Origin of the sequence: Paenibacillus sp. FSL R5-0490 (assembly GCF_001956215.1) — a bacterium.
Classification (GTDB): domain Bacteria; phylum Bacillota; class Bacilli; order Bacillales; family Cytobacillaceae; genus Cytobacillus.
Genome location: NZ_MRTQ01000003.1, coordinates 171,100 through 216,382 on the forward strand (window position 1 = coordinate 171,100; position 45,283 = coordinate 216,382).

45 protein-coding genes, 1 tRNA gene and 1 riboswitch (1 of these 47 cut by a window edge) are annotated in these 45,283 nt (G+C 40.3%); of the genes, 31 read left to right on the top strand and 15 right to left on the bottom strand.

The genetic code is table 11. The annotated features are described in order from the left end of the window. The 3 genes from BK139_RS03830 to BK139_RS03840 all read right to left on the bottom strand — a co-directional run. On the bottom strand, positions 1-763 hold the 5' portion of the coding sequence (locus BK139_RS03830; protein WP_076256911.1) for a (Fe-S)-binding protein. It extends 563 nt beyond the left edge of the window; 763 of the gene's 1,326 nt are visible here — the first part of the coding sequence; its start codon is at positions 761-763; its stop codon lies off the left edge, out of view. Continuing rightward, entirely contained in the window at positions 760-2,172 is a 1,413-nt protein-coding gene (gene glcD / locus BK139_RS03835; protein ID WP_076256913.1) for a glycolate oxidase subunit GlcD, read from the bottom strand. The genes BK139_RS03830 and glcD overlap by 4 nt, the downstream gene beginning before the upstream one ends. Positions 2,173-2,276: 104 nt before the next feature. Then, on the bottom strand, positions 2,277-3,395 hold the full coding sequence (locus tag BK139_RS03840; RefSeq protein WP_076256915.1) for a CdaR family transcriptional regulator: 1,119 nt from the start codon (positions 3,393-3,395) through the stop codon (positions 2,277-2,279). Between the two features lie 137 nt (positions 3,396-3,532). Between BK139_RS03840 and BK139_RS03845 the strand changes: the two genes are divergently transcribed. After that, the gene (locus tag BK139_RS03845; RefSeq protein ID WP_076256917.1) at positions 3,533-4,897 is read left to right on the top strand and encodes a TrkH family potassium uptake protein; all 1,365 of its coding nucleotides are present in this window, start codon (positions 3,533-3,535) and stop codon (positions 4,895-4,897) included. 88 nt (positions 4,898-4,985) lie between these two features. On the opposite strand, the gene BK139_RS03850 is transcribed toward BK139_RS03845, so the two are convergent. After that, entirely contained in the window at positions 4,986-5,333 is a 348-nt protein-coding gene (locus BK139_RS03850; RefSeq protein ID WP_076256918.1) for a DUF3905 domain-containing protein, read from the bottom strand. A 169-nt stretch (positions 5,334-5,502) separates the two neighbouring features. Between BK139_RS03850 and BK139_RS23825 the strand changes: the two genes are divergently transcribed. Both BK139_RS23825 and BK139_RS23830 read left to right on the top strand, forming a co-directional pair. After that, the gene (locus BK139_RS23825; protein ID WP_166672519.1) at positions 5,503-5,664 is read left to right on the top strand and encodes a hypothetical protein; all 162 of its coding nucleotides are present in this window, start codon (positions 5,503-5,505) and stop codon (positions 5,662-5,664) included. Then, positions 5,664-5,819, top strand: coding sequence for a hypothetical protein (locus BK139_RS23830; RefSeq protein WP_175609051.1), 156 nt, complete (start codon positions 5,664-5,666; stop codon positions 5,817-5,819). The genes BK139_RS23825 and BK139_RS23830 overlap by 1 nt, the downstream gene beginning before the upstream one ends. Positions 5,820-5,852: 33 nt before the next feature. Here the strand turns inward: BK139_RS23830 and BK139_RS03855 are convergent, their stop codons facing one another. Continuing rightward, positions 5,853-7,598: a B12-binding domain-containing radical SAM protein gene (locus tag BK139_RS03855; protein ID WP_076256920.1), complete on the bottom strand. Its 1,746-nt coding sequence runs from the start codon at positions 7,596-7,598 to the stop codon at positions 5,853-5,855. 204 nt (positions 7,599-7,802) lie between these two features. Between BK139_RS03855 and BK139_RS03860 the strand changes: the two genes are divergently transcribed. From BK139_RS03860 to BK139_RS03870, 3 genes are read left to right on the top strand one after another with little or no spacing between them, the layout of a single operon-like run. Then, a complete protein-coding gene (locus tag BK139_RS03860) occupies positions 7,803-8,519 on the top strand; it encodes a (Fe-S)-binding protein (protein ID WP_076256922.1) in 717 nt (238 codons plus the stop codon). A 38-nt stretch (positions 8,520-8,557) separates the two neighbouring features. Then, positions 8,558-9,988 (top strand): LutB/LldF family L-lactate oxidation iron-sulfur protein, encoded by a 1,431-nt coding sequence (locus BK139_RS03865; protein ID WP_076256924.1) that lies wholly within the window; start codon positions 8,558-8,560, stop codon positions 9,986-9,988. Then, on the top strand, positions 9,985-10,704 hold the full coding sequence (locus BK139_RS03870; protein ID WP_076256926.1) for a LutC/YkgG family protein: 720 nt from the start codon (positions 9,985-9,987) through the stop codon (positions 10,702-10,704). The genes BK139_RS03865 and BK139_RS03870 overlap by 4 nt, the downstream gene beginning before the upstream one ends. A gap of 60 nt (positions 10,705-10,764) precedes the next feature. On the opposite strand, the gene BK139_RS03875 is transcribed toward BK139_RS03870, so the two are convergent. After that, positions 10,765-10,838, bottom strand: a tRNA-Arg gene (locus BK139_RS03875). A 292-nt stretch (positions 10,839-11,130) separates the two neighbouring features. Then, positions 11,131-12,171, bottom strand: a complete 1,041-nt coding sequence (locus BK139_RS03880) for an acyltransferase family protein (protein ID WP_076256927.1) — start codon at positions 12,169-12,171, stop codon at positions 11,131-11,133. 496 nt (positions 12,172-12,667) lie between these two features. On the opposite strand from BK139_RS03880, the gene BK139_RS03885 reads away from it, so the two are divergent. From BK139_RS03885 to BK139_RS03900, 4 genes are all read left to right on the top strand, one after another. Further along, positions 12,668-14,470 (top strand): methyl-accepting chemotaxis protein, encoded by a 1,803-nt coding sequence (locus tag BK139_RS03885; protein ID WP_286147862.1) that lies wholly within the window; start codon positions 12,668-12,670, stop codon positions 14,468-14,470. Positions 14,471-14,631: 161 nt separating this feature from the next. Beyond that, on the top strand, positions 14,632-16,446 hold the full coding sequence (locus tag BK139_RS03890) for a PAS domain-containing sensor histidine kinase (RefSeq protein ID WP_286147869.1): 1,815 nt from the start codon (positions 14,632-14,634) through the stop codon (positions 16,444-16,446). Between the two features lie 16 nt (positions 16,447-16,462). After that, complete coding sequence (locus BK139_RS03895) at positions 16,463-16,963, top strand: methylated-DNA--[protein]-cysteine S-methyltransferase (RefSeq protein WP_076256930.1); 501 nt, start codon at positions 16,463-16,465, stop codon at positions 16,961-16,963. Between the two features lie 112 nt (positions 16,964-17,075). Further along, a complete protein-coding gene (locus BK139_RS03900) occupies positions 17,076-17,657 on the top strand; it encodes a DUF2087 domain-containing protein (RefSeq protein ID WP_076256932.1) in 582 nt (193 codons plus the stop codon). A gap of 38 nt (positions 17,658-17,695) precedes the next feature. Here BK139_RS03900 and BK139_RS03905 read toward each other — a convergent pair whose 3' ends face one another. Further along, the gene (locus BK139_RS03905; protein WP_076256934.1) at positions 17,696-18,481 is read right to left on the bottom strand and encodes a carbon-nitrogen family hydrolase; all 786 of its coding nucleotides are present in this window, start codon (positions 18,479-18,481) and stop codon (positions 17,696-17,698) included. Positions 18,482-18,626: 145 nt separating this feature from the next. Between BK139_RS03905 and BK139_RS03910 the strand changes: the two genes are divergently transcribed. From BK139_RS03910 to BK139_RS03955, 10 genes are all read left to right on the top strand, one after another. Further along, a complete protein-coding gene (locus tag BK139_RS03910; protein ID WP_076256936.1) occupies positions 18,627-19,799 on the top strand; it encodes a pyridoxal phosphate-dependent aminotransferase in 1,173 nt (390 codons plus the stop codon). Between the two features lie 87 nt (positions 19,800-19,886). Continuing rightward, positions 19,887-19,990: riboswitch (SAM riboswitch) on the top strand. A gap of 85 nt (positions 19,991-20,075) precedes the next feature. After that, positions 20,076-21,308, top strand: coding sequence for a 2,3-diketo-5-methylthiopentyl-1-phosphate enolase (locus BK139_RS03915; RefSeq protein WP_076256938.1), 1,233 nt, complete (start codon positions 20,076-20,078; stop codon positions 21,306-21,308). Further along, positions 21,301-21,963: a 2-hydroxy-3-keto-5-methylthiopentenyl-1-phosphate phosphatase gene (locus BK139_RS03920; RefSeq protein WP_076256940.1), complete on the top strand. Its 663-nt coding sequence runs from the start codon at positions 21,301-21,303 to the stop codon at positions 21,961-21,963. Before BK139_RS03915 ends, BK139_RS03920 begins: the two co-directional genes overlap by 8 nt. Then, complete coding sequence (locus BK139_RS03925; RefSeq protein ID WP_076256942.1) at positions 21,960-22,595, top strand: methylthioribulose 1-phosphate dehydratase; 636 nt, start codon at positions 21,960-21,962, stop codon at positions 22,593-22,595. Before BK139_RS03920 ends, BK139_RS03925 begins: the two co-directional genes overlap by 4 nt. Positions 22,596-22,649: 54 nt before the next feature. Further along, positions 22,650-23,183 carry a 1,2-dihydroxy-3-keto-5-methylthiopentene dioxygenase gene (locus BK139_RS03930; RefSeq protein ID WP_076256944.1) on the top strand — a complete coding sequence of 178 codons (534 nt, stop codon included), beginning with the start codon at positions 22,650-22,652 and terminating at the stop codon, positions 23,181-23,183. A 300-nt stretch (positions 23,184-23,483) separates the two neighbouring features. Then, positions 23,484-23,717 carry an aspartyl-phosphate phosphatase Spo0E family protein gene (locus tag BK139_RS03935; RefSeq protein ID WP_076256946.1) on the top strand — a complete coding sequence of 78 codons (234 nt, stop codon included), beginning with the start codon at positions 23,484-23,486 and terminating at the stop codon, positions 23,715-23,717. Positions 23,718-23,949: 232 nt separating this feature from the next. Beyond that, on the top strand, positions 23,950-24,777 hold the full coding sequence (locus BK139_RS03940; protein WP_076256948.1) for an electron transfer flavoprotein subunit beta/FixA family protein: 828 nt from the start codon (positions 23,950-23,952) through the stop codon (positions 24,775-24,777). Positions 24,778-24,788: 11 nt separating this feature from the next. After that, positions 24,789-25,814, top strand: coding sequence for an electron transfer flavoprotein subunit alpha/FixB family protein (locus tag BK139_RS03945; RefSeq protein ID WP_076256950.1), 1,026 nt, complete (start codon positions 24,789-24,791; stop codon positions 25,812-25,814). Further along, positions 25,807-27,102, top strand: coding sequence for an FAD-dependent oxidoreductase (locus tag BK139_RS03950; RefSeq protein ID WP_076256952.1), 1,296 nt, complete (start codon positions 25,807-25,809; stop codon positions 27,100-27,102). The genes BK139_RS03945 and BK139_RS03950 overlap by 8 nt, the downstream gene beginning before the upstream one ends. Then, positions 27,102-27,386: a ferredoxin family protein gene (locus BK139_RS03955; RefSeq protein WP_019381639.1), complete on the top strand. Its 285-nt coding sequence runs from the start codon at positions 27,102-27,104 to the stop codon at positions 27,384-27,386. The genes BK139_RS03950 and BK139_RS03955 overlap by 1 nt, the downstream gene beginning before the upstream one ends. Before the next feature lie 424 nt (positions 27,387-27,810). On the opposite strand, the gene BK139_RS03960 is transcribed toward BK139_RS03955, so the two are convergent. Then, positions 27,811-28,131, bottom strand: a complete 321-nt coding sequence (locus tag BK139_RS03960) for a hypothetical protein (protein ID WP_076256954.1) — start codon at positions 28,129-28,131, stop codon at positions 27,811-27,813. Between the two features lie 206 nt (positions 28,132-28,337). On the opposite strand from BK139_RS03960, the gene BK139_RS03965 reads away from it, so the two are divergent. Beyond that, the gene (locus BK139_RS03965) at positions 28,338-28,859 is read left to right on the top strand and encodes a hemerythrin domain-containing protein (RefSeq protein ID WP_083675290.1); all 522 of its coding nucleotides are present in this window, start codon (positions 28,338-28,340) and stop codon (positions 28,857-28,859) included. Positions 28,860-28,883: 24 nt separating this feature from the next. On the opposite strand, the gene BK139_RS03970 is transcribed toward BK139_RS03965, so the two are convergent. Continuing rightward, entirely contained in the window at positions 28,884-30,119 is a 1,236-nt protein-coding gene (locus BK139_RS03970) for an MFS transporter (protein WP_076256955.1), read from the bottom strand. 146 nt (positions 30,120-30,265) lie between these two features. Between BK139_RS03970 and BK139_RS03975 the strand changes: the two genes are divergently transcribed. Next, a complete protein-coding gene (locus tag BK139_RS03975; RefSeq protein ID WP_076256957.1) occupies positions 30,266-31,258 on the top strand; it encodes a phosphotransferase enzyme family protein in 993 nt (330 codons plus the stop codon). Positions 31,259-31,292: 34 nt separating this feature from the next. Here the strand turns inward: BK139_RS03975 and BK139_RS03980 are convergent, their stop codons facing one another. Further along, a complete protein-coding gene (locus BK139_RS03980) occupies positions 31,293-32,792 on the bottom strand; it encodes a PAS domain-containing sensor histidine kinase (protein WP_076256959.1) in 1,500 nt (499 codons plus the stop codon). A gap of 130 nt (positions 32,793-32,922) precedes the next feature. Between BK139_RS03980 and BK139_RS03985 the strand changes: the two genes are divergently transcribed. The 3 genes from BK139_RS03985 (at position 32,923) to BK139_RS03995 (ending at position 36,895) form a co-directional block, all read left to right on the top strand. Continuing rightward, a complete protein-coding gene (locus tag BK139_RS03985; RefSeq protein WP_076256961.1) occupies positions 32,923-34,506 on the top strand; it encodes a bifunctional metallophosphatase/5'-nucleotidase in 1,584 nt (527 codons plus the stop codon). 101 nt (positions 34,507-34,607) lie between these two features. After that, positions 34,608-35,063 (top strand): MarR family winged helix-turn-helix transcriptional regulator, encoded by a 456-nt coding sequence (locus BK139_RS03990; RefSeq protein ID WP_076256964.1) that lies wholly within the window; start codon positions 34,608-34,610, stop codon positions 35,061-35,063. Positions 35,064-35,200: 137 nt separating this feature from the next. Further along, a complete protein-coding gene (locus BK139_RS03995) occupies positions 35,201-36,895 on the top strand; it encodes a M3 family oligoendopeptidase (protein ID WP_076256966.1) in 1,695 nt (564 codons plus the stop codon). 43 nt (positions 36,896-36,938) lie between these two features. Here BK139_RS03995 and BK139_RS04000 read toward each other — a convergent pair whose 3' ends face one another. Continuing rightward, positions 36,939-39,095: an ATP-dependent Clp protease ATP-binding subunit gene (locus tag BK139_RS04000; RefSeq protein WP_061793302.1), complete on the bottom strand. Its 2,157-nt coding sequence runs from the start codon at positions 39,093-39,095 to the stop codon at positions 36,939-36,941. 198 nt (positions 39,096-39,293) lie between these two features. Between BK139_RS04000 and BK139_RS04005 the strand changes: the two genes are divergently transcribed. Further along, a complete protein-coding gene (locus BK139_RS04005; protein WP_076256968.1) occupies positions 39,294-40,352 on the top strand; it encodes a YkvI family membrane protein in 1,059 nt (352 codons plus the stop codon). Between the two features lie 44 nt (positions 40,353-40,396). Here the strand turns inward: BK139_RS04005 and BK139_RS04010 are convergent, their stop codons facing one another. Together BK139_RS04010 and BK139_RS04015 are read right to left on the bottom strand one after the other, a co-directional pair. Beyond that, positions 40,397-41,083, bottom strand: coding sequence for a hypothetical protein (locus tag BK139_RS04010; protein ID WP_286147867.1), 687 nt, complete (start codon positions 41,081-41,083; stop codon positions 40,397-40,399). A gap of 185 nt (positions 41,084-41,268) precedes the next feature. After that, positions 41,269-41,880 (bottom strand): CPBP family intramembrane glutamic endopeptidase, encoded by a 612-nt coding sequence (locus BK139_RS04015; RefSeq protein ID WP_076256970.1) that lies wholly within the window; start codon positions 41,878-41,880, stop codon positions 41,269-41,271. A 151-nt stretch (positions 41,881-42,031) separates the two neighbouring features. On the opposite strand from BK139_RS04015, the gene BK139_RS24280 reads away from it, so the two are divergent. Then, positions 42,032-42,142: a DUF6254 family protein gene (locus tag BK139_RS24280; RefSeq protein ID WP_019381647.1), complete on the top strand. Its 111-nt coding sequence runs from the start codon at positions 42,032-42,034 to the stop codon at positions 42,140-42,142. Positions 42,143-42,284: 142 nt separating this feature from the next. Here the strand turns inward: BK139_RS24280 and BK139_RS04020 are convergent, their stop codons facing one another. After that, positions 42,285-42,473: a YkvS family protein gene (locus BK139_RS04020; RefSeq protein WP_009331029.1), complete on the bottom strand. Its 189-nt coding sequence runs from the start codon at positions 42,471-42,473 to the stop codon at positions 42,285-42,287. 273 nt (positions 42,474-42,746) lie between these two features. On the opposite strand from BK139_RS04020, the gene BK139_RS04025 reads away from it, so the two are divergent. From BK139_RS04025 to BK139_RS04040, 4 genes are all read left to right on the top strand, one after another. Beyond that, the gene (locus BK139_RS04025) at positions 42,747-42,941 is read left to right on the top strand and encodes a hypothetical protein (protein WP_076256972.1); all 195 of its coding nucleotides are present in this window, start codon (positions 42,747-42,749) and stop codon (positions 42,939-42,941) included. 147 nt (positions 42,942-43,088) lie between these two features. Then, positions 43,089-43,832 (top strand): SDR family NAD(P)-dependent oxidoreductase, encoded by a 744-nt coding sequence (locus BK139_RS04030; protein WP_076256973.1) that lies wholly within the window; start codon positions 43,089-43,091, stop codon positions 43,830-43,832. A 151-nt stretch (positions 43,833-43,983) separates the two neighbouring features. Further along, complete coding sequence (locus tag BK139_RS04035) at positions 43,984-44,355, top strand: cbb3-type cytochrome c oxidase subunit I (RefSeq protein ID WP_076256975.1); 372 nt, start codon at positions 43,984-43,986, stop codon at positions 44,353-44,355. A 126-nt stretch (positions 44,356-44,481) separates the two neighbouring features. Beyond that, positions 44,482-45,120, top strand: a complete 639-nt coding sequence (locus BK139_RS04040) for an ABC transporter ATP-binding protein (RefSeq protein WP_076256977.1) — start codon at positions 44,482-44,484, stop codon at positions 45,118-45,120. Positions 45,121-45,283 lie beyond the last annotated feature (163 nt).

The following is a 45,283-nucleotide window of genomic DNA, read 5'->3' on the forward strand; positions in this document are numbered from 1 at the left end:
GCTTTGCCAGATCTTTAGCTGTCTGCTTTTCGCCGCTATGACCGTGAAGAGCACCACAGCAAGCTTGATTTTGAGGAATATGAATTTCACATCCGGCAAGCTGGAGAAGCTTTATTGTTGCATTATTGGTTTCAAGGAACATCGTGTCCATTAAGCACCCGGTGAAAAAAGCGGCTTTCTTTACTGGCTTATCTGCTGGGAAATAGGATGGCCTATTCTTCATTTCTTTTAATTTTGGTGCTTGAGGAAGCACCTTTTCCATTGCACTGAGGTTTTTTGGAAGCCAATTCAGCATCCCTGTTTTTCTGGCGGCCGATTGCAGGCCTGAACGCTGATAAAAGCCCAAAAGCCCTGCAGCTGCCCTCATTCTGTTCTGATGGGGAAAAAGCCCGTTAAAGACCAAATTGCGAACTGCCCTTACCGGAAGCGAGTGTTTCTTATTCTGGTTAATAATATCTCTCGCTTCTTCCAGCAAGTGTCCATATTTTACCCCTGAAGGGCATACAGGCTCGCATGCCCGGCAGCCCAGACAAAGATCAAGTGATCTCTCAACATCTTCATCCGGTTCAATCAATCCGTCAGCAACAGCTTTCATTAATGCAATCCTTCCCCTTGGGGAGTGCGCTTCATTAAAGCCTGACTCTACATAGGTAGGGCATGAAGGGAGACAAAAGCCACATCGCATGCAATTCAGGAGCTCATCTTCATCCATTCGCTTCACAAATTCTTCCTGAATGATTGTCTGTTCTTTTAATGTTGTCATTGTGTAACCACCACACGTTTTCTATTGTCCTTGGCAAAAATTTTGCCGGGATTAAGAATATTATTGGGGTCTAAGCCTGTCTTTACAGCCTTCATGGCATCAATCCCTGCCTGGCCCAGTTTCAGTTCAAGATAAGGAGCTTTCATGACTCCTACTCCATGTTCTCCTGTTATAGTTCCTCCGAGTTCGATCGCCTTGATAAAAATCTCTTCGAAAGCTTTTTCAACCCGTTCCATTTCATTATTATCCCGGGCATCTGCAGGGCATGTCGGATGAAGGTTTCCATCCCCGGCATGGCCAAAAGTACAGATGGAGAGTCCGTATTTTTTGGAAATTTCGTTTATGGCTTTTACCATATTGGCAATTTCAGATCTTGGCACTGTAGCATCTTCAAGAATGGTTGTCGGCTTTAGGCGTGCAAGCGCAGATAAGGCGGCACGCCTTGCTGTCCTTAAGGCTTCGGCTTCTTCTTCGGATTTTGCAAGCTGTACCGATACAGCTCCTTGCTTTTGGCAGATTTCAGCCATTTTTTGCATATCCTTTTCCACAACGTCAACCGGCCCATCCTGTTCGATAAGAAGCACAGCTTTAACATCAGTCGGCAAACCGATTTGTGCAAAATCCTCTACTGCTTTTAGTGTTGGCTGATCTAAAAATTCAAGCGTGGCCGGAATGATTTTGTCAGCGATGATCTTTGAGACGGATTTCGCAGCTTGTTCCAGATCCTGAAAGAGAGCAAGCATGGTCTTTTTTGCTTCAGGAAGCGGGATTAACTTTAATGTGGCTTCCGTGATTATCCCTAAAGTTCCTTCAGATCCAACCAGCAGCCTGGTAAAGTCATATCCTGCCACGTCCTTTGCAAGCTTGCCTCCCGTTCTGATAATATCTCCGTTCGCAAGTACAGCTTCCAGCCCCATCACATAGTCCCTTGTAACACCATATTTTAATCCGCGCAGTCCGCCTGAATTTTCATTGATGTTTCCGCCGATTGTGCTTATTTTCATTGAACTTGGATCAGGGGGATAAAATAGCCCTTTTGCTTCAACCTGATTAATCATATCAAGTGTGATAACACCCGGCTGTACTGTAGCTGTCAGGTTTTCTTCATCGATTTCAATAATTTTATTCATATGCTTAAACAGGAGAACAATTCCGCCTTCTGTAGGACAGGTGCCTGCACATAAATTGGTGCCTGATCCTCTTGGTACGATTGGAATTCCTCTGCTGCTGCAAATTTTAAGGATTTGGGAAATTTCCTGAGCATTTCGGGGACTGATCACCGCATCTGGCATCGATTGGAAATTGGGAGTGGCATCATAAGAATAAACGAGGCGCCCGGCTTTTGAGTCATCATAATTTTCTGCGCCAACAATATCGATAAATTTTTCCTTTATTTGTACGTCAACCAAATAGATCCTCTCCTTTAATAATAGGCTGGCAATATCTATTCTTTAAGTATAAAAAAAGCAGGGAACCCCTGCTATGGATAATTATACAAATATTAAGGTGTGTTTTAAATATTTTTTGTACCTTCCTCCAAAAGCTTTACAGCTATGAATAATTTCATTAAATCATTCAAATTTGAGGGATACAGTCCTGAAAGCTCTGATATTTTCTTTAGTCTGTAATGAAGGGTGTTAATATGTATATGCAGGGCCTCAGCAGTATTTTTCAAAGAGTGATTTTGCCTGAACAGCTCCTTAAGAGTAACCATAAGATCCTCTTCATACATAAATGTGCCGATGGTTCTTTCTATAAAGTCCTTCTTAGTTTCCGGAGAAAGGTCATCAAATATCATTTCTATGGTCAAATCCTGATCAAAAATGATGGTGCCCCGGTCTTTTGCGATTTTTAAAGCTCGTTCTGCCTGCATAAATGATTCGGACAGACTGAAGGGAGGCAATGGTTTTCCGGTGCCGATACTTACTTTGGCAGCAAGCAGGTTTTCCAGAAAACGATGGAAGCGTGTGATCTTTTCCCTTATGCTGCGATCTTTTTCTGCTGAAGAAACCCCTGCTAAAAGGACAATTCGATCATTGCCCCAGCGAATCAGAATATCATTGGGCCCTGCTTCCTTCCAGGATAAAATTCTATTCCAAAGATCACGATGAAGCAATTGGCTAGTTTGCCTGAATTCAGCGATAGATGCCTGTCTGTCCACTGAGAGGTTTATTTTCAGCAGATGAGCCCGTTCTTTGAATGCGGGATCCCACTCCTTAGTCTGCAGCCAGTCAAACATAAAACCTTCCATTGCGCGGGCCTGCCAATCGAGCTGCTCTGCAAAGTAACTTTCGCTGATAAACAACTCTGTCAATTTGCGGATGATTTCTGCGAAAGGGGAAATTTCATCGGGATTTCCGGTAATGCCGATAACGCCAACAGTTTCCCCTTTGAAAAAGATCGGCAGGTTAATACCCGCTTTTACACCCTGAAGGCGTGATTGATCCTTCCTTGTAATAATCAGCTTTTCTTTATGTTTTATAGTAAGCAATGCTCCTTCATGAAAATTGCCTATTCTGCCGGCGTCTGTGCTTGCAATGATCACTCCGCACGTATTGGCAACTATGATATCTTCCTGAAGAAACTGACGGACTTCAGCTATGATTTTTTCAGCCAGATCAGGCAGCAGCATATCAAATCTCCCTTTGGTTTTTGATTTTATTATATATAAATAAAAAACTTCCTGCGAATTTTCTAATATCCCTTTTAAAAACCGGGTATATTCATTATGATAAGGGTTAGAAAAATTTTGAAGGGGACAGGTATGATATGTGGAAAGACGTAAGAAGCTGGCTGGATAAACTAACACCTGCCCAAGTAATATCCGGATATTATTTATTGGCAGTATCTGTATCGGTACTTTTATTAAGAATACCGGCTGTACATAAGCCGGGAGTGGAGGTTGCATTTATTGATACGGTTTTCACTGCTGTAAGTGCAGTCAGTGTTACCGGTCTGACAGTGGTGAATATATCAGAAACTTATAGTGTTTTTGGTTATTTTGTCATCATGTTCATACTTCAGTTTGGCGGAATAGGGATCATGGCCCTGGGCACATTCTTTTGGCTCCTGCTTGGCCGCAAGATTGGATTAAGAGGACGCCGCCTCATCATGGTCGATCATAATCAATATGCCTTGTCAGGCCTTGTCAATTTAGTGAAAGAAATCATTAAAATAATATTGGTAATTGAAACGCTTGGTGCGCTCATATTGGGTTTTCATTTTCTAAAATATTACCCTGCATGGGATGATGCATTTCTGCATGCGCTGTTTGCCTCTGTCAGTGCAACAACCAACGGAGGCATGGATATAACAGGAGCCTCTCTTAAACCTTATGCCGGCGATTATTTCGTGCAGCTGATCAATATTATTCTGATTACGTTGGGAGCTATAGGTTTTCCTGTTCTTATCGAATTAAAGCAATTTTTATTTCGGAATAAATGGGACCAGGAGCCCTCTTTTCGATTCTCCTTATTTTCAAAATTGACGACTGTTACGTATGCAGCTCTTCTTGTGTTTGGAACACTTATTTTGCTCATCATGGAATTTAATCAATATTTTAAAGGCATGACCTGGCATGAAAGCTTCTTTTATGCATTCTTCCAATCCGCTACCACCCGGAGCGGCGGTCTTTCAACCATGGATGTTAACGAGTTTACAATGCCTACACTCGTCATAATGAGCATTTTAATGTTCATCGGGGCGTCACCCAGTTCTGTCGGCGGGGGCATCAGGACGACGACCTTTGCTGTAAATATACTTTTTATTTATCACTTTGCAAAAGGAAACCGGGATATAAAAATATTTAAAAGAGAAATTCATGAAGATGATATTCTGAAGTCTCTTGCCATCACACTGCTTGCTATTGGAATGTGTTTTTTCTCTGTAGTCATACTAAGCATTACAGAAAAGCAGATGGAGCTTATTGAAATTATTTTCGAAGTCTGTTCAGCTTTTGGTACTACGGGCCTTTCGTTAGGAATAACACCTGAATTGTCAATTGTTGGAAAGTGCATCATAATGGCCTTAATGTTTATTGGAAGAATTGGATTAACCTCTTTCTTATTTATTATAGGCGGAAAAGAAAAACAGCCAAATTACCATTATCCAAAAGAGCGGGTTATTATTGGCTAAAAAAAGCAGCCCGGAATATTTTTCCGGACTACTTTTAATTTCTGCAGTTAGAACGCTCAGTTCTTTCGAGGCAAAGCGATTCCCTATTTCAATCTGTTCCGCGGCTGACATCCTTAGTCGGATGCATAAAAGGGTATGCTTGAGGCGGTTTTTTGCTTTCAAGGAGTTCTTTGTTTTCTGTTGTATTCCAGCCGATATCATTTGTAGGATGAATCCATTCGTCTCCAGCCATAACTGCAGGATCTGTTTCATCACTCCAGTTTTCCAGCGGTGAACTGTTTGAGGAATAATGACTGTCCCCGATAGTTACGCCAAAAGAGTTCTTGAAAGGAGGCTGAAGCTTCATGCCTGTGTCCTTGAAGCTCGGAGCTTCAATTTGATGTGGAAGTGTCTCGTCAATGCCAATGCTTTTATTTAACTTCTTCTCATTTGTCATAAGCGGCTCATTCCTTTTTACTCTATTTTTTGTACTGGAGAAAAATTTATGAATGCAAAATAAGGAAGGCACAGTGAGGAATGAAACCGATTATTTTACTAAAAATAAACCTGTGTTAAAGCTGAAGATATAATTTAACACGAAGAAATTTTCTCAGGAGGAGATTGGGATGGCAAAACGAAAAGCTGAGTATAATGCTGTTGAAAAATACAGCAAGACGCCTAAGAAGAACCTTCAGGAATCGGAGTTTTCGGCAGAATTCAGCCAGGGAGAAAATCCCATGAAAATGGCTAACCGCAACTCCAAACATGGGAGAGAGGGAAGAGCCTAGTGGATCAAAATAAACCACGGAAAACAAGCCGGCAGAATGGCTCTGCCAACGTAGAATTCGGCATGGAGTTTGGGGATATAAATGCCGGGAAATTTTACGAGCTGCCCTTTATGAACCGTGATAAAGATAAAAAGAAAGATCGGGATAAATGCTAAAAAACCGGCAGTTTTTTTCTGCCGGTTTTTTCATTATAGTAAAGGACCCGAAAAGATAGAGACTGTTTCAGAGCTTGAATCGAAATAGGCAAGAAGAACAGAGTGTTTCTTTTCAATTAATCCCTCATTAATATACTTTTCGATATCAAAGGATAACCTTTCACTTAAGGTATGTTTGTATATTTCTTTTTCATTCAGCTGGAGATTTAAGAAGCTTTCTCCCAGCTGGTTTGGGTTTTCGAGCAGAGACTGGTAAAGTTTTGACCTTTCGGATTTTTCAAAGCTTGGCTGCCACCATGGCTTTCTGGGCTTATATTTTTGTTTTGAAATATAGTCAAACTTCATTAGTCCTTCAGCTATATCCAGATCAGCAATTTCTTTTGTTTGAAGAAATTCAAAAAGGCGTTTGAATAAATCCTCAAGCTGATGCCCAATTCGGGACCAGCCTTTTTGCTCCCAATAGCTGCCGAATTCCTGGAAGAAATCGAAAGGAGTCGGAAATACTTTTGTAACCAAATATTCAACAGTTGCATCCATTCTATGGTCATTCCAATATTTCTCTAACACATCTTCGACCTGTTTTATGCGAATGATGTCATCGAAGGATAAAACATTATTTCCTAATATTTCATATGGTGAGTGGTCCATATAAATATATTGATGATCTTCTGCCCTTAAGCGAAGACCGGTGCCTCTCAGCATTTTTAAGAAGCCGAGCTGGAGCTCTTCCGGCCGCATGGCAAATACATCATTAAATGTTTTTTTGAATGAATCATAATCTTCCTCAGGCAGGCCGGCAATTAAGTCGAGATGCTGATCGATTTTTCCTCCATCCTTTACCATTGTGACTGTTCGGCAAAGCTTGTCAAAATTCTGCTTCCTCATGACCAATTCATTTGTATAGTCGTTTGTCGACTGTACGCCAATTTCAAATCGGAATAATCCTCGTGGTGCTTCCTTATTCAGAAATTCAATGACCTCAGGTCTCATGATATCTGCGGTGATCTCAAATTGAAAGACAGTTCCCGGGAGATGCTCATCGATCAAAAATTGGAACATTTCCAAGGCATAACTGCGGCTAATGTTGAATGTGCGGTCCACAAATTTTAGAGTTTTTGCACCATTCTTCATTAAATATCGGATATCGTCCTTAATTTTTTCCCTGTCAAAGTAACGCACACCTACTTCAATAGAGGAAAGGCAAAACTGGCAGCTGAATGGGCATCCCCGGCTGGTTTCTATATAAGTGACACGTTTAGAAAGGTGGGGAATATCTTCTTCAAACCGGAACGGTGAAGGAAGATCGCGCAAGTCCAGCTTATTGCGCTGTGGATTAATGCGAACCTGGCCGTTTTCCCTGAAAGCAAGACCATGCACATTTTCCATATTCATGGTGCTGTTCAGCTCCGTCAGCAGCTGTTTGAAGGTTTCCTCACCTTCTCCGATCACAATGTAATCAAATTCTTGTACATTGTTCATCCAATCTGCAACATCATATGTCACTTCAGGTCCTCCGACTACAATGTGAATGGAGGCGTCAATCTTTTTAATCATCTTAATGACTTTAATGGTTTCCTCGATATTCCATATATAACAGCTGAATCCGATCACATCAGGCTTTTTGCGGACCAGATCTGTAACGATATTCATTACCGGATCTTTAATTGTATATTCGGCTAATTCCACATCGAAATCAGGCTGAGCGTATGCCTTTAGATAGCGGATCGCAATATTTGTATGAATATATTTAGCATTAAGCGTACTGGCAATAACTTTCATTTATTTCTGAACTCCCTTTTTAGCAACTTAAACATCATATAATTGTATCATATTTTTGACTGAAAAAAAGGAAGTAAAACATTGACATATGTATTGGAAGATAAACTGTACATATTATTATAATATTTATAAAAATACAACAATTTGTATTAAAACTATAGTAAGATAGTAGAAAATAAAATATTTAGCTGGGAGAGGGAATGAATGAAGGTAAGTCTTTTTGCAACATGTCTGGTAGATATGTTTCAGGGAAATGCAGGCAAAGCAGCTGTTGAACTGCTGGAGCGGCTTGGGTGTGAAATAGATTTTCCGGAATCACAGGTCTGCTGCGGCCAGCCTGCCTACAACAGCGGATATGTGAAGGAATCGAAGGAAGCCATGAAAAGGATGATCACGGCATTTGAACATGCAGAATACGTTGTTTCCCCTTCCGGATCCTGCGCCTATATGTTTCATGAGTATCCGCATGTTTTTAAGGGAGACTCTGTGTGGGAGCCCAAGGCAAAAAAGCTTGCCGAAAAAACATACGAACTTACTCAATTTATCGTTGAAGTTCTCAATGTGGACGATGTCGGGGCAAAGTTAAATGGGAAGGCCACCTATCATACATCCTGCCATATGACCAGGCTTCTTGGAGTAAAAGAAGCGCCAATGAGATTATTAAGAAATGTGAAGGGCCTGGAATTCGAAGAGCTTCCCGGTAAAGAGCAATGCTGCGGTTTTGGCGGAACATTCTCCGTGAAAATGGCTCAAATATCGGAACAAATGGTAGATGAGAAGGTTGGGCATATAGAGGAGACTGAAGCGGAAATCCTCATTGGAGCTGACGCAGGATGCCTGATGAATATTGGAGGCAGGATCGGAAGGCAGGGAAAGCCAATAAGGGTTATGCATATTGCCGAAGTGTTGAATTGCCGATGAGTCATTAATGGACATGCTTTGTTACAGGAGGAATAGTTATGGCTATGAAAATAGGAACAAAAGACTTTAAGGATCGTGTAGATTCCGGAATAAGCAATTCCTTTATGAGAGGGGCAGTGTCAGGTGCACAGGAAAGGCTTCAGACTAGAAGACTTGATGCTGCCGCAGAACTTGGAAATTGGGAAGAATGGCGTTCGCTATCAGAAGAAATTCGCCAGCATGTGCTTGAAAATCTTGATTTTTACTTATACCAGCTCAGCGAAAATGCAGCTAAAAGGGGAGGGCACGTTTACTTTGCTGAAACTGCGGAAGAAGCCTCTGCCTATATACGGGAAGTGATTGAAAAGAAGAATGCAAGAAAAGTGGTTAAATCAAAGTCGATGGTAACGGAAGAAATCCACTTAAATGCCGTATTGGAAGATGCAGGATGCCAGGTCATTGAAACAGATTTGGGAGAATACATCCTCCAGGTGGATGACCATGACCCGCCATCACATATAGTAGCGCCTGCCCTTCATAAGAATAAAGAGCAGATTCGGGATGTATTTGCAGAAAAATTAAACTATCAGAACACAGAAAAGCCGGAAGAGCTTGCATGGCATGCGAGAGAAATGCTACGCCACGAATACTTAACCGCCGATGTTGGCATTACGGGCTGCAACTTCGCAGTTGCGGAAACCGGTTCAATCACTTTAGTGACGAATGAAGGCAATGCAGATCTTGTCACAGCCTTGCCTAAGACACAAATTACGGTAATGGGCATGGAAAGGCTGGTACCTACTTACGAGGAAATGGAAGTGCTGGTCAGCATGCTGACCAGGAGCGCGGTTGGACAAAAGCTAACGAGTTATATAACTGTTTTGACTGGTCCAAAAGAAGAACTTGATGTTGATGGCCCCGAGGAATTCCACCTCGTCATTGTGGACAATGGCCGCTCATCGATATTAGGAGGGGAGTTTCAATCCATTCTGCAATGTATCCGATGTGCTGCTTGTGTGAATGTTTGTCCCGTATACAGGCATGTTGGAGGCCATTCCTACGGATCGATTTATTCAGGCCCGATCGGAGCGGTTCTGTCACCCCTTTTAGGCGGCTATGATGATTATAAGGAATTGCCTTATGCATCCACTCTTTGCGGGGCCTGTACAGAAGCATGTCCAGTCAAAATCCCATTGCATGAGCTGCTTCACAAACATCGGCAGGTAATTGTCGAAAAAGAAGGAAGGGCTCCAATATCGGAAAAGATGGCGATGAAGGCCTTTGGATTGGGGGCAGCTTCACCGTCCCTTTATAAACTGGGATCTAAGCTGGCACCGGCAGCCATGAATCCATTTACAGCAGGCGACAAAATTACAAAGGGGCCCGGCCCTTTAAAGGCATGGACAGAAATCAGGGATTTCCCGGCTCCTAATAAAGAAAGATTTCGTGATTGGTTCAACAACCGGCCAAAAGGAGGCGGACAGCAGTGAACGGAACTATTCAGAATCGGGACGCTTTTTTAAATAAAATTGCAGGCAGACTGGGAAGGGAAAAGAGAATTTCCGGAGTTGAAAGGCCAAAGTGGAGCTATAATCCTCAGGATTACATCTTTAAAGAAGCAGATGCAGATGAGCTTCTTGAAGCTTTAAAAACACAGTGCACGAAAATACACACTGATCTTCTTGTAACAAAAGCCGTCAATTTGCCGGAAACTCTTAAAGAGATTGCAGCCCAGTACGGAGGCGGTCCAGTAGTGACCTGGAAGGATGACCGTTATAGACAGTTTGGACTTACTCAGCTATTTGAGGAAATTTGGCCAAAAGAGAATGTGGAAGTATATCAATGGGATTATTCTGCTGGAGAAATTAATGTTGATTACGCAGAAAAGGCCAATATCGGCATCACCATCAGTGAAATTACGCTGGCTGAATCCGGAACAGCAGTCCTGTTCAGCAGCAGAGACCATGGGCGGTCAGTCAGTTTTCTGCCTGCTGCTTCCATTATCCTTATTCCGAAAAGCACACTTGTTCCGCGCATGACACAGGCTGCAAGATTCATCAGGGAAAGAGTGAGCAGAGGGGAGCTGGCTCCTTCATGCGTTAATTTCATAACCGGCCCAAGCAATTCAGCAGATATTGAGATGAACCTTGTTGTGGGAGTGCATGGGCCTGTTAAGGCTGCTTATATTGTTATAGATGATTTATAGCACCTGACTTTGTTTTATAGGACAACAAAAAACGCCAACATAAGTTGGCGTTTTTTTGAGCGTCCCAGGCGAGATTCGAACTCACGACCTACAGCTTAGGAGGCTGTCGCTCTATCCAGCTGAGCTACTGAGACATGTTGGAATAATTAAATTGTTTGCAATACAAATATTATTGGCATATCCTGTTTCTTCCTCTGCAAGCCTATACAAGGAGCAAATGCGTCGAAACAAAGCTGCAGGGATGTATCTCAGGGAAGTTTACGCTTAGCTGAGCTACTGAGACATGATGGCATAAATTAAATTGTGTTAAGTAAAAATAATTAAATTGGTAACACAGTTACTTATTATAATCCCATAATCAAAAATGGTCAATGGTTATGCCTAAAGTAAAAAACCGGCCAGTAATACATGGGCCGGTTTGTTTTTCTAACTTGTAAGTTTTTTACGATAAAATCTGGCATATGCCCTTGATCTATCTTTCAGCTTCTTTAGCTGTGATGTCTTCAGTTCAATGATTGGCTGTGCAAATGAAGTAATCAGCTTGCTTGAGAGAAGCAAGGTCAGCAGCAGTGATATGCCGGCAAGCAGCAGGAAGTTCTCCGGTTTAGTGAAAAAGCCCTGTACATCACTTTCTCTGAATACCCGTACAAAGAACCCATGCAGCAGATAGACATAAAGTGTATTTTTCCCTAAGTTAGTAAAGAAATATTGTTTGCGCGGTACGAAAGCAAAGAAGCTAAATACCATGATTGTGCTTAGGATATAAAAGCCCAATCTCGTAAAGACTGCCCCAATGGAAGCTGCACCCATTTCAGTATATGGCTTCGATCCAAGCAGCCATTTGTAATCCACTTCAGGGTAAAGATAAAAACCGATAAATACCACTGCAAAAATAGCAAACGCACTAATTCTGAACTTCGGCTGGAATAGAGCATATAAATGCTCTTTCTTTAAGTAGTATCCCAATAAAAATAACGGGAAGAACACAAACGTCCTGGATAAACTTAAATAGTTTGAAATCCAATCTGCATATCCTACAGCAAGCCCTATGATAAAAGCGGCAGCCAGGGAGTAAACCGCTTTATACTTTGCGAAGAATAAAAGCATGATATTCCAGCAGAACATGCTGATCAGGAACCATAATGACCAATGCGGGTTAAAAGGGTCCAGCTCAAAGGTGCCTTTATTATATAAAAAGTAATAAAAAACGGAATAAATAACCTGGAAAATGATATATGGCAGTATAAGCTTTTTAGCAATTTTCTTTATATAGCCTTTTTTATAAAAGCCTTTTGCAAAAAAACCGGATACCAATATAAATGCCGGCATATGGAACGTATAAATCACTTTATATACTGTATAAATTGTCTCATTATCTTCAATAAAAGAGCGGAGCAAATGCCCGAAAACGACAAAGAAGATCAAAATAAACTTAGCATTGTCGAAATAATAATCACGTTGTTTCATATGTCCTCCTCTATTAAAGACCCCCAAAAAATTACTCTATCTGTCTTTACCCACTTTAACATGAAGCAAACTTCATTTCTCGTGTAAATAGGAGGTTTTATTTACAGAAAAAGTAAATTAAAAATTTTTAATAATGACTGTATCACACGATTTGAAATTCTGTTATATAAAAAAAACGGCTAACTAACTTATATTTTATAAGGTTGAAAAAATTTTTGGCAAGACTGTTTCAAAACCTTTGATTTAAATGCCACTATTGTTTCAGATAAATGGTAGCAGTCCGTTTAGTCTGCCAAGTTGTGAAAAGCTGCTCTTCCCAGAAAGAAATCATAAAGGGAAATGCCCGGATAAGTGCCGGAGTAAAAGAAATTGGAAAAATAATCTTCAAATGTCATTTTTGTTCTATTATAATGAATTGAAAGAATAGTAAAAAAGAATTAGGAAGTAATCTAGTTCAATTGTTCGCATCCGGTTAAATCACAAAGGGGGAAGTATATTGAAATGGTTAAGGAAATTCAAATCAGGAAAAAAGGAACGAAAAGCTTCATCCATGTCTAAAAATCCAGATATTGGCAAGTTTTTTAATAAAATGGCCGGCACAAGCTGGTGGAAGAACCTGAAGCTTGGCCAGAAATATGGGGTCGCGCTTTTTGTGACCATTGGTCTATTCACAGTTTCAACCGTCCTTACTTTTTTTCTGCTTACAATTGCCAATTCAAAAATGGAGACTGTTAGGGATTCAGGAGAAAAAGCCATTAAAATTACTGAATCAGCGGCCACATTCCACCATAAAGGGAGCACGATTGGAAACTTTATCATTGACTCCAATCCAAAACATTTAAAGACATTTGACCAGCTGACAGAGGAATTTAATAAATTAAAGAAGGAAATTTCTCCGGATCTGATCAATACAAAATCCAAAGACCTTTTTAAGCAAATTGATGAAAATGATCAAAAAATCACCAGTTTATTTCATGATGTCATTGAGCCAAAAGTAAAACTTCAGCATGAAAGAGAATATAGGCTTGGGAAATTGCAGGCAGATAATATTATTTCTGAAACGGTAGAAAAATTGAGTACCCTTAGCAGCATGATGAAAGAGGATCAGCAAAAAGCTGTATCTTCTGCAAAATCCAGTCTAATCCTAACTTTGATAGCACTTGGCATTTCAATCATCGTTTCCGCCATTCTTGGAATCGCAAGTATTGTTTTTATAGGACGTATTATTTCAAAGAAATTAACTTCAATCGTACAGTTCTCAAATGAAATTGCAAAAGGAAACCTCAATGCAGATTCAGTAGAATATGAGGGTAATGATGAAGTAGCACAGCTTAGCAGAGCCATGAATTCCATGAAAGAAAAACTGCAGACTATGATTCAGGAAATTAATGCAGTTTCTGGATATGTTTCAGAAAGAAGCGGAGAACTGAATATTGCGGCAAATGAAGTAAAAGCAGCCAGTCAGCAGGTTGCTTCAACCATGCAGGAGCTTTCAGGAGGAGCTGAGGATCAGGCTGGATCTGCAACACGTTTGTCCTTATTGATGGACGAGTACCTGGAAAAAGTGAAAGAAGCAGCATACAGCGGGAAAGAAATCAAGAGTGCTTCCACAGAGGTGTTATCGCTTACTGAGGATGGAAACAAGCTTATGAAAAAATCCCAGGAACAAATGGGATTAATTAATCAGATTATGAAGTCGTCTGTGGACAAGGTTAATGGGCTGGATGACCAGACCAAACAAATCTCAAGGCTGGTTAAAGTTATAAAGGAAATTGCTGACCAGACCAACCTGCTCGCATTAAACGCAGCAATTGAAGCTGCCAGAGCCGGTGAGCACGGAAGAGGTTTTGCAGTTGTGGCAGATGAGGTGAGAAAGCTGGCTGAGCAGGTATCCTATTCAGTATCAGATATCACCAAGATTGTCGGAGGTATTCAAGCAGAGTCTAACAGTGTAGCCGTGTCACTTCAAACAGGCTATGGTCAAGTTGAAAAGGGAACGGAGCAAATTCAACTGACAGGACAAACATTCCAGAAAATTTATGAGGCAATTAACTCGATGTCTGCCAATGTCAGCGATATTTCCCGCAGCCTCGAGCAGGTATCAATTAACTCTTCACATATGAACCAGTCTATTGGCAATATTGCTGCAGTATCTGAGGAAGCTGCTGCAGGCATCGAGCAAACGAGTGCATCAATGGCTCAGACTAACCATTCAATGGAGGAAATCTCAGATAATGCACTGTCTCTGTCGGAATTGGCAGAACAATTAAATGAAATGATTGCAAAATTCAAACTGTAAAATCCAGGCATACTCGTTATAGGGTATGCCTCTTCCTTTCTAACCAAAGCACTTAATAATTATTTAAGACAGTTTTCCCTAAGATTTAAAGGTTTTAGTCTAATTTTGTAGAAATAATTAACTAATTGCAAATCCCAATAGGAGGAAATAGAGTGGTCATTATGAATCAGGAAATCAGGAGACTCTATGCCAGGATTGAGACTTTGGAAAAGGAAAATAATATGTTGGCGAATGATAATTCGTCTAAATATAATCTATTCTCTCACTCAAAAGATGGAATTTTAATCTTTGACAGCGAGGAGAAAATAGTTGATGTCAATCCATCATTTGCTGAGAGTATAAAGATGGATAAACAGCAGCTGATAGGCAGGAGCCTGTGTGAAATCGTGCCGGAAAATAAGCATTTCAAGCTCGAGAAGCAAAAGGAGCTATTGAAGAAGAATAATAGTGTCAGGGGCATCCTTCCAGTATATAGCGGCAGAAGTATTATTGAGTTTGATTTTACTACAAGCGCTCTTAATGAGAGCGGTCTTTATATGTGTATATTAAGAGATGTCACGAGTAAGCGTCGCCTTGAACGGAAAGTGAAAAAGAATGAAGAGCTGTATGCGGACCTATTTATAGAAGCTCTGGATGGCATCATTTTTTGGTGTGGTAATGGTGAAATCATCGATGCTAATGAGGCTGCCTGCCGAATTTTTGAATGTACACATGATGAACTGATCAAAAGACAGGTGAAAGATTTTGTCTATGAAAAATCGGAAAGATACAGAAACATTGTTAAAGAGATGTTCATTAAGGGCTCAATAAGGGATGAGCTTGTTTTTCTAATGCCAAATGGACAGTTTAAATCTTTGGAGTTTACAGTGAAATTGAACTCTGTTGAAGGCTACCATATGACAATCTTCAGAAATGTCAGCGAGCGTCACGCCATGGAAAAAAGCTTAAGGGAAAGCGAGCAAAAATTTCGGATGATATTTGAAGGGGCTCTTGAAGGTATTCTTCTCTGGAACGATCAATTTCAAATAGTCGATATTAATCAATCAGGCCAGAGAATGCTGCAGATGTCAAAAGAGGATCTTGTAGGGATATCACTGCATAGTATTTTGAATGACTGCAATATAACTGATGATGAGTTAAAAGATCAGATAAGAAGCATACACTCAGAGGGGCAATCAGACGGGAATCTTTCCATTACTTTAAAATCAGGCAGAAAGAAATTTTTTGAGTTTTCCAACAAGCTGAATATTTTTTCTAATATCAGTATGACGACGTTTAAAGATATAACTGAGAAGCTGGAAATGGAGGAGCAGCTTCGTAAATCAGATACCTTAAATGTCATTGGAGAATTGGCAGCAGGGATTGCACATGAGATCAGAAATCCTATGACGGCCCTTAAAGGGTTTATACAGCTTTTGGAGGGCAGTGTTAAAGAAGATCATACGATGTATTTCAATGTGATCACCACTGAGCTCAGCAGGATAGATTCAATTATTAATGAATTTCTTATTCTTGCTAAGCCTCAAGCTGTCAAATTTGTAGAAAAAGACATTTCACAAATCATGAAAGAAACAGTCGATCTTCTTAGTGCCCAGGCCGTTCTGCACAATGTTCAATTCAGAACTTATTATGAACAGAACTTGCCCAGGGTTTTCTGTGAATCCAATCAAATGAAAAAGGTTTTTATTAATATAATAAAAAATGCAATTGAAGTCATGCCAAAGGGTGGATATATTACAGTATCCATTCAAAAAGAATCGGACCAAAAAGTTCACATATCCATAGGGGATGAAGGAACTGGAATTCCTGCACATAAAATAAAAAAGCTTGGTGAGCCTTTCTATACTACAAAGGAAAGAGGTACTGGACTTGGCTTAATGGTTACATATAAAATTGTAGAAGAACACAAGGGAACAATTGAAGTGGAAAGCAAATTGGGTGAAGGAACTGTTTTCCACATCTATTTGCCCACATAATAAAGGCGGGAATGAAATGACAGGCAGAGTTTATTCTAAGAAAATGACACCGGCTGGAGACATTTACATCGTAGCAGAAAATGGAATCCTTTTGGCTTTATACATGGGGGAAGCTGATTTTCTGGAAGGGGAAGAGGTCTCATCATTGCAATTTAATCCCTCTGACTCTTTGTTAAAAAAGTGTGCTCTCCAGCTTGAGGAATACTTTGACGGACATAGGAAGGCCTTTGATCTCCCAATTGACCCTAATGGAACTGAATTCCAAATAGCAGTATGGAAAGAGCTTTGCCTCATCCCATTTGGGGAGACAAGAAGCTATCATGACATTGCTGTTAAAATAGGGAAAGACAAAGCTGTGCGGGCCATTGGACAGGCAAATAAGGCCAATCGCCTTCCAATCATTATTCCTTGCCATCGTGTTATCGGCAAAAATAAATCACTAACCGGGTATGCAGGAAGCAGGACAGAAATTAAAGAAATATTATTATCCCTTGAAGGGGCTAATTATGCTAAATAGTTGTCAAAATCACCTCTTAGGGTGATTTTTTTGTTTCTTAAATTTTGTTGACGAGAGATAACATGTTCGACTAATATCTAATTAGATGATAATCGAAATGAGGCTCTGTATTATGCAATTAAATCGTTTAGTGGCTTTTTATAAGACTATGGGAGACCCCACCAGAATCCGGATTGTTTTTCTCCTTGCCAAAGGGCCGCTGCATGGCCAGGCGATAGCCGGAAAGCTTGGCTTAACCCCGCCTACTATTACGCATCACCTAAATAAACTGCGGGAAATAAACCTTGTTTATCAAAGGAGAGATAAAAATACTGTTTATTTTTACCTGAATGAATCTGTACTGAAACAACAGTCAGGTGTTCTTGCAAAATTGGCAGACAAAGAGGAGGTTAAAAAAATGGAGGAATTAAATTCAGAAAACCAGAAGGTTATTGAAAATTTCTTTACACGGGATGGAAAGCTGAAGAATATTCCCGCCCAGAGAAAGAAGAAACTTATGGTTTTTGAGCACTTAATTAAAGGCTTGAAAATGGGCAAAAAATATGAAGAAAAAGAGCTTAACGAATATATCAAACAGTATCATGAAGACTATGCTACTATACGCAGAGAATTTATAATCAACCATTATATGTACCGTGAAAATGGAATTTACGAGTTAAACCCTCCTGAAATGTGGGCAAAAATAGAAGGGTAAGCAGGGGGTCCTGACAGGGCCCCCTGCAAACAAAGTCCTCAGCGGTAATAATCCGGTTTGCGGTCATCAAAAATCGGAATCAAGCTGCGGACTTCCTTCACTTTATCCAGGTCAATTTCACCATGAAGGATTTCTTCAGTTTCAGAGCCTTCAGAAAGCACATCACCCCAGGGATCTATAATCATCGAATGGCCAGCAAAGACATTAGCAGGATCTGAGCCGGAACGGTTGCAGGCAATGACATAGCATTGATTTTCAATGGCACGTGCAATCAAGAGCGCACGCCAATGTGCAAGCCGGGCCAATGGCCATTGGGCTACTACAAATAAAGCTTCTGCACCCCCTGCTGTATGGCTCCGCACCCACTCAGGAAAACGGATATCATAACAGATCATTCCTGCAAATCTCCTATTGTCCAGAGAAAATTCTCCTCTGGCTGACCCTCCTTTCAAATAGAGATGCTCATTCATAAGCTTAAATAAGTGCAGCTTGCTGTATTCATGTATAAAGTCTCCATTGTTATCTACAATCAGCAGCGTGTTAAATATACCATCGGATGTTTTCTTTGCAACAGACCCGCCAATCAGATGAACCTTATTTTTTTGTGCTGTCTCTTTCAAAAAAGCCAGTGCAAAGGCTGCATCCTGGTCCGCAATTTCATCCAATCTGGTCAAATCATAGCCTGTGGTCCAAAGCTCCGGAAGAACCAAAATGTCCGGATTGGACTTAAGCGCTTTATTAAACATGGCTTCAGCCGCTATAAAATTCTTCTCAGGTTTTCCAAAGGCGATATCCATTTGTAAACAGGCAACCTTTAATTTCATTTAACTCCCCCGCAATCATCTTTTCCTTATGTTATGATTAGTCCGATAGATATAAATTTTCTAAATTTTACTTTACAACTTATCATTTACGTTATATCATTTGTGACTATATTTTCAATCATTTTTTTAAAAGCAGGTGAACAATTTGATTAATTATCCGCAATCAGAACTATTAAAAAGTCTGCCAAAACAGTTTTTTGCCTCTTTGACAGCTAAGGTGGGGAAAAAGCTTGAACAGGGTCATGATGTCATCAACCTGGGACAGGGAAATCCTGATCTGCCTACCCCGGAGCATATTGTCAAGCGTCTTCATAGTGCAGCCGAAAACCCTCAAAACCATAAGTATTCTCCTTTTCAGGGTTACCCGTATTTAAAAAAGGCAGCAGCTGACTTTTATAAAAGGGAATATGATGTGGATTTGGACCCAGATACTGAAATAGCGATCCTTTTTGGAGGCAAAGCAGGGCTTGTTGAAATTCCTCAATGCCTTTTAAATCCCGGGGACAGCGTATTGGTTCCGGACCCGGGATATCCTGATTATTGGTCAGGAGTTGCGCTTGCTAAAGCAAAAATGGTAACAATGCCTCTGAGAGAGGAAAATAACTTCTTGCCTGTTTACAGTGAATTTCCAGCTGAGAAGCTTGATTCAGCCAAATTAATGTTTCTTAATTATCCAAATAATCCTACTGGAGCAGTGGCAAACATTGATTTTTTTCAGGAAACAGTCGAATTGAGCCGAAAGCATGGTATTTGCACCGTTCATGACTTTGCATATGGCGGAATTGGATTTGATGGAAAAAAACCAGTAAGTTTTCTTCAGGCAGATGGGGCAAAAGAGGTCGGAATTGAAATTTATACTCTTTCAAAGACCTTTAATATGGCTGGCTGGAGAGTAGGGTTTGCGGCTGGAAATGCAAGCGTTATTGCAGCACTGAACCTGATGCAGGATCATCTTTACGTCAGCTTGTTTGGAGCTGTTCAGGAAGCTGCGGCATCTGCTCTGTCAGGCTCACAGGATTGTGTAAAAGAGTTGAATTCAATCTACGAATCCAGACGAAATGCATTTATTTCCGGTCTCAGGGAAATCGGGTGGGATGTACAAGCGCCTCAAGGCTCCTTTTTTGCATGGCTTAAGGTCCCGGAATCATATACATCTGAAGAGTTTTCTGAGTATCTCCTGGAAAAAGCGCATATTGCAGTTGCACCAGGCAATGGGTTCGGCCAATTTGGAGAAGGATTTGTGAGAGCCGGTTTGCTGACATCTGAAGAAAGACTTAAAGAAGCGGTAAGGCGAATACAAAAATTAGATCTATTTTAATTTTTTCAAAAATTAAATTGACAAAAGTATTAAGCACTGTCATAATTCTAATTAAATTTCTAAATTAACTGAATAATAGATTTCGTTTTCTTATCAAGAGCAGGCGGAGGGACTAGCCCTATGAAGCCCGGCAACCGACTTAAACTTAAGCACGGTGCTAAATCTTGCAGCTTATAGCTGAAAGATAAGAAGATGTTAGATTGCTATGCTAACCTCTTCTTATTTGAAGAGGTTTTTTATTTTTCTCATTCTTTGATATTGAAAGGAAGAAGATTCATGAGCGAAATTATTGCAGCGTACCTAATACATGATGAAAAACATAATCCGGAGAAAAAAGCGGAGGAGATTGCTTTAGGTTTAACAGTTGGATCATGGACCCATCTGCCGGAGCTTGAAAAGCAGCAGCTAAAGAAGCATAAAGGCAGGGTCGTTTCTGTTGAAACCTTTACAAAAGATGCAGAAAGTAAGGAAACAGCAGCAATTATCAAGATTGCCTATCCTGCTGTAAATTTTAGTCCGGATTTACCGGCAATATTAACAACAGTCTTTGGGAAACTGTCACTGGACGGAAAGATTAAACTTTTGGATTTGCAGTTTTCCAATGAATTGAAAAATTTTTTCCCCGGACCTCGCTTTGGGATTGAAGGGCTGAGGGAAAAATTGAATGTATATGACAGGCCTCTTCTGATGAGCATCTTCAAAGGAGTGCTCGGCAAAGATATGGATTTTTTGACTTCTCAGCTGCGGGAACAGGCCATGGGCGGCATAGACCTTGTAAAAGACGATGAAATACTATTTGAAAACAGCCTTACACCGTTAGAAGCGCGGATAAAGGAAGGAAAAAAGGTGTTGAGACAGGTTTATGAAGAAACGGGCCATCGGACCTTATATGCCGTAAATTTAACAGGCAGGTCGTTTGAATTAAGAGATAAGGCAAGAAAGGCATCCAGTCTTGGAGCTGATCTTCTTCTTTTCAATGTATTCTCTTATGGGCTCGATGTATTGCAGTCTTTGAGGGAAGATGATGAGATTGAACTGTCTATCATGGCACATCCTGCAGTCAGCGGAGCCCTTTCAGCTTCAAGTGTTTATGGGATCTCCTATCCTTTGCTTTTAGGTAAACTGCTCAGGTATGCAGGGGCAGACTTGTCTCTTTTCCCTTCACCTTATGGGTCAGTAGCCCTTGAGAAAACCCAGGCATTATCAATTGCGGATAGCCTGACTGTGAATGATTTTTGCAAAAGAACTTTTCCGGTACCCTCAGCCGGCATCCATCCGGGTTTAGTGCCATTGCTATTCGAAGACTTCGGAATAGACAGTGTCATCAATGCCGGAGGCGGCGTACACGGGCACCCTGATGGGGCAAGAGGAGGCGGTTTGGCATTCCGCCAGGCGATTGATTTAACTTTAAAGGGAGCCTCTTTAGCCGATGATCCATCAGACTTCCCAGAATTAAAAAGAGCGATTGATTTATGGGGATACAAAAAGGCGGCTTTAAAGAATGGCTAAAATAGCGGTATTTTGCGACTTTGATGGAACTATTACCGAAAAAGATAACATCATCAATATTATGAAACATTTTGCTCCTTCTGGGTGGGAGGGGATAAAAAATCAAGTCCTGCAGCAGGAAGTTTCTATTAAAGAGGGAGTAGGAAAGATGTTTTCCCTTCTCCCAAGCAAACTGAAAAGTGATCTTACTGATTTCATTTTAAAAAATGCAAAGATAAGAGAGGGTTTTCAGCCGTTTGTCGATTATCTGGCAGAAAAAGATATACCGCTTTATATAGTAAGCGGAGGAATAGACTTTTTTGTAGCTCCCGTTTTGGATAAGTATGGACCCTTTGAAGCAGTGTTCTGCAATGGTTCAGATTTTAGCGGAGACACAATAAAAATCTTATGGCCCCATAGCTGTGATGAAAAATGCGAAAATGATTGCGGCTGCTGCAAGCCTTCCATTATGCGGAAATTAGAGGATGAGGACACATTTAAAGTGGTAATCGGAGATTCAGTAACTGACCTTGAGGCTGCAAAACAGGCGGACTTTGTCATAGCAAGAGACTTGCTGCTTGAGAAAAGCAAGGAAATGAACCTTAAACATAATGCTTTTGAAACATTCTATGATTGCATTGAGGTCTTAAAAAATTTAAATGAGGTGAGAGTATGAGCAGACTTGAGGAAAAATGGAATGAGCTTGCAGATATTAAAGCCGAGCTCGCGGAAAGGGACTGGTTTATGGGAACGAGCGGAAATCTGGCCATTAAGGTCAGCTCAAGCCCGCTTCAATTCCTCGTAACTGCAAGCGGTAAGGATAAGCGGAAACGGACTGCAGAAGACTTTCTACTGGTGGATGAATTTGGCCGGCCGGTGGGCGAAACCCATTTAAAGCCATCCGCTGAAACACTTCTGCATACGGAAATATACAGAAGAACAAAAGCTGGATGCAGTCTCCATGTACATACAATTGATAATAACGTCATCTCAGAAATTTATGGCGACCAGGAGGCAGTAACCTTTAAAGGACAAGAGCTCATTAAAGCATTTGATAAATGGGAAGAGGATGCTGTCCTCAGGATTCCGATTATTCCTAATTATGCGCATATTCCTGCGCTGGCAAAGTGTTTTGCTTCCCATGTACATGAAGACTCAGGTGCAATTTTAATTAGAAACCACGGAATTACAGTATGGGGCAAAACCTCTTTTGAGGCTAAAAAGATCCTGGAGGCTTCAGAATTCCTGTTCCGATATCAGCTAAAGCTTCTGGAACATAGAGCCAAACAGTTATCCAAAGTAGTGTAGTCCAAAAGCTCAAAATAATGCAGAAAAAAATTTAAATAGAGAGGATAGATCAGTTTGGCATATATCGTATTTCAAAATTCAAAAAAAGAAATCAGGAATCAGGAAGAAATTGCTTCTTTTCTGGAAAAACAGGAGGTTATTTATGAGCAATGGGCAATAGATAAATTGCCTGAAAGCCTCCAGGAAAAATATTTGCTTTCCGATGATGAGAAACAAGAAATCCTGGATACGTTTGCTGCAGAAATTAAGGATATTTCAGAAAGAAGAGGATACAGGGCACAGGATGTCATTTCCCTTTCAGAGAATACGCCGAATTTGGAACAGCTTCTTCAAAATTTCCAGCGGGAACACCACCATACAGACGATGAGGTGAGGTTTATTGTCAGCGGCCACGGGGTTTTTATTATACAAGGAAAAGATGGGGAATTCTTTGAGGTATTCCTGAATCCCGGCGATTTAATATCAGTACCTGAAAACATTCGTCATTATTTTACTCTGCAGGATGACAGAAAGGTAGTAGCCATCCGGATCTTTGTATCTGCAGAAGGATGGGTGCCAATTTATGAAGAAAAGGAAGTTCATCAATAATCTGTTGACCCATTGCTCAGGCATTGGGTTTTTTATTTTCCCGCTATAATTAATGGTTTTTTTTTTACATCCATTGATCATGCAAATTTTTTATCAAAAACTGTTGGTTTAAGCAGTTTTGATAAGCAGAAGGTGTCGAAAACCAATGGGGCTGATGTGAGATTATTGTCGATTAAAATTAATTGGGAAAAAGATTGTCTAATATTGCGAATCTATTTACATTTATAGAAATTCTTGTAATAATGCATCAAGTAGACACATTTATATCGGATAAAAGGGATAGGATTAGGAGGAAGAAAGTTGCGCAATAAAAGAATACAGCTGCTGATTGAAATCCAGCAAAAAAGGGAAAAAATGATAGAAACGGCAAGGAGAAACGGAATGGCGAGCCAGGAAACGGTTCGCTGCAGCCAGGAACTCGATCAATTGATTTTTGAATATCAATGCTTCATTAAACGGGAGAAGGAACAAAAGAAAAGGATGAGAGTTTCATTCAGGCAAATGATTCTATCATGGAAGAAAGCAGTTGTATAATTAAAATAACTGAGTATATTTATTGAGCGAATATAAAAAGGAAGTCAAAAAGGATCCGTGAAGGGTTCTTTTTTTTTGCAGTCTGCTGCAATTCTAGTAATAAACATATTAATTCATTAAAGAAGTACTATGCCTCTTTAGAGAATCATATATCGTAATACAAAGCTTTTTTTATTACTTAAAGTACTCAATACTCATACAAGCTTTAAGTTAAGAGGAGGGAAAGTAAAAAATGCACATAGTTGTGTGTGTCAAGCAAGTGCCTGATACAAAAATCATTAAAATCAATCCCAAAACCAATACCCTTGACCGGCGCAGTGCTCCTGCCATTTTGAACCCTTATGATGCTCATGCAGTGCAGGAGGCTGTGAAAATTACAAAGGCCCTGGGAAAAGGCACCATATCAGTCTTATCCATGGGACCTCCACAGGCCGTGGCAGTTATTAAGAAAAGTATCGAAATTGGGGCGGACCGCGGATTTTTAATTTCCGACCGTGCATTTGCCGGTGCAGACACACTGGCAACAAGCTATGCTCTGTCTAAAGCTTTAGAACGTATTTCAAAAGATATGCCTGTGGATTTAATTCTATGCGGAAAGCATGCCATTGATGGAGATACCGGCCAGGTTGGACCAGGTATAGCAAGGCGTCTGGATATTCCGCCTGTCACCAATGTGATCGAAGTAGCTGAAGTTAATGAAAGTGAAAAAACGATTCTGATCAAAAGGAAAATCACGAACGGATATGAATTAATTCAAGCTCAAATCCCTTGCCTGCTGACCGTTGAAAAAGAGATTAATAGCATAGAATATTCCCCTATGCCTAATATGATAAAAGCTGCCAGATATGAACCGGTAATCTGGTCTGTTTATGATCTTGAAAATGTGGATCGGACACAGCTGGGGTTGAAGGGATCTCCTACGATAGTGGGTAAAATGTTTACCCCTCCAAAGCCGGAAGGCGGAAAAAGGCTGGAAGGGAATGCAGACGAACAGATTCAGCAGCTGATGGAGCTTCTTAATGATAAAAAAGAGCTTTTGCAGCCAAACAGTAATAAATAGGGGGGATTTACATGATGGATGAGTACCGGGGAGTATGGGTATTCATAGAACAAAATGATGGGAAAATTGAGGGGGTTTCCCTTGAATTGCTCGGTGCCGGCAGAAAGCTGGCTGATAAACTTGAGGTGCCTCTTTCCGGTGTGCTGCTTGGGTATGAAATTAAGTCTTTAAGCCGTGAGGTCATCGCCTATGGTGCTGATCAAGTTTATGTAATTGACCACGAAGTAATGAAGGATTACCGGACTGAATCTTATATGAAGGCAGTTATCAATCTTGCCGAAAAATATAAACCTGAAATTTTTCTCTATGGGGCTACCTCCAATGGTAAAGATTTAGCCAGCGCAGTTGCCACAGATCTCAGTACTGGATTGACAGCGGATACAACCATGCTGGATGTCGAAGTGGAAAAGAGGCTGCTTGAAGCAAGCCGCCCGGCTTTTGGCGGAAATATAATGGCAACCATCCTTTGCAAAAAACACCGGCCTCAGATGGCTACTGTCCGCCCTAAAGTTATGAAAGCAATGGAGCCGGATCCTGATAGGCATGGTGAGGTTATAGAAGAACCGATTACCTTAAAAGAAGATGACATGCGCACAAAGGTGATAAAAATTGTGAAAGATGTCACAAAAAAAGTGAACTTAGCTGAAGCCCATGTTGTCGTTGCAGGCGGAAAAGGAATGGGTGATTTTCAAAACTTCCAGCTGATCCATGAGCTGGCTGACACCATTGGAGCGACCGTAGGGGGGACAAGGGATGTAGTGGAGGCAGGATGGCTTCCGCATGAACAGCAGGTGGGGCAGACAGGAGAAACCATTACACCAAAGATCTATTTTGCTATTGGGATTTCAGGGGCAATTCAGCATGTTGTGGGCATGAAAAATTCAGAGTTTATTATTGCGATTAACAAGGATCCACAAGCCCCTATATTCGATGTAGCAACCTGCGGTATCGTAGGTGATGCACTTGAAATTGTTCCGAAGCTGATTAAAGAGTTCAAGGAAGCAAGAGAAAGAGGGGGTGAAATGAGCTATGTCTGAAAAGTTTGATGTCATTGTGGTTGGTGCAGGGCCTGCAGGAACTTCCTGTGCTTACACCTGTGCTAAAAACGGCCTAAAAGTCCTGCAAATTGAAAGAGGAGAATATCCAGGCAGCAAAAATGTAATGGGCGGAGTGTTATACCGTAAGCAAATGGAGGAAATCATTCCGGAGTTTTGGAAAGAAGCCCCACTCGAACGGCCTGTCATAGAGCAGAGATTCTGGATGATGGATAAAGAATCGGCAGTGAGTTTTGGCTATAAAGGTCTTGAGTGGGGGAAGGAGCCATATAATAATTTCACAGTGCTCCGCGCACCTTTTGACCAATGGTTTGCAAAGAAAGGGGTTGAGCAGGGCGTTCTATTAATAAATGAGACGGTCGTACTTGAGTGTCTGACTGAGAATGGAAAAGTGGTTGGGGTAAGAACAGACCGTCCGGATGGAGATATATATGCAGATGTAGTGGTTTTGGCAGATGGTGTGAATTCACTGCTTGCAAAGCAGCTTGGCTACCATAAAGAATTCCGTCCTGATGAAGTTGCCCTGACAGTAATGGAAGTCATTAATCTTTCTAAAGACAAAATTAATGACCGTTTCAACCTGGAAGACAACCAGGGATGTACGATTGAAATTTTCGGGGACTCAACGAAAGGCAATCTCGGTACCGCTTTCATTTACACTAATAAAGATAGTATCAATATTGGTGTAGGAACGACGCTCTCAAGCATGATCAAGGCAAAGCTTAAACCTTATGACCTGCTGGATTATTTAAAAACACACCCTATGGTAAGACCTTTAATAGAAGGGGGAGAGTCCGCTGAATATCTGGCCCATTTGATTCCTGAAGGCGGGTACCATTCGGTGCCGAAAGTGGCCGGTAATGGTGTTCTCCTTGCAGGTGATGCGGCGCAGCTTGTTAATGCCATTCACCGCGAAGGCTCCAATATGGCCATGGCATCCGGAACGATGGCTGCAGAGACCATCATTGCCGCCAAGGAACGGGGGGATTTTAGCGAAGCCAGCTTGAATCAATACAGGGAAAAACTGTATCAAAGCTTTATAATTAAAGATCTGGAAAAATATAAAGATGCAGCTCACACTTTTGAACACTACCCGCAGTATTTTAAGGAGTATGTTCCGATGCTGAATAGGGCAGCGAACAAATTCTTTACAGTTGATGGAACTCCAAAGAAAGAAAAACAAAAAGAAATTATGAAGAGCTTCACCAGTGAACGCGGGACAATTCGTGTGCTTCAAGATATGTACAGGGCATGGAAGGCGGTGAAATAATGTCAACGAAAACGATCGAAGAAAAGCAATATTTAGTTCGTTTCAAGGCAGATACAAAATCACATCTTACCGTATTGGATCATGATATCTGTATGACAAAGTGCCCCGATAAAATATGCACCATTTTCTGCCCGGCTGAGGTCTACAAGTGGGAAGGATTAAGAATGCAGGTCGGTTACGAAGGATGTCATGAGTGCGGCAGCTGCAGGATAGGATGCCCATATCAGAATATTAAATGGGAATATCCGAAAGGCGGCCATGGAATAGTATTCAGGCTTGCATAAATCAGCCCTCAGGATCATACAAAAACCGGCCATCGATTTGGCCGGTTTTGAAAAGGGGGTATGAAAAAGGCTTTATCTTTTGGTACATGTACATTATAAATTTAAAATATTAAGAAACTGTTAACAAGGTATATATAAACTATGAAATCTAAAAGGGTTTTCTAATTTGACGCGTTAATGCATTTTAGTAATAGTGCTTTAGTAACTTAATTTTCAAGGCAGAATTTGTTAAACTAAATGTGGTCGAACTATTATAGTTGACCCCCTATAATCTGGAGAGCTTAGTTCGTCTAGGCTCTTTTTTTTATTGCATTAAGAATGCTTTATTATTGGATTATGTTTAGAAGTAGAATTTACCTATATGTATGTTATTTCACATGCGAGGGTAAAAAAAGATGGAGCGAAGGAGAAATAATTTTTGAGGCTAGCTGATTTTTTCTTGTCTATTTAAAAAACTGAACTGTGAATCTTTGACATTGGCTTCAATTTCTCTGGCATGTTCAAATGCTTTGTGGACGCATTCATGAAGAGATGAAGAATATAGTACTTCATTCCATGAAAAGCTTCCTTCTGAATCTGATGGATAAATGGTTACTTTCCAGCAATAAAACTCTTTTTCCTGTTCTTTCAGCTGTCCTTCCAGAGCGATAAGCCAATGGGTTTGCCCAGTGGAAAGGTATGAGTCTTCTGAATTGGCCGGAATAAGGCACTTTTGATAAAATTCGTAGAAAGTTGGCGGATGCATTTTAATCCCTCCTAACAATTTAAAGGGTTCAGCTGCAGCGATATAAAGATAACTTACCTTTATTATATGGCAAAAAACGAGAAGATTGCACAAAATTATTTAAATTTTTAGAAAATTTTTCAGAAATGCACAAAGTGACGGGCATCACAACAATTCTTCCTGCCATTTCTTATACTGAACCTATATTAGATAGGAGGGGTTTAGGGATGGAAGGCTGTATGAGCTCCATGATGGGAAATGGTCCAATAAATCTTAGCAAAGGGCTGAAACAGCTGAAAGAGGAGCACCCTCCTCTTTTGGCAATGCTTGAAGAGCTTCTTCAGATCACAATTAAAATGGAGGAATCTCCAGACAAAGCTCTTTTTGAAGAGTTAACTGAACATGTACAGAATTTCTGCAGTAAGCTTGATCCGCACTCAGAAAGGGAGGAAGGTGTGCTTTTCCGCATGATGGAACAATACCTGGGTAAAGGAACAGGCCCTATCGCTGTTATGGAGTATGAGCATGATCAGGCTAAAAGCTGTATTAAAGCTTTTTTAGGAGCAGGGGAAGGAAAAGAGCATTTGACTGCAGAAGAAATGGCCGAACACTCCGGGCTGATTAAAAAGGCATACTATACTCTGACACAGCACTTTTCTAAAGAAGAAAACGTCCTATTTCCTATGGCAGAAAATCTTCTTACTGAAGACGAGAAAGAAGAGCTATATATTAAAATTCAGCAAATTTAAAGAGGAGGGAGCACCTCCTCTTTTTTAATTATTCCATTCTGAAACCCTTTCATCCGGGGGAAGCAATAAAGTCAGCAATCCCAAAACGGGAAGAAACCCTGTAAATATTATCATATTGGCCAGTCCAAGAGTGTCGGCCAGATAGCCCAAAGCAACGGAGCCTATCGCCCCCATACCAAATGCCAGCCCTACTGTCAATCCAGCCATTGTGCCGATTTTTCCGGGAACGAGTTCCTGTGCGTATACAACAGTCACAGAAAAGCTTGACATAAGTATAAATCCGCCCGCCACAAGCATGACAAATGCAATAGCTGAAGGCACGAAAGGAATCAGGAGGGAAAGGGGAACAGTGAGGATCATTGAAAGAAAAATAATCTGTTTCTTTCCAAACCGATCTGCGAGCGGTCCGCCAAAAAACGTACCCAGCGCACCTGATACTAAAAATGCAAATAAGAAGAGCTGTGCCTGACTTATAGAGAAAGAATATTTCTCAATGGCATAAAAAGCATAGAAATTTGTCATCCCTGAGATATACCATGAACGGGCAAAAATCAAAAAAAGAACCAGGAGGAGGGCTCCCCACACCTTTCTGGGAATTCTTTTGTTTTGGCGTGCACCTGAATCTTTCCGCGGTTTAGTGGCGGTCAGTTCCTGCTGAAGACGTCCTGTATACCAGAATGCAATATAAATCAGCAGTCCAACTGCAATTGCCGCAACTGCGGTAAACCAGGCAGCCCCTATTTGTCCCAGTGGAACAAGTATGAGGGCTGTAATGATGGGAGCAAGTGCCTGTCCGGTGTTACCGCCAACTTGATAAATTGATTGAGCAAGACCCCTGCGCTGGCCTGCTGCCATATATGCTACCCTTGAACCTTCAGGATGGAACACAGCCGAACCCAAACCAATGAATAGAACTGAAAGAATGATCCATTTATAATCTGGAGCAAAAGCCAGGCCTAATACACCAAATAAAGTTGATGTGAGGCCGATTGGCAAGGCAAAAGGGAACGGTTTTTTATCAGTGGCCATCCCAATGACAGGCTGCATGATGGAAGAAACCATATTTAACGAAAAAGCAATCATTCCCAGCTGTGAGTAGGTAAGCCCCATAGACTTTTCCAAGATCGGAAACATAGCTGGGATAACGGATTGGATGGAATCATTCAATAGGTGGCAAAGGCCAATGATGAATAATATCCGATAGGCTGTTTTCTGCTGCGGATCAGAATTTGGATAGATTTTAGCAGCGGTAGCACTCATAATGTAAGTCTCCTTCTTTCTGAACATTTCGTAAAACTAAATATAGTGTACCTTATTCACGAGTCTATCAAAATAGCTATTTTGAAAATCCGTTAAATATTATATAATTTACATTATTCAGAATAAGGACGAGAGCAGGGGAGCTAATGGAAAAAGCAGTTGATGCTTTAATGACGGACAACTTCCTCCATCATTTCTTAAGTATCTATTCTTTGAATACCGTGAATTATAAAAAGCTGGGTGATTTTGAAAACTATGTCTTTCAAGCTTCAAAAGATGGGGAAGAGCTAATATTGAGAATTACCCATTCGACACATCGCAAGCTGGAGGAGCTTTTATCTGAAGTTGACTGGATGAGTTATTTAAGATCAGAAGGTTTGAAGGTTCCAAAGGTAATGACTTCACAAAATGGGAATATGGTTGAAGCCCTGGAAGCTGGTGATGGCTCTGTCTTTTATGCAAGCGTGTTTTCAAAAGCAGAGGGAAAACCAATCGATGTTCGTTCAACGGAATTCAATCAGGAGTTATATCATGCATGGGGAAGAGCAGTGGGGAAAATGCATGCAGCCACAAAATCATATGTTCCTTCTCCTGGCATTGTACAGCGTATTCAATGGGATGAAGAAGAACTGCTGACCGTTGAAAAATATATACCCAAAGAAGATCAATTAATTATTAAGAATACGAAGGATTTATTGAATCTGCTTCACACATTGCCAAAGCATATAAACAACTATGGTCTTATTCATACGGATATTCATTCCGGAAACTTTTTTTATGACGGAAAAGATATACAAGTGTTTGATTTTGATGATTGCTGTTATCATTGGTTTGCGACTGATATCGCCATTCCTCTGTATTATTCAATTTTATATAAGTTTAAAGAGGCGGACCCGGAAGAAGTGAATATCTTTGGCAGGATGTTCCTGGAATCCTTTTTGGACGGATATCAGCTGGAGAATGAAATTCCCGGTGACCTGGAAAAACACCTGCCTTTATTCCTGCGGCTAAGGGATATCACACTGTATTCCGTTCTCCATAAAAAAATCGCACCTGAGGACAGGAATCCTCAGCTATTAGTAATGATGAAGTTGATAAAGGATCGAATTGAGAGAAACTCTCCAATATATTTTAGCTAAAAGGGAAGGTGCCTGGGATCATGCACCTTCCCTTTTATGGGTTTTTGATAGGCAGAAAAATATCTACATGAGTACCCTTTTTTACTTCGCTTGTAATAAATATTTCACCGCCAAAAGAATGCACAATGCGCCTGCAGACCACAAGCCCAAGACCTGTACCCATTTCCTTTGAAGTATAAAATGGATGAAATATTTTTTCTATTTTGTCTTCTGGAATACCGGAGCCTGTGTCCGCGATCTTAAGCTGACATCTGGATTGCATTTTATTCAGCTTTATCGTTAGTTTTCCGCCGTCCTGCATTGATTCAAAAGCGTTTTTCGTCAAATTCAGGATCACCTGTTTCATCTGATCTTTCGTGCAATCGACTATGACGGGTTCATCTGAAAAAACAGATTCAAAAGTGACATTGTGTAAATTAGCTTCAGAAAGTATTAAAGGTTCTAATTCCTTTATAACACTTCTCAAATCCATAGCATCCATTTTTTGAGCAGTGGGTTTACCGAGAATTAAAAATTCACTGACAATCTCATTGATTCTGCTTATCTCATCATTGATGACAGAAAAATAATACTGGTCATGTGTATTCGTATATTTTTCACTCAATAGCTGTATAAGGCCTTTTATTCCTGTTAAAGGGTTCCTGATTTCATGGGCTGTGCTGGCAGCCAGAGTACCTACCAGTTCAAGTTTTTGCAGTTCATTTTCCTTTTTTTCTTTTTCAGCCTGTTTTTTCAGCCTTAAATATTTTATGAAGAGAAATAAAATATGAATTAAAATGGTTAATACAAGTATTGCCAGGAAAGCGTCCTTAATAATTTTCAGCATGTCTCTTGGCGGAAATTCCACTTTTACACTCCAAGGCAGCCTGTCAATCGGAATTGTAATGCTATTTTGACTGGAAAATGAAGAGTCTCCATTCATATTGATGTCCATAATTGTTTCCCTTTTAGAATTAAGAACTGAAAGCCGGGCATCAGGAGTGAGGAGCCTCATAATATTTTGTACGTAATCCACTCTCATATGTGCCACAATAATAGAGATTACATCTCCATCGTCATTCAATACCGGCTTTCCTATCCCAACGACTGTTTGCCCATTTGTTAGTGTTTCAGGAGTATTGGAAATAACAATATCTTTCGTTACCAATACCTCTTTAAGATATTTCTTCTCAGATAAATCTGAGTTTGCTAAGAATTGATTTGATCCTGTAAGAACCATTCCGCTGCGATCAAGAAGGTAAATTCCTCCATAACGAGGATCCATTTGATTGGCTTTTTGGAGCAGAGGTTCAAGCTTTTCAGAAGGTGTGTCAGCACTTCCGGCAGTCAGCGAAAGCATCTCAAGTGTGGTCACGGTCTCGGAAATAAACTGGTCCCAGCTTCTTTGGTGTATCGAGCCAATCCATTTTGCTTCTTCGAGTCTTTCCATATCATTTTGTTTAACAGAATCCATAAACAAAAAGATGCTGCCGGCTAAAGTGGGAATAATTACTGCGAATAAATAAAGCAGGAAATTTCTGTTTCGATTATTCATGAGGGTAACTCCAGATTAATTAGGTTAATTTGTCCTTAGCTAACTGACATTAACAATATTATACCATTATGTGTTAAAAGAGGTTTAATTCTTTCAAAGGAATGTTATTTTATATGTAAGGAGGGGTTTGATGAAATCGGAAGCTTTACTCACCATTTTAGCTACAAGTGATGTCCACGGACATGTTTATCCATATTATTATGGAACGGATGAAAACGCTGAGCACGGTCTGGGCAAGCTTGCAGCGTTAATAAAGAGAGAAAAGGAACAATCTGAGATTTCCATACTAATTGATAATGGTGATTTGATCCAGGGAACTCCTCTGACTTATTATTATTCCAGGTACCTGAAAAATCAAAAAAATCCTATGATACAGATCTTAAATAAACTTGAATATGATGCAGCTGTTATCGGAAATCACGAATTTAACTATGGAAAGAACACCCTTGCAAGAGCGGTCAGTGAGTCCAATTTTCCTTGGCTTTCAGCTAATATCTTATTCAATTCAACAAAAGAAACTTATTTCGGGCTTCCTTATAAAATAAAAACCTTTGCAAATGGTTTGAAAACTGCGGTAATAGGTGTCACGACCCAGTATATTCCAAATTGGGAGAAAAGGCAGCATATTGAGCAGCTTTCATTTGAATCTGCGGTGGTCAGCTTGAAAAGGTGGGTTTCCTATATCCAGGAGGAAGAAAAGCCGGACTTGATTATCGTCTCATACCATGGGGGCTTTGAAAAGGATATAAAAACAGGTGAACTGACAGAAGAACAAACAGGAGAAAATGAAGCCTACAGAATCTGTACAGATGTCCCAGGTATTGATGTTCTGATTACCGGGCATCAGCACCGTTTTATTGAAGGGGAGCAAGTGAATGGTGTATCTATTGTTCAGCCGGGATTTAACGGCCAGGCGCTTGCAAAGGTTACAGTAAAATTCAGAAAAAGACACAATGATTGGCTGATTGATGAAAAAAACTCTGCCCTGATTTATCCCAATGGAATTATGCCTGATCATGAGGTCCTTCAGCTTGCCGGTTATTATGAATCCAAAACCCAGAATTGGCTTGATACAGTGATAGGTGAGATTGAAGGAGACATGATAATTGATAATATTTTCGAAGCGCGACTCAAGGAGCATCCGCTGATTGAATTCATTAATAAAGTGCAGATGGAAGCAGCTGGTGCTGATATTTCCTGTACTGCGCTGTTTCATGAGGGAGCACCGGGTTTCAAAACTAAAGTAACGATGAGAGAAATAGTTTCTAATTATATTTATCCGAATTCGCTATGTGTCCTAAGAATTTCTGGAAAGGACATTAAGGATGCTTTAGAGCGGTCAGCATCTTATTTTGAAGTGAACAGTGACGGGGAAATTATAGTGAATCCTGAATTTTCATATCCGAAGCCACAGCATTATAATTACGACATGTGGGAAGGAATTGAATATAAAATAGATGTTTCCCGCCAAAAGGGCAGCCGGATCACAAAGCTTCTTTATAAGGGACATCCTATCAGGGAGGATGGCGAGTACCGCGCAGTAATGAACAATTACCGGGCTGCAGGCGGCGGAGGATATTATATGTTCAAGGACAAACCGCTGGAGAAAGAGATATTAACCGATATGACTGAATTGCTTGCCGGCTATTTTTCTGAAAAGGGAAAGGTAATCCCGACACTGAACTGCAATTGGGAGGTTTCAGCCGGCAAATGATCCTGATTTGTTAAATTGACAGCTTTCTTACTGTTTTCTATAATGATTGAGAATTGATTGATGTAAACGCTACTCAATAAAAGGTAAAGGGATTGGATAAAATGGGGTCTGAACAAATTGACCAATCGTTGAAATTATTTATCGTCCTGTCCAGGGCATACCGGGCTATTAATGAAAATGTAAATAAACGAATACAAACTTACGGAGTAAATCCAACTGAATTTGCAGTTTTGGAGCTTCTTTATCATAAAGGGGACCAGCCTCTGCAGCAGATCGGCGGGAAAATACTATTGGCCAGCGGGAGCATCACATATGTAGTGGACAAGCTTGAGCAGAAAGGCCTGTTAAAAAGGGTAGCATGCCCGACGGACAGAAGAGTTACCTTTGCGCAAATTACAGATGAGGGAAAAGCATTTATTGAAAATATTTTTCCTGACCATGAAAAACATATACATTCACTTATGAACGAGCTGACTTCAGAAGAAAAAGCTGCAGCCATTGAGGTATTAAAGAAGCTTGGACTATCAATCTCCCATGACAAAAATGTGGGAAATTAATTTAAACAGCCTTGACGGGCTGTTTTTTATTTTGTGGCAGATAAGATATGTTTAGGGAAGGAATAATCCAAATATTGTCGAAATAGTTTAGTGGTTTGTTTATAAATCGATATACATATACACGAGGGGGCAGTAATGTGAGATTTGAAGACTATACATATGATCGTCCGAATCTTGAGAAAATAAAGGGGCGATTTGAAGCAGCGCTTGAAAAGTTCGAAGTTGCAGCTTCTGCAGAACAGCAAAATCAGGCTATGAAAGAAATTAATGATATTCGCAATGATGTCGGTACCATGTTCAACCTATGCTATATCCGGCATTCAGTAGATACGAATGATGAATTTTACAAAGCAGAACAGGATTATATGGATGAAATTCAGCCTGAAGTAGAAGGGTTTGTTACAAAGTATTATCAGGCTTTGGTTAATTCCAGGTTCAGGGCAGAGCTTGAAGATCGCTGGGGAAATCAGCTGTTTGCACTTGCAGAAGCCCAATTGAAGGTGTTCTCGCCAGAGATTGTACCGCTTTTGCAAAAAGAAAATAAGCTTTCTTCAGAATATACGAAATTAATTGCTTCAGCCAAGATTGATTTTGAAGGTGAAGAACGCACACTTGCCCAATTGGAGCCATTTACACAATCTACAGATCGTGAAATGCGTAAAAAAGCAAGTGAGGCCCGCTTTGGTTTTCTGGCTGAAAATGAAGATGAACTTGACCGTATATATGATGAGCTTGTCAGGGTTAGAACAGAGATCGCCCATAAGCTTGGATACAAGAATTTCGTTGAACTGGCTTACTTCCGCATGTACCGGACAGATTATAACGCGGAAATGGTTGCAAACTTCCGTAAGCAGGTGAAGGATTTCATCGTTCCAATCGCCACGAAGCTTAAGGAAAGGCAAAGAGAGCGCATTGGCGTTGATAAGCTTAAATTTTACGATGAAGGATTTGAATTTAAAACGGGTAATGCCGTACCGAAAGGCGATCCTGACTGGATTATTGAAAACGGACAAAAAATGTATGATGAGTTATCCGGTGAAACAAGTGAATTTTTCTCATACATGAGAGAAAATAATCTTATGGACCTGGTAGCCAAAAAGGGAAAAGCAGGGGGCGGCTATTGCACTTACATTGAAAACTATAAGTCCCCATTCATTTTCTCTAATTTTAATGGGACTTCAGGAGATATTGATGTTCTTACCCATGAAGCAGGACATGCATTCCAGGTCTATTCAAGCAGTCATTTTGAAATACCTGAATATAACTGGCCAACCTATGAAGCAGCTGAAATTCATTCCATGAGCATGGAATTTTTTACATGGCCCTGGATGGAAGGCTTCTTTAAGGAGGATACGGAAAAATACAAGTTTTCACACTTGAGCGGGGGACTTCTTTTCCTGCCTTATGGCGTATCAGTTGATGAATTTCAGCATTGGGTGTATGAAAATCCGGAAGCAGCACCGCAGGAAAGAAAACAGGCTTGGAGAGAAATTGAGAAGAAATACTTGCCGCATAAAGATTATGATGGCAACGAGTATTTAGAGAACGGAGGATTCTGGCAGCGTCAGGGTCATATCTACAATTCACCATTCTATTATATTGATTATACATTGGCCCAAATCTGTGCATTCCAGTTTTGGAAAAGATCCAGGGAGAATCAGGAAGAGGCTTGGAAGGATTATTTAAAACTATGCCAGCTTGGCGGCAGCAAGCCTTTCACTGGACTTGTTAAAGAAGCTGGATTGATTTCTCCTTTTGAAGAGGGTTGTGTCCAGTCTGTTATCGGGGAAATTGAGAATTGGCTAAAATCAGTGAATGATAAAGGTTTATAAAATAAAAAAGAGAGCCGGTTATGAATTCCGGCTCTTTTCCATCTTATTGGTGCATTGGTTTAATGACAATTAAGTCGTTTTCCAGCTCGGCCAGTAAATGGCTATTACCGCCATGGTCAATGATGAAATCTGCAATTTTGTCTTCAAGCTCATCCTGGATAATTCTTCTTAATGGCCTTGCGCCAAAAGCAGGGTGGTATCCGTCTTCTGCTAATTTCTCCTTAACTTCCTGCGTGACAGTCAATTCAAGCTCCTGTTCATTTAATGTTTCCTGCAGCTCATTGAGCATAATGTCGACAATTCTCAATAAGTGCTCTTTTTTCAATGCTTTAAATTCGATAATGCCATCAAAACGGTTCAGGAATTCCGGCTTAAAGAAGCTGCCGAGCGAGTCCAGAATATTTGAATCTTTGACGGCATCAGCTGCACCAAATCCTACATGGACTTCTTTTCGCCCAACTCCTGCGTTGCTTGTCATGATAATGACTGTATCTTTAAAGCTGACAGTGCGGCCCTGGCTATCTGTAAGGCGTCCATCTTCCAGTATTTGAAGGAACATGTGCTGTACATCTGGATGTGCTTTTTCTATCTCATCAAGCAGGATAATGCTGTACGGATTTCTGCGCACCTTTTCAGTAAGCTGTCCTGCCTCTTCATGACCTACATATCCCGGAGGGGAACCGATAATTTTAGACACACTGTGCTTTTCCATATATTCACTCATATCAAGCCTGATCATGCTGTCTTTTGAGCCGAACAGCTCCTCTGCAAGTGTTTTGGTTAATTCAGTCTTCCCGACACCTGTTGGCCCGACAAATAGGAAAGATCCAATTGGGCGGTGCTTGGATTTAAGTCCTGCACGGCTCCTGCGGATTGCCTTTGCAACTTTTTGTACGGCTTCCCGCTGTCCAATTACTTTTTGTGCAAGATTTTCCTCCAGGTTTTGCATTTTTTCCTGTTCATTTTCAGCTAATTTGCCGACAGGAATCCCTGTTTTCTTCTCAATAATCTCCTGAATAAGACTTATTTCGATAACCGGCCTTTCAGCCTTGTTTTCTCCGTTTAATGCCTGCTGAAGTTTTAATTCCTCTTCACGGAGTTTTGCAGCCTCTTCATATTTTTCTTCTTTTAAGACATGTTCTTTCTGCCTGCTGATTTCTTTCAGCTGTTTTTCAATATCTTCTGCCGGTATATATCCTGACTGAAGATTCATTTTCGAACCTGCTTCATCCATTAGATCAATGGCTTTGTCAGGAAGGAACCGGTCCTGAATATATCGGCTTGACAGCTGTACACACGCTCTTATGGCATCTTCTGTGAAAGAAACATCATGATAATCTTCATATTTTTGTTTCAGCCCCATTAAGATGTCAAATGCCTCATCCGCAGTCGGCTCATTCACTTGTACAGGCTGGAATCTGCGTTCGAGAGCCGGATCCTTTTCAATTTGACGGTATTCTTTCAATGTGGTGGCTCCGACTACTTGCAGCTCACCACGTGCAAGGGCAGGCTTTAGTATATTGCCGGCATCCATCGACCCTTCAGCTGATCCTGCTCCGACAAGTAAATGGATTTCATCTATAAAGAGAATAATATTCTTCCTAGTCTGAAGCTCTGAAATCAGCTGCTTCATGCGTTCCTCGAATTGGCCGCGAATTCCGGTATTGGCAACCAGGGATGCCACATCAAGCAAATAGACTTCTTTATTTAGAAGTTTCTTTGGGCCTCGCCCCTCGGCAATATTAATCGCCAGCCCTTCAGCAATAGCTGTTTTGCCTACTCCTGGCTCACCTATTAAGACCGGATTATTTTTGCTTCTTCTATTTAATATTTCAGTCACACGATTTATTTCTTCGTCCCGTCCGATGACTGGGTCAATTAAACCAGCTTTAGCAAGCTGTGTAAGATTTCGTCCGAATTGATCGATAAATCCGCCGTTGCCCTGATTGTGTCCAGGCGCTTCTTTTAAAGGCTGGTAGTTTTCATTTCCTTGAGAGGATGCCATCTTTTTAAAGAAATCCTCTAAAGGCATTTGGCCAAAACCTGAAAAGCCGCTCAAAGCAGGCCCAAAGGAAGTAAGGCTTTTTTGCTTTTCAGTTTGATAACAGCTATGGCAAAGGTTAAGGTTTCGCTCATTTCCATTCACATTCAGTCTTAATTGTACATTTGCTTCTTTTAATTGACATTTTTGACAAAGCATTCTGCATACCTCCATTAAAAAAATTGGTCTGACTTTGACTATATTTGACCTTATATCAACATTATAATTTGACCTTCTTTGACTTTCAAGTGATTTGTTTATGGAATTTATACCCAATCTAAAGTTTATCTTAAAACCAAAAAAGCTCGTCTTTGTTTGTACCAGCCTACATATATTGGAAAGGAAGGAGGAGATTAAGTGAAGACGAATTGGGGGGCAGCTTTCCAGATCGCTGCCGTTTATGTGGGAACCGTGGTGGGAGCGGGCTTTGCCACTGGCAGGGAGATTGTAGAGTTTTTTTCCCGATTTGGTTTTATCGGTTTAATTGGGATACTGATGAGCGGTTATATATTTATTTTTCTCGGTTCCAAATTAATGAGAATCTCTGCACAGATAAAGGCAGCATCCTACCAGGAATTAAATGAATATTTATTTGGAAGATTTTTTGGTTCTGCCATTAATATATTGATGCTGTTTATGCTGCTTGGCGTATGTGCAGTTATGCTGTCAGGTGCAGGAGCAGTGTTTGAGGAACAGATTGGCATAAGCAAGACTGCAGGATTGCTCGTAACGATAGGGTTAACGATTTCTACAATGATAGTGGGCATTCGCGGATTATTTGCTGTTAATACATTTGTCGTTCCGATGATGATTGCATTTAGCTTTATTTTATTGTTTATAAGCATGAAGCTTCCTAATTTTGCAGAACAGGTTCTGTTTATCCCATATGCTGAAGATGGATGGAAGGCGGTTGTGGCCCCGTTTTCTTATACTGCTTTGAATTTAACATTGGCGCAGGCAGTCTTGGTGCCTGTGGCTTCTGAAATAAATGATGACCGGACAATCAAATGGGGCGGATACCTTGGTGGAGCCGCATTGACACTCATTTTGCTTTCCAGCCATTTAACACTTATGATGCTGCCGAATCTGGAAGCGTATGATATCCCGATGGCCGCCATTGTAAAGACATTGGCATCATCGTTCTATTGGATTTTTGTGTTTGTCATCTATGGAGAGATTTTCACATCTGTTATTGGGAATGTGTTTGGCATTGAGAGACAGGTAAAAAAACACTTTTCCGTGCCGAGTATTTTAATTGTGGGCTTTATCTTTGTAGTTTGTTACTTTATCAGTTTAATCAATTATGGAACATTGCTATCTTATTTATATCCGATTTTTGGATATGTAAGTTTGACCTTTATTATTCTTCTGTGGATGAAGCCGTTTGATGATGGAAGTAAGGGGAAAAAAGCCTAAAAAAAAGAAAAGAGATCCTTTTACATGGATCTCTTTCGCTTATATTACTCTTGCGGCTTCTCTTTCATAATGGTTTTCGCCATCTGCAGGAAAGCATCTTCATGGTCAGCGTCTTCTTTATTGAATATAGTGAGCTTCAGTGAAAGATCGTCATTTTTCACAAGATAGGCAGAAACCTTCTCACCGTTTCCTTCTGCTTTCATTACAGAAGCATTTTTGTAAAAATCATCTGAAGGAGCTTTGGATGTTTGTACGTTTTCGCTGACAGCTTCAAGCTGTGCTTTAGTGTTTTCTTCGATCATATCCCAATCTGCATCGTTCGGAAGGAGTTCAATTCGCATGAATATCTGATCATTTTCCGAGAGGTAGAGTACATCTTTATTTGGTTCCTCGGCAGTTAGCTCATATGCCGGCAGAACATACATCGAATAATTTTGATTATCACTATGCTTCAGGAAGGCTGTGTCATCCTTCGTCTCACCCTCAACTGAATAAGTCATATTCTGCTCAAGGATCCTTATTACACTATTACCTTCTCCATCTGTGCCATCTTCTGATGATTCTTCTTCTTCACTTTGTTCTTGTCCATCCTGTTCTTCCGAACCTCTATCTTCTTCATTTTGCCCAGGTCCTGCTCCATTGCCGGAATCATTCTGAGCTGTTCCGCACCCTGCCAGGATAGCACCTATAACACCCAGCATTAACATAAATTTCGCCATAATTTTCATCATGTTCCATCCTCCCGTTGTCTGTCAGCGCCTTTGCATAATTAGACGTATTTGAAATAAAAGAGTTACATATAAATTCCTATTTACTTGTACATTACCATTTATGTAAATCATCGACAACACTTAACAAGAATTAAAAAAAGACAATTCATGAAGAATTGTCTGTTCATCTCTGCGTCTGTGGAAATCTAATTAAATGGGAGCAGAACGAATAATAACAAGTCAAAAATAAGATGGGAGACGATTACTAAGGGAATGCTTCTTTTCCAGGCATATAGCCATCCCCAAAAGAGACCTGCAATTAATGCTGCAAAAGCGAGCATCCAGTATCCTGAATAAAAATGGACAGAAGTATAGAGGAGAGAAGATATAATGATGCTTACCTTAACTGTCGTATGTTTCATTAGTCTTTTCTGAACAAACCCTCTCCAAAACACCTCTTCTCCTGGAACTATGATTAATATAAGCACAATATAGTGCCAAATAAACGAAGGTGAAAATCGGCCGTATAATTGTTCAACCTGATTAACTAAGGGGAGGCTGAGCAAATCAAATAAACTGTATCCCGTCCAGAATAGTCCGTATAAAAGAAAACCTGAAAGAGTTCCATAGGTAATGTATGTTCCAAAAGAAGCCTTGTCTTCCACTTCCCCCATTATGATGGAGTAACTGATTAGCAGCAGTAAAGAGGCAGAAAAGATATACCAAAAAATTGATTTATCCTGAAATGTAAAATACATAAGCAGATGTGCGAATACCAGCCCGCCAATAAAACGGACATCTGCAACAATATTTTTCAATTGATTTAACTCCTTTCAAGCAAAAAAATAACCAAACACTATTCTAACAAAAAACAAACATAAAAAGTAAGGAAAAGATTTCTTTGGTAACGCTAAGATAAAATAATGCAGAAATGCTAATCATAAGCCCATATGAAGGGAGGTATGTATAATGACGAAATCAAAAAGAGAAAAAGAGCGTGCCTGGACAGTTAGAAAGCAGGATCAGCATCCACATGGAAAAGTGAAATCCTTAAAAGAGCTGTCAGGGGAGAAAGAATAAAATTACGGCCTCCTAAACAGGAGGCCATAACTGTGGAGCCGTAAATGGCCGATGGTTCGGATCACACAAAAGGCAAAACAAAAAGCAGCAAAAGAGCTGCTTTTTAAAGGGACGTAAGAATACGCTTTCATTTTTTCTTTTTTTATACTGCTGATTCTCTGACAACCTTATAATTTTTATGATTGACAACTGTTCTCTGATCTAATTCAAGATCCCGGTAGTTATCCATGTACGTTAAATCTACAATAACAGAATTCTCATTTACTTTTTCTACAATACCCTGTAGTCCATCACGGAATTCAATAATATTGCCAACTTCTGCTTTCTTCAAAAAGCATCTCTCCTTTTGTCCATTTCTTTCGCTGGTAGTAACAGTTTGCACTATATTTTGAAATGCGTAAAGAATTTTGCAATTCGGTGTTGCTAAGGTAAAATGTTACATTCTTTAGGTTGGTAATATTATACCAGATAAAATTCTTATTTACATTAAAATATTTAATATTCAGAAAAAAACATCGATATGCAAATATACTATTTGATGCTTCAAAATTAGCAGCACTTTATTTATGATTAAGAAAGAATGAAATAAAAGGAGTTCTGGATAATGAATCATGAACAAATTCAGGAAGTGCTCGAACAATTAAAAAATGGAATCATCTCTGAATATCATGTGTCTAAAGAAGATTTTCTTCCTTTTCGCAGTGTCATCGTAAAAAGGGAGGACTTTAAGCATTTTCGCGGAATCGCACAGAGAGGCGGACATGTTATTTATCAATATTTAGATTCACCCCGAAGCTGATAAAGGTATGAAGCTGAAATAGATAGCACATAGCAAAGACACTTGATTACATCAGGTGTCTTTGCTATGTCTATGCAATGTAAGTGAATAGAAAGCAAAGAAAACTGGGTATAAAAGCAATAGATCACTTCGAAGGGATGTGCAAGCATGAATGATTTTAAAGGAAAAACAGTCATTGTTACGGGAGGAGCCAGCGGAATAGGCAAGAGTATTGCCGAGTCATTCGCAAAGAAAGAGGCCAATGTTGTTATCGCCGACATTGATGAATTGAAGGGAAAAAAATTAGAAGAACATTTGAACCAAACGCGCATGAACAGCCTGTTCATTAAAACAGATGTTAAGAATGAAACTGAAATTAAGGAACTAATTACAAAATCATTTGAGGCGTTTGGTGCTATAGATATCCTGATAAATAATGCAGGCATATCAAAGTTTCATTCGTTCTTCGATTTGACTGTGGAAATGTGGGAGGAAGTAATCAATACGAATCTTCGGAGTGTGTTCCTGTGCAGCAGGGAGGCTGCCAAATTGATGAAACAAGGTTCCTGTATTATCAATCTTTCATCTACGAGAGCGGTAATGTCAGAAAACGGAACAGAAGCATACTCAGCTTCAAAAGGAGGAATTGCGGCAATTACCCACGCGATGGCCAGTAGCCTTGCTGAAAAGGGGATCAGGGTTAATTGCATAAGCCCCGGCTGGATTGAAACAGGCGATTATGAAAGTCTCAGAGAGGTTGACCATAAACAGCATTTTTCCAACAGAGTTGGAAAACCCGGCGACATTGCAAGGACTTGCCTATTTTTAGCCCATCCGGAGAATGATTTTATAACAGGTGAAAATATTACAGTGGATGGAGGCATGACAAGGAAAATGATTTATGAAGAATAATAAGTTTCTATTCTCCTTTAAATAAAAACCCTTTGTAAATTAACTATAAAGATGGTGAAAAAGTTAGAAAGAGGAACAAATCCCTTGTTCTAAATGGTTCTATAGGCTCATATTTTATTAATGCTTTAGAACGATTTATGGGAGGGGTTCAATGGGTATTACTATGATTAAGATTTCATCCGTATACTTTGCTGTGGGGATTCTTCTGGGGTATTATATGTCGAGTACTCATTCTTACCTATTAGGTCCTGTTCATGTCCATATTAATTTACTCGGATGGACGTCCTTGACTTTGGCAGGAATTCTATACTACTTGTTTCCTGCTCTTGCAGAAGGGAAAGCCGGGAAATGGCATTTTTGGCTTCATAATATCGGCCTGCCAATCATGATGCTGTCACTGTCCCTAGTCCTGGTTACAGAAAATAATGCCTTTCTTCCTGGTACTGCTGTTGGAGCCACGATAACGGCTGCCGGCATTTTAATTTTCGTATGGAACATTCTGAAAAATTTAAAGGCACAATAGCAACTATATTTAACGCATGGATTTTTAATCTGTGCGTATTTATTTTAATATTTTTAAAACACGGCAAACTTTTGTGGTTAAGGGGATAAGCTAGAGGGTATACGGAAACGGAAAAAGGAGCTGCATATGACAACAGACTTGCTGTTCGCCATTAGAGAATTAAGAGTTAATAACATTATAAATGTGAATCATCTTGACATAAAAAAAGATAAAGTAACCTGTATCACCGGAGAGAGCGGTGCTGGAAAATCAACTCTTTTGAAGACCCTGAACAAAATAATTACCCCTGATTCAGGTGAAATTTTTTATAAAGGCACTTCGCTGAAAGAAATCGACTCTGTCCAGCACAGGAGAAAAGTAATCATGCTATCGCAGGTTCCATTGATTTTTCCGGGCACAATAAAAGATAACCTGATTATGGGTTATAAGCTTAACGGAAAGAAACCTTGTGATGATGAAATACTTGTACAGGCTATACATAATATGCAGATGACTAAGGAGCTTCATGAAGATGCAGGAACTCTTTCAGGCGGGGAAAAACAGCGTCTGGCATTGGCAAGAATCCTGCTCCTTAAAGCAGAAGTTTATCTGCTGGATGAGCCGACTTCTGCACTTGACGAAGACACTGAGATGATGATTTTGGAGTACTTTATACGTGAAATCAAAAAGAAACAAGCTTCATTACTCATGATAACCCACTCCAATACAGTCAATGAACAATTCGCAGAAGAAAGAATATATTTATCGCAGTCTAACGGGCAGTAAGACCCCCACTTCAAGACTCAGAGGAATCAAAGGAGGATAAGGGGGGCCCAAACTGCCCGATCTAGCTGCGGCTCCTAGGGTCTCAAGGTCATAAGCCAATCAGCTGATGGGAAGAAAAGCACTCCCCGCCATCTGCTCGTCTTATGCTTGTCACCCCAAGGCA

Coding starts and splice junctions, on each gene's coding strand:
- BK139_RS03840 (WP_076256915.1), bottom strand. CDS start 3,395: ATGCTGCTGCCTGATCTGGCTGAAAAAATCATAGCTGAAGTCCGTCAG.
- BK139_RS03845 (WP_076256917.1), top strand. CDS start 3,533: ATGTGGAAAGACGTAAGAAGCTGGCTGGATAAACTAACACCTGCCCAA.
- BK139_RS03850 (WP_076256918.1), bottom strand. CDS start 5,333: ATGACAAATGAGAAGAAGTTAAATAAAAGCATTGGCATTGACGAGACA.
- BK139_RS23825 (WP_166672519.1), top strand. CDS start 5,503: ATGGCAAAACGAAAAGCTGAGTATAATGCTGTTGAAAAATACAGCAAG.
- BK139_RS03855 (WP_076256920.1), bottom strand. CDS start 7,598: ATGAAAGTTATTGCCAGTACGCTTAATGCTAAATATATTCATACAAAT.
- BK139_RS03860 (WP_076256922.1), top strand. CDS start 7,803: ATGAAGGTAAGTCTTTTTGCAACATGTCTGGTAGATATGTTTCAGGGA.
- BK139_RS03865 (WP_076256924.1), top strand. CDS start 8,558: ATGGCTATGAAAATAGGAACAAAAGACTTTAAGGATCGTGTAGATTCC.
- BK139_RS03880 (WP_076256927.1), bottom strand. CDS start 12,171: ATGAAACAACGTGATTATTATTTCGACAATGCTAAGTTTATTTTGATC.
- BK139_RS03890 (WP_286147869.1), top strand. CDS start 14,632: ATGAATCAGGAAATCAGGAGACTCTATGCCAGGATTGAGACTTTGGAA.
- BK139_RS03895 (WP_076256930.1), top strand. CDS start 16,463: ATGACAGGCAGAGTTTATTCTAAGAAAATGACACCGGCTGGAGACATT.
- BK139_RS03900 (WP_076256932.1), top strand. CDS start 17,076: ATGCAATTAAATCGTTTAGTGGCTTTTTATAAGACTATGGGAGACCCC.
- BK139_RS03905 (WP_076256934.1), bottom strand. CDS start 18,481: ATGAAATTAAAGGTTGCCTGTTTACAAATGGATATCGCCTTTGGAAAA.
- BK139_RS03915 (WP_076256938.1), top strand. CDS start 20,076: ATGAGCGAAATTATTGCAGCGTACCTAATACATGATGAAAAACATAAT.
- BK139_RS03920 (WP_076256940.1), top strand. CDS start 21,301: ATGGCTAAAATAGCGGTATTTTGCGACTTTGATGGAACTATTACCGAA.
- BK139_RS03925 (WP_076256942.1), top strand. CDS start 21,960: ATGAGCAGACTTGAGGAAAAATGGAATGAGCTTGCAGATATTAAAGCC.
- BK139_RS03940 (WP_076256948.1), top strand. CDS start 23,950: ATGCACATAGTTGTGTGTGTCAAGCAAGTGCCTGATACAAAAATCATT.
- BK139_RS03945 (WP_076256950.1), top strand. CDS start 24,789: ATGATGGATGAGTACCGGGGAGTATGGGTATTCATAGAACAAAATGAT.
- BK139_RS03950 (WP_076256952.1), top strand. CDS start 25,807: ATGTCTGAAAAGTTTGATGTCATTGTGGTTGGTGCAGGGCCTGCAGGA.
- BK139_RS03955 (WP_019381639.1), top strand. CDS start 27,102: ATGTCAACGAAAACGATCGAAGAAAAGCAATATTTAGTTCGTTTCAAG.
- BK139_RS03960 (WP_076256954.1), bottom strand. CDS start 28,131: ATGCATCCGCCAACTTTCTACGAATTTTATCAAAAGTGCCTTATTCCG.
- BK139_RS03965 (WP_083675290.1), top strand. CDS start 28,338: ATGGAAGGCTGTATGAGCTCCATGATGGGAAATGGTCCAATAAATCTT.
- BK139_RS03970 (WP_076256955.1), bottom strand. CDS start 30,119: ATGAGTGCTACCGCTGCTAAAATCTATCCAAATTCTGATCCGCAGCAG.
- BK139_RS03975 (WP_076256957.1), top strand. CDS start 30,266: ATGGAAAAAGCAGTTGATGCTTTAATGACGGACAACTTCCTCCATCAT.
- BK139_RS03980 (WP_076256959.1), bottom strand. CDS start 32,792: ATGAATAATCGAAACAGAAATTTCCTGCTTTATTTATTCGCAGTAATT.
- BK139_RS03985 (WP_076256961.1), top strand. CDS start 32,923: ATGAAATCGGAAGCTTTACTCACCATTTTAGCTACAAGTGATGTCCAC.
- BK139_RS03990 (WP_076256964.1), top strand. CDS start 34,608: ATGGGGTCTGAACAAATTGACCAATCGTTGAAATTATTTATCGTCCTG.
- BK139_RS04000 (WP_061793302.1), bottom strand. CDS start 39,095: ATGCTTTGTCAAAAATGTCAATTAAAAGAAGCAAATGTACAATTAAGA.
- BK139_RS04010 (WP_286147867.1), bottom strand. CDS start 41,083: ATGATGAAAATTATGGCGAAATTTATGTTAATGCTGGGTGTTATAGGT.
- BK139_RS24280 (WP_019381647.1), top strand. CDS start 42,032: ATGACGAAATCAAAAAGAGAAAAAGAGCGTGCCTGGACAGTTAGAAAG.
- BK139_RS04025 (WP_076256972.1), top strand. CDS start 42,747: ATGAATCATGAACAAATTCAGGAAGTGCTCGAACAATTAAAAAATGGA.
- BK139_RS04030 (WP_076256973.1), top strand. CDS start 43,089: ATGAATGATTTTAAAGGAAAAACAGTCATTGTTACGGGAGGAGCCAGC.
- BK139_RS04035 (WP_076256975.1), top strand. CDS start 43,984: ATGGGTATTACTATGATTAAGATTTCATCCGTATACTTTGCTGTGGGG.
- BK139_RS04040 (WP_076256977.1), top strand. CDS start 44,482: ATGACAACAGACTTGCTGTTCGCCATTAGAGAATTAAGAGTTAATAAC.